The 54,538-nt window shown below is 71.3% G+C and carries 66 protein-coding genes (1 of these 66 cut by a window edge); 11 read left to right on the top strand and 55 right to left on the bottom strand.

What is annotated here, in order from left to right:
• The 3 genes from JJ683_RS01385 to JJ683_RS01395 all read left to right on the top strand — a co-directional run.
• The coding region (locus JJ683_RS01385) for an META domain-containing protein (RefSeq protein ID WP_200170900.1) at window positions 1–495 on the top strand (495 nt) is incomplete at its 5' end.
• A 22-nt stretch (window positions 496–517) separates the two neighbouring features.
• Window positions 518–1,447 (top strand): alpha/beta fold hydrolase, encoded by a 930-nt coding sequence (locus JJ683_RS01390; RefSeq protein WP_200170901.1) that lies wholly within the window; start codon window positions 518–520, stop codon window positions 1,445–1,447.
• Window positions 1,448–1,456: 9 nt separating this feature from the next.
• Complete coding sequence (locus JJ683_RS01395; protein WP_307810621.1) at window positions 1,457–2,737, top strand: serine/threonine-protein kinase; 1,281 nt, start codon at window positions 1,457–1,459, stop codon at window positions 2,735–2,737.
• Between the two features lie 40 nt (window positions 2,738–2,777).
• Here the strand turns inward: JJ683_RS01395 and JJ683_RS01400 are convergent, their stop codons facing one another.
• The 3 genes from JJ683_RS01400 to JJ683_RS01410 all read right to left on the bottom strand — a co-directional run bounded on the left by JJ683_RS01400 (window position 2,778) and on the right by JJ683_RS01410 (window position 6,281).
• A complete protein-coding gene (locus tag JJ683_RS01400) occupies window positions 2,778–4,088 on the bottom strand; it encodes a family 43 glycosylhydrolase (protein WP_200170902.1) in 1,311 nt (436 codons plus the stop codon).
• 194 nt (window positions 4,089–4,282) lie between these two features.
• Window positions 4,283–4,966: a LuxR C-terminal-related transcriptional regulator gene (locus JJ683_RS01405; protein WP_200171023.1), complete on the bottom strand. Its 684-nt coding sequence runs from the start codon at window positions 4,964–4,966 to the stop codon at window positions 4,283–4,285.
• A 4-nt stretch (window positions 4,967–4,970) separates the two neighbouring features.
• Complete coding sequence (locus JJ683_RS01410) at window positions 4,971–6,281, bottom strand: ATP-binding protein (RefSeq protein ID WP_372435215.1); 1,311 nt, start codon at window positions 6,279–6,281, stop codon at window positions 4,971–4,973.
• Between the two features lie 128 nt (window positions 6,282–6,409).
• Between JJ683_RS01410 and JJ683_RS01415 the strand changes: the two genes are divergently transcribed.
• Complete coding sequence (locus tag JJ683_RS01415; RefSeq protein WP_200170903.1) at window positions 6,410–7,780, top strand: PspC domain-containing protein; 1,371 nt, start codon at window positions 6,410–6,412, stop codon at window positions 7,778–7,780.
• Complete coding sequence (locus tag JJ683_RS01420; RefSeq protein WP_242474310.1) at window positions 7,773–8,078, top strand: hypothetical protein; 306 nt, start codon at window positions 7,773–7,775, stop codon at window positions 8,076–8,078. The genes JJ683_RS01415 and JJ683_RS01420 overlap by 8 nt, the downstream gene beginning before the upstream one ends.
• 21 nt (window positions 8,079–8,099) lie before the next feature.
• Here the strand turns inward: JJ683_RS01420 and guaA are convergent, their stop codons facing one another.
• From guaA to guaB, 5 genes are all read right to left on the bottom strand, one after another.
• A complete protein-coding gene (guaA, locus tag JJ683_RS01425) occupies window positions 8,100–9,680 on the bottom strand; it encodes a glutamine-hydrolyzing GMP synthase (RefSeq protein ID WP_372435216.1) in 1,581 nt (526 codons plus the stop codon).
• 178 nt (window positions 9,681–9,858) lie between these two features.
• A complete protein-coding gene (locus JJ683_RS01430) occupies window positions 9,859–10,449 on the bottom strand; it encodes a superoxide dismutase family protein (RefSeq protein ID WP_200170904.1) in 591 nt (196 codons plus the stop codon).
• 405 nt (window positions 10,450–10,854) lie between these two features.
• Window positions 10,855–12,579, bottom strand: a complete 1,725-nt coding sequence (locus JJ683_RS01435) for a GMC family oxidoreductase (RefSeq protein WP_200170905.1) — start codon at window positions 12,577–12,579, stop codon at window positions 10,855–10,857.
• A 98-nt stretch (window positions 12,580–12,677) separates the two neighbouring features.
• Window positions 12,678–13,817: a GuaB3 family IMP dehydrogenase-related protein gene (locus JJ683_RS01440; RefSeq protein ID WP_200170906.1), complete on the bottom strand. Its 1,140-nt coding sequence runs from the start codon at window positions 13,815–13,817 to the stop codon at window positions 12,678–12,680.
• A 108-nt stretch (window positions 13,818–13,925) separates the two neighbouring features.
• Window positions 13,926–15,476, bottom strand: coding sequence for an IMP dehydrogenase (gene guaB / locus JJ683_RS01445; protein WP_200170907.1), 1,551 nt, complete (start codon window positions 15,474–15,476; stop codon window positions 13,926–13,928).
• 246 nt (window positions 15,477–15,722) lie between these two features.
• On the opposite strand from guaB, the gene JJ683_RS01450 reads away from it, so the two are divergent.
• Window positions 15,723–16,130 carry a DUF5319 family protein gene (locus JJ683_RS01450; protein ID WP_182346141.1) on the top strand — a complete coding sequence of 136 codons (408 nt, stop codon included), beginning with the start codon at window positions 15,723–15,725 and terminating at the stop codon, window positions 16,128–16,130.
• Between the two features lie 165 nt (window positions 16,131–16,295).
• On the opposite strand, the gene JJ683_RS01455 is transcribed toward JJ683_RS01450, so the two are convergent.
• The 3 genes from JJ683_RS01455 to JJ683_RS01465 all read right to left on the bottom strand — a co-directional run bounded on the left by JJ683_RS01455 (window position 16,296) and on the right by JJ683_RS01465 (window position 19,048).
• Window positions 16,296–17,288: an anti-sigma-D factor RsdA gene (locus tag JJ683_RS01455; RefSeq protein WP_200170908.1), complete on the bottom strand. Its 993-nt coding sequence runs from the start codon at window positions 17,286–17,288 to the stop codon at window positions 16,296–16,298.
• A complete protein-coding gene (locus JJ683_RS01460; protein WP_200170909.1) occupies window positions 17,266–17,871 on the bottom strand; it encodes a sigma-70 family RNA polymerase sigma factor in 606 nt (201 codons plus the stop codon). The genes JJ683_RS01455 and JJ683_RS01460 overlap by 23 nt, the downstream gene beginning before the upstream one ends.
• A gap of 205 nt (window positions 17,872–18,076) precedes the next feature.
• Window positions 18,077–19,048 (bottom strand): hypothetical protein, encoded by a 972-nt coding sequence (locus tag JJ683_RS01465; protein ID WP_200170910.1) that lies wholly within the window; start codon window positions 19,046–19,048, stop codon window positions 18,077–18,079.
• Window positions 19,049–19,419: 371 nt separating this feature from the next.
• Here JJ683_RS01465 and JJ683_RS01470 point away from each other — a divergent pair, with 371 nt between their 5' ends.
• Entirely contained in the window at window positions 19,420–19,791 is a 372-nt protein-coding gene (locus tag JJ683_RS01470; protein WP_200170911.1) for a WhiB family transcriptional regulator, read from the top strand.
• A gap of 113 nt (window positions 19,792–19,904) precedes the next feature.
• Here the strand turns inward: JJ683_RS01470 and groL are convergent, their stop codons facing one another.
• Together groL and groES are read right to left on the bottom strand one after the other, a co-directional pair.
• Window positions 19,905–21,515, bottom strand: a complete 1,611-nt coding sequence (gene groL, locus JJ683_RS01475; protein WP_200170912.1) for a chaperonin GroEL — start codon at window positions 21,513–21,515, stop codon at window positions 19,905–19,907.
• 142 nt (window positions 21,516–21,657) lie between these two features.
• Window positions 21,658–21,957, bottom strand: a complete 300-nt coding sequence (gene groES / locus JJ683_RS01480) for a co-chaperone GroES (RefSeq protein ID WP_143906608.1) — start codon at window positions 21,955–21,957, stop codon at window positions 21,658–21,660.
• 279 nt (window positions 21,958–22,236) lie between these two features.
• On the opposite strand from groES, the gene JJ683_RS01485 reads away from it, so the two are divergent.
• A complete protein-coding gene (locus tag JJ683_RS01485; RefSeq protein WP_307810622.1) occupies window positions 22,237–23,991 on the top strand; it encodes a TIGR03767 family metallophosphoesterase in 1,755 nt (584 codons plus the stop codon).
• A gap of 15 nt (window positions 23,992–24,006) precedes the next feature.
• On the opposite strand, the gene tsaD is transcribed toward JJ683_RS01485, so the two are convergent.
• The 7 genes from tsaD to glmS form a co-directional block, all read right to left on the bottom strand.
• Window positions 24,007–25,053, bottom strand: coding sequence for a tRNA (adenosine(37)-N6)-threonylcarbamoyltransferase complex transferase subunit TsaD (gene tsaD / locus JJ683_RS01490; RefSeq protein WP_200170914.1), 1,047 nt, complete (start codon window positions 25,051–25,053; stop codon window positions 24,007–24,009).
• Window positions 25,050–25,598 (bottom strand): ribosomal protein S18-alanine N-acetyltransferase, encoded by a 549-nt coding sequence (rimI, locus tag JJ683_RS01495; protein WP_372435218.1) that lies wholly within the window; start codon window positions 25,596–25,598, stop codon window positions 25,050–25,052. The genes tsaD and rimI overlap by 4 nt, the downstream gene beginning before the upstream one ends.
• On the bottom strand, window positions 25,595–26,296 hold the full coding sequence (tsaB, locus tag JJ683_RS01500) for a tRNA (adenosine(37)-N6)-threonylcarbamoyltransferase complex dimerization subunit type 1 TsaB (protein ID WP_200170915.1): 702 nt from the start codon (window positions 26,294–26,296) through the stop codon (window positions 25,595–25,597). Before tsaB ends, rimI begins: the two co-directional genes overlap by 4 nt.
• Window positions 26,297–26,384: 88 nt before the next feature.
• The gene (tsaE, locus tag JJ683_RS01505) at window positions 26,385–26,852 is read right to left on the bottom strand and encodes a tRNA (adenosine(37)-N6)-threonylcarbamoyltransferase complex ATPase subunit type 1 TsaE (protein WP_200170916.1); all 468 of its coding nucleotides are present in this window, start codon (window positions 26,850–26,852) and stop codon (window positions 26,385–26,387) included.
• Window positions 26,852–28,021 (bottom strand): alanine racemase, encoded by a 1,170-nt coding sequence (alr, locus tag JJ683_RS01510; protein WP_200170917.1) that lies wholly within the window; start codon window positions 28,019–28,021, stop codon window positions 26,852–26,854. The genes tsaE and alr overlap by 1 nt, the downstream gene beginning before the upstream one ends.
• Window positions 28,022–28,070: 49 nt before the next feature.
• On the bottom strand, window positions 28,071–29,624 hold the full coding sequence (locus JJ683_RS01515) for a bifunctional ADP-dependent NAD(P)H-hydrate dehydratase/NAD(P)H-hydrate epimerase (RefSeq protein ID WP_200170918.1): 1,554 nt from the start codon (window positions 29,622–29,624) through the stop codon (window positions 28,071–28,073).
• Window positions 29,625–29,668: 44 nt separating this feature from the next.
• Window positions 29,669–31,537 carry a glutamine--fructose-6-phosphate transaminase (isomerizing) gene (gene glmS, locus JJ683_RS01520; protein ID WP_200170919.1) on the bottom strand — a complete coding sequence of 623 codons (1,869 nt, stop codon included), beginning with the start codon at window positions 31,535–31,537 and terminating at the stop codon, window positions 29,669–29,671.
• A 94-nt stretch (window positions 31,538–31,631) separates the two neighbouring features.
• Between glmS and JJ683_RS01525 the strand changes: the two genes are divergently transcribed.
• Window positions 31,632–32,579 carry a poly(ethylene terephthalate) hydrolase family protein gene (locus JJ683_RS01525; RefSeq protein WP_200170920.1) on the top strand — a complete coding sequence of 316 codons (948 nt, stop codon included), beginning with the start codon at window positions 31,632–31,634 and terminating at the stop codon, window positions 32,577–32,579.
• Between the two features lie 37 nt (window positions 32,580–32,616).
• On the opposite strand, the gene JJ683_RS01530 is transcribed toward JJ683_RS01525, so the two are convergent.
• The 15 genes from JJ683_RS01530 to infA all read right to left on the bottom strand — a co-directional run bounded on the left by JJ683_RS01530 (window position 32,617) and on the right by infA (window position 42,796).
• Entirely contained in the window at window positions 32,617–32,958 is a 342-nt protein-coding gene (locus tag JJ683_RS01530; RefSeq protein ID WP_200170921.1) for a hypothetical protein, read from the bottom strand.
• Window positions 32,951–33,529, bottom strand: a complete 579-nt coding sequence (locus JJ683_RS01535; RefSeq protein WP_200170922.1) for a hypothetical protein — start codon at window positions 33,527–33,529, stop codon at window positions 32,951–32,953. Before JJ683_RS01535 ends, JJ683_RS01530 begins: the two co-directional genes overlap by 8 nt.
• Window positions 33,526–33,909, bottom strand: a complete 384-nt coding sequence (locus JJ683_RS01540; RefSeq protein ID WP_200170923.1) for a hypothetical protein — start codon at window positions 33,907–33,909, stop codon at window positions 33,526–33,528. The genes JJ683_RS01535 and JJ683_RS01540 overlap by 4 nt, the downstream gene beginning before the upstream one ends.
• A gap of 28 nt (window positions 33,910–33,937) precedes the next feature.
• Window positions 33,938–35,290 carry a phosphoglucosamine mutase gene (gene glmM, locus JJ683_RS01545; protein WP_200170924.1) on the bottom strand — a complete coding sequence of 451 codons (1,353 nt, stop codon included), beginning with the start codon at window positions 35,288–35,290 and terminating at the stop codon, window positions 33,938–33,940.
• A gap of 188 nt (window positions 35,291–35,478) precedes the next feature.
• Entirely contained in the window at window positions 35,479–36,039 is a 561-nt protein-coding gene (rpsI, locus tag JJ683_RS01550) for a 30S ribosomal protein S9 (protein WP_372435219.1), read from the bottom strand.
• Window positions 36,036–36,479 (bottom strand): 50S ribosomal protein L13, encoded by a 444-nt coding sequence (rplM, locus tag JJ683_RS01555; protein WP_200170925.1) that lies wholly within the window; start codon window positions 36,477–36,479, stop codon window positions 36,036–36,038. The genes rpsI and rplM overlap by 4 nt, the downstream gene beginning before the upstream one ends.
• Before the next feature lie 521 nt (window positions 36,480–37,000).
• Complete coding sequence (locus JJ683_RS01560) at window positions 37,001–37,894, bottom strand: hypothetical protein (RefSeq protein WP_200170926.1); 894 nt, start codon at window positions 37,892–37,894, stop codon at window positions 37,001–37,003.
• Between the two features lie 73 nt (window positions 37,895–37,967).
• Window positions 37,968–38,876 (bottom strand): tRNA pseudouridine(38-40) synthase TruA, encoded by a 909-nt coding sequence (truA, locus tag JJ683_RS01565; RefSeq protein ID WP_307810623.1) that lies wholly within the window; start codon window positions 38,874–38,876, stop codon window positions 37,968–37,970.
• Between the two features lie 6 nt (window positions 38,877–38,882).
• Window positions 38,883–39,440, bottom strand: a complete 558-nt coding sequence (gene rplQ, locus JJ683_RS01570; protein ID WP_200170927.1) for a 50S ribosomal protein L17 — start codon at window positions 39,438–39,440, stop codon at window positions 38,883–38,885.
• Window positions 39,441–39,497: 57 nt separating this feature from the next.
• Complete coding sequence (locus JJ683_RS01575) at window positions 39,498–40,538, bottom strand: DNA-directed RNA polymerase subunit alpha (RefSeq protein ID WP_200170928.1); 1,041 nt, start codon at window positions 40,536–40,538, stop codon at window positions 39,498–39,500.
• Window positions 40,539–40,769: 231 nt separating this feature from the next.
• Complete coding sequence (gene rpsD, locus JJ683_RS01580; protein WP_182359203.1) at window positions 40,770–41,375, bottom strand: 30S ribosomal protein S4; 606 nt, start codon at window positions 41,373–41,375, stop codon at window positions 40,770–40,772.
• A 33-nt stretch (window positions 41,376–41,408) separates the two neighbouring features.
• Window positions 41,409–41,816 (bottom strand): 30S ribosomal protein S11, encoded by a 408-nt coding sequence (gene rpsK / locus JJ683_RS01585; protein WP_143906530.1) that lies wholly within the window; start codon window positions 41,814–41,816, stop codon window positions 41,409–41,411.
• A 3-nt stretch (window positions 41,817–41,819) separates the two neighbouring features.
• On the bottom strand, window positions 41,820–42,194 hold the full coding sequence (gene rpsM, locus JJ683_RS01590; protein ID WP_182347898.1) for a 30S ribosomal protein S13: 375 nt from the start codon (window positions 42,192–42,194) through the stop codon (window positions 41,820–41,822).
• Between the two features lie 174 nt (window positions 42,195–42,368).
• Window positions 42,369–42,482, bottom strand: coding sequence for a 50S ribosomal protein L36 (gene rpmJ / locus JJ683_RS01595; protein ID WP_143906526.1), 114 nt, complete (start codon window positions 42,480–42,482; stop codon window positions 42,369–42,371).
• Between the two features lie 92 nt (window positions 42,483–42,574).
• Entirely contained in the window at window positions 42,575–42,796 is a 222-nt protein-coding gene (gene infA / locus JJ683_RS01600) for a translation initiation factor IF-1 (RefSeq protein ID WP_143906524.1), read from the bottom strand.
• Window positions 42,797–43,059: 263 nt separating this feature from the next.
• On the opposite strand from infA, the gene JJ683_RS01605 reads away from it, so the two are divergent.
• Together JJ683_RS01605 and dtd are read left to right on the top strand one after the other, a co-directional pair.
• Window positions 43,060–43,575, top strand: coding sequence for a hypothetical protein (locus JJ683_RS01605; RefSeq protein ID WP_200170929.1), 516 nt, complete (start codon window positions 43,060–43,062; stop codon window positions 43,573–43,575).
• A 54-nt stretch (window positions 43,576–43,629) separates the two neighbouring features.
• A complete protein-coding gene (dtd, locus tag JJ683_RS01610; RefSeq protein WP_200170930.1) occupies window positions 43,630–44,097 on the top strand; it encodes a D-aminoacyl-tRNA deacylase in 468 nt (155 codons plus the stop codon).
• Window positions 44,098–44,157: 60 nt separating this feature from the next.
• Here dtd and map read toward each other — a convergent pair whose 3' ends face one another.
• The 20 genes from map to rplB all read right to left on the bottom strand — a co-directional run.
• Window positions 44,158–44,952 (bottom strand): type I methionyl aminopeptidase, encoded by a 795-nt coding sequence (gene map, locus JJ683_RS01615; protein ID WP_200170931.1) that lies wholly within the window; start codon window positions 44,950–44,952, stop codon window positions 44,158–44,160.
• Window positions 44,953–44,954: 2 nt separating this feature from the next.
• The gene (locus JJ683_RS01620) at window positions 44,955–45,500 is read right to left on the bottom strand and encodes an adenylate kinase (RefSeq protein ID WP_200170932.1); all 546 of its coding nucleotides are present in this window, start codon (window positions 45,498–45,500) and stop codon (window positions 44,955–44,957) included.
• Window positions 45,497–46,804, bottom strand: coding sequence for a preprotein translocase subunit SecY (secY, locus tag JJ683_RS01625; RefSeq protein ID WP_200170933.1), 1,308 nt, complete (start codon window positions 46,802–46,804; stop codon window positions 45,497–45,499). Before secY ends, JJ683_RS01620 begins: the two co-directional genes overlap by 4 nt.
• 267 nt (window positions 46,805–47,071) lie before the next feature.
• A complete protein-coding gene (gene rplO, locus JJ683_RS01630) occupies window positions 47,072–47,515 on the bottom strand; it encodes a 50S ribosomal protein L15 (RefSeq protein ID WP_200170934.1) in 444 nt (147 codons plus the stop codon).
• Window positions 47,512–47,697: a 50S ribosomal protein L30 gene (gene rpmD, locus JJ683_RS01635; protein WP_182347905.1), complete on the bottom strand. Its 186-nt coding sequence runs from the start codon at window positions 47,695–47,697 to the stop codon at window positions 47,512–47,514. Before rpmD ends, rplO begins: the two co-directional genes overlap by 4 nt.
• Window positions 47,698–47,699: 2 nt before the next feature.
• A complete protein-coding gene (rpsE, locus tag JJ683_RS01640) occupies window positions 47,700–48,350 on the bottom strand; it encodes a 30S ribosomal protein S5 (protein ID WP_200170935.1) in 651 nt (216 codons plus the stop codon).
• Window positions 48,351–48,381: 31 nt separating this feature from the next.
• Window positions 48,382–48,789, bottom strand: coding sequence for a 50S ribosomal protein L18 (gene rplR / locus JJ683_RS01645; protein ID WP_200170936.1), 408 nt, complete (start codon window positions 48,787–48,789; stop codon window positions 48,382–48,384).
• 2 nt (window positions 48,790–48,791) lie between these two features.
• Window positions 48,792–49,331: a 50S ribosomal protein L6 gene (rplF, locus tag JJ683_RS01650; protein ID WP_200170937.1), complete on the bottom strand. Its 540-nt coding sequence runs from the start codon at window positions 49,329–49,331 to the stop codon at window positions 48,792–48,794.
• 11 nt (window positions 49,332–49,342) lie between these two features.
• Window positions 49,343–49,741 carry a 30S ribosomal protein S8 gene (rpsH, locus tag JJ683_RS01655; RefSeq protein ID WP_200170938.1) on the bottom strand — a complete coding sequence of 133 codons (399 nt, stop codon included), beginning with the start codon at window positions 49,739–49,741 and terminating at the stop codon, window positions 49,343–49,345.
• A 93-nt stretch (window positions 49,742–49,834) separates the two neighbouring features.
• The gene (locus tag JJ683_RS01660) at window positions 49,835–50,020 is read right to left on the bottom strand and encodes a type Z 30S ribosomal protein S14 (protein ID WP_143906499.1); all 186 of its coding nucleotides are present in this window, start codon (window positions 50,018–50,020) and stop codon (window positions 49,835–49,837) included.
• Window position 50,021: 1 nt separating this feature from the next.
• Window positions 50,022–50,588 carry a 50S ribosomal protein L5 gene (gene rplE / locus JJ683_RS01665; protein WP_182347909.1) on the bottom strand — a complete coding sequence of 189 codons (567 nt, stop codon included), beginning with the start codon at window positions 50,586–50,588 and terminating at the stop codon, window positions 50,022–50,024.
• Between the two features lie 2 nt (window positions 50,589–50,590).
• On the bottom strand, window positions 50,591–50,905 hold the full coding sequence (gene rplX, locus JJ683_RS01670; protein WP_200170939.1) for a 50S ribosomal protein L24: 315 nt from the start codon (window positions 50,903–50,905) through the stop codon (window positions 50,591–50,593).
• Complete coding sequence (rplN, locus tag JJ683_RS18810) at window positions 50,905–51,273, bottom strand: 50S ribosomal protein L14 (protein ID WP_143906493.1); 369 nt, start codon at window positions 51,271–51,273, stop codon at window positions 50,905–50,907. The genes rplX and rplN overlap by 1 nt, the downstream gene beginning before the upstream one ends.
• 211 nt (window positions 51,274–51,484) lie before the next feature.
• A complete protein-coding gene (gene rpsQ / locus JJ683_RS01680) occupies window positions 51,485–51,796 on the bottom strand; it encodes a 30S ribosomal protein S17 (protein ID WP_200170940.1) in 312 nt (103 codons plus the stop codon).
• Complete coding sequence (rpmC, locus tag JJ683_RS01685; protein ID WP_200170941.1) at window positions 51,793–52,029, bottom strand: 50S ribosomal protein L29; 237 nt, start codon at window positions 52,027–52,029, stop codon at window positions 51,793–51,795. Before rpmC ends, rpsQ begins: the two co-directional genes overlap by 4 nt.
• On the bottom strand, window positions 52,029–52,445 hold the full coding sequence (gene rplP / locus JJ683_RS01690; protein WP_200170942.1) for a 50S ribosomal protein L16: 417 nt from the start codon (window positions 52,443–52,445) through the stop codon (window positions 52,029–52,031). The genes rpmC and rplP overlap by 1 nt, the downstream gene beginning before the upstream one ends.
• Window positions 52,446–52,447: 2 nt before the next feature.
• Entirely contained in the window at window positions 52,448–53,239 is a 792-nt protein-coding gene (gene rpsC / locus JJ683_RS01695; protein WP_182347914.1) for a 30S ribosomal protein S3, read from the bottom strand.
• Window positions 53,239–53,646 carry a 50S ribosomal protein L22 gene (rplV, locus tag JJ683_RS01700; protein ID WP_200170943.1) on the bottom strand — a complete coding sequence of 136 codons (408 nt, stop codon included), beginning with the start codon at window positions 53,644–53,646 and terminating at the stop codon, window positions 53,239–53,241. Before rplV ends, rpsC begins: the two co-directional genes overlap by 1 nt.
• On the bottom strand, window positions 53,643–53,924 hold the full coding sequence (gene rpsS, locus JJ683_RS01705) for a 30S ribosomal protein S19 (RefSeq protein ID WP_200170944.1): 282 nt from the start codon (window positions 53,922–53,924) through the stop codon (window positions 53,643–53,645). Before rpsS ends, rplV begins: the two co-directional genes overlap by 4 nt.
• Window positions 53,925–53,937: 13 nt before the next feature.
• Window positions 53,938–54,538, bottom strand: partial view of a 50S ribosomal protein L2 gene (gene rplB / locus JJ683_RS01710; RefSeq protein ID WP_200170945.1) — the 3' portion only. 239 nt of this gene lie beyond the right edge of the window; 601 of the gene's 840 nt are visible here — the last part of the coding sequence; the start codon falls outside the window, past its right edge; its stop codon occupies window positions 53,938–53,940.

Genomic DNA, 54,538 nt, shown 5'->3' on the forward strand with positions numbered 1-54,538 from the left:
GTGGCGGCCGCCGCGGCGCTGGCGGCGTCGGCGACGGCCCTCGGCGCCTGCAGCAACAGCCAGGAGCCGGCCGGCCCGGGCACCCCCGCGCCCGCGGCGACGACCACCGAGCAGGAAGGCGGACCCGCGATGGCCGACGCCCCCACCCCGGCCGAGCTGGACGGCGCCGTGTTCACCAGCACCGCCGTCACCGGCCACGAGCTGGTGCCCGGTTCCGCGATCGAGGCGACGTTCCAGGGCGACACGGCTTCGCTGCACGCCGGGTGCAACCGGCTCTTCGGCGGTTACACGATCGTCGACGGCACGCTGACCGTGCCGCAGGCCGCGAGCACGATGATGGCCTGCGAACCCGCGCTGATGGAGCAGGACCAGTGGCTCACACAGCTGCTCGCCGCCGGGGCGACGATCGGCCTCGACGGCGACACGCTGACGTTGGCCGGCGCTGCGGGGACCCCGTTCGACGGCACGGCGATCACCTTCGCCCGGCAGGGCTGACTCCATCCCGTAGGTTCGGTCCATGGACCCCGTGACGAGCGCCCCGCAATGGTTCACCGACGCGCTGGCGGCCCGGCCGTCCCACGGCGAGGTCACGGTGGGCGGCGCGCGTGTGCGGTACCGGGTGTGGGACCGGCACGCCGCACCCCAGGACACCGCACCCCAGAACGCCGGGCCGCAGGACGCCGCCACGCCGGGGATCCTGCTGGTCCACGGCGGCGCCGCGCACTCGCACTGGTGGGACCACGTCGCCCCGCAGCTCGCCGACCGGCACCGGGTCGCGGCCCTCGACCTGACCGGCCACGGCGACAGCGACACCCGCGGCCACTACTCCCTGGCGCAGTGGGCGGACGAGCTCGTCGCCGTCGCCGAGGCGGCCGGGCTCGGTGCGCGGCCCGTCGTCGTGGGGCACAGCATGGGCGGCATGGTCACCTACGTGGCAGCGCACCGCCATGGCGATCGGCTCGGCGGAATCCAGGTGATCGACTCCCCCATCCGCCTGCGCACGCCCGCCGAGGAGGAGACGCGCGGCTCCGCGCTGCGCCGCCCCAAGAAGGTCTACCCGGACGTCGACACGGCGCTCGCACACTTCCGGCTGATCCCCGCCCAGCCGGTGACCTTGCCGCACGTGATCGACCATGTGGCCCGGACGTCGATGGGCCCGGTGCCGGGCGGCTGGTCGTGGAAGTTCGATCCCTCCATGACCGGCCGCGACGGCAGCGACCTGCTGGGCGCTGGGCCGCCGCCGTGCCCGATGGCCTACTTCCGCGCGCAGGACGGGATCATCGCCGACGACGTGTTCACGGAGATGCGCGCGCGCTTCGGTCCCGGGGCGCTGGTGTTCGAGCTGCCGCACACCGGCCACCACCCGATGGCCGACCAGCCGCTGCTGCTCGTCGCCGCCGTCCGGTCCGTGCTCGCGGCGTGGGCCGCGGACGGGCGGCTCCGGTAACCTCATGAAGTGACCGGATCCTCCCCTTCCCCGCACGTCGCCGGACCGGACTATCTCGTCGCCGGGCGGTACCGCCTGCAATCCCGGCTGGGCGGTGGCGGCATGGGGACGGTGTGGCTGGCGCGCGACGTGCTGCTGGACCGCGAGGTGGCGCTCAAGCAGATCGCGGACACCGTCGGCCTGCAGGCGGACCGCGCCGAGTCACTCCGCACCCGTGCCCTGCACGAGGGCCGCGTCCTGTCCAAGCTCACCGGCCCGCACATCACACGGGTCTTCGATGTGACGCTCGACCAGGGCGCACCGTGGATCGTTCTCGAATACGTGCCATCGTGCAGTCTGGCGCAGGTCCTGCACATGACGGGCACGTTGCCGCCGCAACAGGCCGCGCAGATCGGCGCCCAGGTGGCGGACGCGATGACGGAGGCGCACGGCGCGGGAATCCTGCACCGCGACATCAAGCCGGGCAACATCCTCATCGCAGACCGCGGCACCACGGCGGGCGTCGTGAAGATCAGCGACTTCGGCATCGCCCGGGCCGCCCCCGCGGCGGAGCCGGCCGCGGTGGCAGGATTCCCGGACCCGGCCGGCGTGGGCGAGGACGTCATCGTGGGCACTCCCGCGTACTTCGCGCCGGAGATCGCCCGCGGCCACACGCCGACGACGTCCAGCGACGTGTTCTCGCTGGGCGCCGCGCTGTATACGGCGATCGAGGGGCTGCCGCCGTTCGGGGTGGACGAGGACCACGCGGTGGTGCTGCACAACGTGGCCCGCGGCGAGGTCACGGCGCCGCTGTCCGAGCATCCGGCGATGGGCGTGGTGCTCGCGATGCTCGAGCCGGACCCCGCCCGGCGCCCCACCATGGCGGAGGCGCGCGACCGGCTCGCGCACGTCGCGGCCGGCGACGAGCTGGATCCCGGGCTGATGCTCACCTCGCCGCTGCTCGCCCCCGACGGCCGCATCCCCGTGTGGGTGCGCCGGGCGGGCGGCATCCGGCAGCGCAGCAAGGCGGTGCCGGGCAGCACCGTCGGCGGGCTCATCGCCGTGCAGCACGCCACACCTCTGGACCAGGTGCGCAAGCCGGACAACCCGGCGCTGGCCACGCTCACATGGGGGGCGCAGGCCCACGCCGAGCCGGCGCGCATCCACGCGGACGCGTCGTCGCGGGTACCCCGGCACTCGACGCCGGCCACGGCGCCCGGCTACGCATGGTTCCTGCGCGCCGCCATCGTGGCGGGGATCGCCGTCGTGCTGGTGCTGATCCTCGTCCTACTGGTCACCAGCATCTTCTGACCAGCCGCTCCGCGCCCGCGGTGCCGTATATTCGCACCGTCTACACGCCGCCGATGTGCGGCACTGCGGGCGCGGTGGAGGACGGGGTGCCGTCGCCGATGCGCGGCCACCCGCCGACCCAGCTGATCTTGTCGATCATCCCCTGACGGTTCTGCGGGCCCGCACCCAGGCGCGGAGCCGCCCGCGGCGCCGCGTGGTACATCGCCCAGTCGGCGCCGGTGTCGTCGGTGACCACAGTGATGTGACCGGGGCCCAGCCAGCTGACGTTGCCGGACAGGATCAGGTCGCCGCCCCCGTCGAGCATCGGAGTGCCCGCGGAGTCGATGTAGGGCCCCAGCAGGTTCTGCGACCGGCCCGCGTACACCCGATAGTCGCTCGCGGCACCGTTGCAGCAGTTCCCGGCCGAGACGTACAGGTAGTAGAAGCCGTTCTTGTGCTGGATGAACGGCGCCTCGTACCCGTTGCCCGCCACACGGACGGGCGCGGCTTTCGGGTCGTCCCCCGCCACCGCCGTGCCGTCGGGGGTCAGCGGGATCGCGTAGATGCCGCCGAAGTTGCCGACGAACACGGTGGGCGTGGGTCCGTCATAGGACACGTAGGGGTCGATGGTGCCGGGCACGCCCACTTCGGACGAGCAGAACACCGGCCGGTCCAGGTCGGTGAACGGCCCGGTCGGCGACGCCGCGGTGGCCATGCCGATGCACGGATCCGCCGTCCCGCCCACCGAGTAGTAGACGACGTAGGTGCCGTCGACGAGGTGCACGTCCGGCGCCCACAGCCCGCCTGCGGGGTCCACCCACTCCTGCTTGCCGGGGAACACGTTGCCCGCCGTCGTCCAGTCGACGAGGTTGGTGGAGCGGAAGATCGGCAGGTGGTGCATGCCGCCGCCGTCCTGCCAGTCGTCGGAGGTGGCGTAGAGGTAGAAGGTGCCGTCGGGTGCGCGCACCACCGACGGGTCGGCCGCGATGGGCAGCACCACCGGGTTGACCCCGGCGCCGAAGTCGACGCGCCCCGAGCCCGGCGCCAGTGAACCCAGCGAGCCGGTGGGGCCGGTGGGGTCACCGGACTGCGGAACCGAGCCCGCCGAACCCGACAGGCCTCCCAGGTCCAGCGTCCCGGGGACGGCCCCGGCCACCGCCGTTCCGCCGATGGTCAGCGCGGCCGCGGTGAGCGCCACGAGCAGGCCGTGGATGCCCCTGCGCCGTCGGCGCGAACGGGGACGGGCGCCGGAGCCGCCGCGCCGCGTCGCGGCAGTACGCAGACTTGCAGGGCGCAGGCCGACGGGCGGCGGGCGGGAGTTCGACGGGTCATCCGACGGCGCTGCGGCGGATGGCGGCACGGCAGTGGCCATGGGTTCCTCGAATCAGTACGCGGGATCTCGCATCGGTGTACGACAGGCGGCCGCGCCGACGGTTCTACTCCCCGCAGCTCGGGTGCACCCTCCAGCGCCCCGCGGCCGTCGGCGTCCCCTTCCGGACGTCTAGACGGTAACCGTTCTGTGACCTTTGCGTGACCGATTCGAATGAACTCGGATGAATTCGGCGCTCAGTCGAGCCGCCGCCGGCTCGCCCAACGCGTGAGCGCGTTGCGATTGGACTGCTGGGTCTTGCGCAGCACGTTCGACGCGTGCGTCTCGACCGTTTTGACCGAGATGAACAGTTCCTCGCCGATCTCCCTGTACGTGTAGCCGCGGGCGAGCAGACGCAGCACCTCCAGCTCGCGGGGCGTGAGCGAATCCAGTTCGGGGTCCAGCGCCGGCTCGGGCAGGGGCGAGCGGCCGGTGAACGAGTCGAGCACGAACCCGGCCAGACGCGGGCTGAACACGGCATCCCCGCCCGCCACCCTGCGGACCGCGTCGGCGAGCTCGGCACCGGAGATCGTCTTGGTGACGTACCCGCGCGCGCCCGCCCGGATCACGGCGATCACGTCCTCGGCGGCATCGGAGACGCTCAAAGCCAGGAACACCGGGTCCGGGTGGGCCTCACGGCCCGCCGTCCCGTCCACCGCGCCGTTGCCCGGACGGTCCACCCCGCGCAGCACTGCGACGCCGCCGCCCCCAGGCATGTGCACGTCGAGCAGCACGACGTGCGGGTGCGCGGCGCCGATGCCCTCGACGGCCCCGGCCACGTCGCCCGCCTCGCCGACCAGCTCGATGTCCGGTTCGCGGCTCAGCTCGGCGCGCACCCCCGAGCGGAACACCGCGTGGTCGTCCACCAGGTACACGCGCAGAACCTCACCCACTGACTGCTCCTTCGTCTCCGATCCGGTTCTCCGCGGCCCGCGGGACCGCGAACGGCATCGTCAACCGCACCTCGGTGCCCCGCTCGCTCCCGGAGCGGATCTCCGCCGCGCCGCCGTGCCGGGCGATTCTCGCACGGATCGAGCCGGTGACCCCCTTGCGGTCGGCGGGGATCGCGTCCGGGTCGAAGCCGACGCCGCGGTCGCGCACGAACACGCTCACCCGCATCCGCTCGTCGTTCGCGGCGGCCTCCGGCGGGGCCTGCCCCTCCGCGTACAGATCGACCCGCTGCGCCCCGGAATGCTTGGCCGCGTTCACCAGCGCCTCTCGCGCGGCGGCCACCAATGCCTGACAGGAGGGCCGGGCGCCGTCGTCCGCGGACCGCGACGCCGCGTCGATCTCGCCGACGAACACCGGGTCGATCGTCACCCCGTAGTGGTCCTCCACCTCGGCGCACGCCGCGCGCAACGCCTCGATGAGGCTGTCCTGCGCGGTGCGCGTGCCGCCGAAGAGCCACTGCCGCAGCTCGCGCTCCTGCGACCGCGCCAGCCGCAGCACCTGCTGCGGGTCGCCGGGCTGCTTCTGGATCAGCGCGAGCGTCTGCAGCACCGAATCGTGCAGGTGCGAGGCGATCTCCTCGCGTTCCGCGTCGCGGATGCGGGCGGCACGCTCCTCGTTGAGGGTGCGCACCATCCGCAGCCAGATGGGCACGGACAGCAGGCCCACCCCCACGAGCGTGACGACCACCGCCAGCAGCGACGAGCGCAGCGAGGCGAGGTCCACCTGGGCGAGCACCACCACGCCGAGTCCGACGACGACCAGGCTCACCCCGGCCACCACCCGCGCCCAGGTGAGTGCGGTGGGATGGCGCGGCATTCCGATGATCGACCGGGGCCCGTCGGCGTCGAACTCCCGCCACACCAGGGCCGCGCCGATGCCCACGACCACTATCGGCACGATCACCGACGCCGCGGATCCGCTCAGCAGCCAGCTGGACGCGAACGCGCCCGCGACGCCGAGCACGATGAGGCCGGTGGCGCGGCGACGCTCCGCCGACGAGGTGGTGCCGCCCTGGGCGCTGGGACGCATGAAGATCCACAGCAGCGCATAGGCGACGATGCCCGCACCACCGAGCACCGCGAGGAGAGCGAAAACCACGCGCACCTTGGTCGCGTCGACGCCGAGATGGTCGGCCACCCCGCCCGCGACCCCGCCGAGCACGCTGCGCTGGCGACGCCGCAGCGGCCGGACGGCCGGGTACGGCGCCGGCTGCGGTATCCGCGTCGGCGGGCGCTCGGTGGTCACACCCCGATCCTGGCACGCGCGGCCGTGCGCGGCATCAGGGCTTGCCCTGACGTTCCGGCGGCGGCCCCGGCACGATTCAGGGCGATCCCCGATGGTGCCTGCACGGCCGCGCGGCCACGATTGAGCACATGACCACTACGAGACCCACGGGGCCGCCCAAGCTCGACGGGATCGCCGACGAACTGCGGGACCTGTGGCGCACCCGGCCGGAGCGGCTGCGCGAGCAGGGCAAAATCGCCGGCGTCGCGGAAGGGATCGGCAGGCGCTACGACGTGGACCCGCTGCTGGTGCGGATCGCCTTCGTCGTGTCCGCGCTCTTCGGCGGGGCCGGCGTGTGGCTGTACATCGCATGCTGGCTCACGTTCCCGTCGCCGCGGCAGCCATACCAGGACCCGGCCGTGTACGGGTATCCGTACGGCGTACAGGGATACCCTCCCTACCCGCGTCCCCCCTTCCCGCACCCCGCCGCCTGGGGCCGGCCGGACAAGCCCCGCAACCGGTTCCGCGCCAGGAACATCGCACTGCTGGGCATCCTCGGCCTCGTCGCGGTGTCCACGCTCCCGGCCACCACCGGCCGGGGCAGCGCGGGGCTGCTCGGCGCGGTGCTCATGCTCGGCGCGTTGTACCTGCTCTACCGCCGGCGCCCGCGCCCGGCCTACGCCGCTCCCGCGCCGCATACCGCGGGAGCCGCTGCGGGACCCGTTGACGGCCCCGCTCAACCGGCTCCACCAGGCTCCGGGCCGTCGGCGGACACCGGGAACTCCGGCGTCCGCGACGAGGCCGCAGCGGAGGGAGCAGTCGGCGACGCCGGCACCGGAGGCGCCGCGACCCCGCCCGAATGGGATCCGCTGGGCGCCGCGCCGTTCGCGTGGGACCTGCCGACCCCGCCGCCGCAGCCCGCGCCCGCCGCGCCGAAGAAGCGCCGCTCGCGGCTCACCATGTTCACCATCGGGTCGGCTCTCATCGCAGCCGCGGTCGCCTCGGGAGTGTCGGTCGCCGGGGCGGACTGGCTCACCGCCCCGCGGATCGCGGCCGTCGCGCTCGCCGTCGTCGGCGCGGGCCTGGTTGTCGGGGCCTTCCTGCGCACCGGCTACGGTCTGCTCATCGTCGCCGCGCCGCTGGCCGGGTTCGTCATCCTCGGTTCGCTGGCCGTCTCACTCGACACGAGCGGCGGAGTGGGGCAACGCGAGTTCCACCCGACGACGCTCGCCCAGTTGCAGCCCGAATACCGGGTGGGCGCGGGCGAGATCCTCCTGGATCTGCGGTCCCTCGACCTCACCGCGGACACGACGGTGGACGTGAGCTCCACCGTGGGCCGTGTGGAGGTCATCGTCCCCGACGCCATGCGCGTCGAGGCCAACTGCCACACGACCGTGGGCGACAGCTCATGCCTGCCGGATGCGGCTGCCGCACCCCGTCCGGGACAACCCGGCGACAGTCCCCTTCTCACGCTCAACGCCGACAGCACCCTCGGAGAGGTGGTGGTCCGCCATGGCTGACAACACATTCCACGCGGAGCCCGGCGGCCCCGCCGACGTTCACCCGGACGCGGCATCCGACGTCGCAGCGGGGCACGGGGACCGCCGCGGACCGTCCGGCCCGATGCTGTGCGCCGCGCTCGCCGCGTTCGCCGTGGCCGTCTGGGCGCTGTTCGGCCCGTTCTCGCTGGCTTTCCTGGGCGCGGTGGACCTGCGGTGGGCGTTCGTCATCGCCGCCGGCGTCGTGGGGCTGCTGCTCACCGCGGGCCCGCGCCTGCGGCCCCGCAGGCGGCGGCACGGGGGCACGACGGGGAGGTGACGCCCGCCCCGCCCCGGCTGGTCACTCCCACTCGATGGTGCCCGGCGGCTTGCTCGTCACGTCCAGGACGACACGGTTGACGTCGGGCACCTCGTTGGTGATGCGGGTGGAGATCGTCTCGAGCACCTCGTACGGCAGCCGCGACCAGTCCGCCGTCATCGCGTCCTCGCTCGACACCGGCCGCAGGACGATCGGGTGGCCGTAGGTGCGGCCGTCGCCCTGCACGCCGACGCTGCGGACATCCGCGAGCAGCACCACCGGGCATTGCCAGATCTGCTGGTCGAGCCCCGCGATGGTGAGCTCCTCGCGGGCGATGGAGTCGGCGCGGCGCAGCAGCGCCAGGCGCTCCGCGGTGACCTCGCCGACGATGCGGATGGCCAGTCCCGGGCCGGGGAACGGCTGGCGGCCGACGATCTCCTCCGGAAGCCCCAGCTCGCGCCCCACAGCGCGGACCTCGTCCTTGAACAGCAGGCGCAGCGGCTCGACCAGGGTGAACTGCAGGTCTTCCGGCAGCCCGCCCACGTTGTGGTGGCTCTTGATGTTCGCGGTGCCGGAGCCGCCGCCGGACTCGACCACGTCGGGATACAGCGTGCCCTGCACCAGGTGGTCGACCGTCGCGCCGGTGGAGGCCGCGTCGCCGAGCACCTCGGAGACCGCGCCTTCGAAGCTGCGGATGAACTCGCGCCCGATGATCTTGCGCTTGCCCTCCGGGTCGGAGACGCCTGCCAGCTCACCCAGGAACGTCGACGCCGCGTCGATCGTCACCAGCCGGGCGCCGGTGGCCGCGACGAAGTCGTTCTCGACCTGACCGCGCTCCCCCTCGCGCAGCAGACCGTGATCGACGAACACGCAGGTGAGCCTGTCGCCGATGGCACGCTGCACCAGCGCGGCGGCCACGGCGGAATCGACCCCGCCGGACAGCCCGCACAGAGCGCGGCCGTCGCCCACCTGGGCGCGCACCTGCTCGATGAGCTGCTCGACGATGTTCGCGGTGGTCCAGGAACGCTCGAGGCCGGCGACGTCGCGCAGGAATCGGGTGAGCACCTCCTGGCCGTGCGGGGAATGCCGGACCTCGGGGTGGTACTGCACCCCGGCCAGGCGCCGGTCGAGGCACTCGAACGCCGCGACGGGCGCCCCCTCGCTGGACGCCGTGACCGTGAACCCGGCGGGCGCCTTCGTCACCGCGTCGCCGTGGCTCATCCACACCGGCTGCTGCTCCGGCAGGCCATGGTGAAGCGCGCCGCCGGAGACGTCCATCGCCGTGCGCCCATACTCGCGTCCGCCGGTGTGCTCCACGGTGCCGCCGAGCGCCCGTGCCATCGCCTGGAAGCCATAGCAGATGCCGAGCACCGGAACGCCCAGGTCGAACAGCGACGGATCGAGCGCCGGCGCGCCCTCGGTGTACACGCTGGCGGGACCGCCGGACAGGATGATGCCGGACGGATCTTTGGCGGCGATCTCCTGCACGCTCGCGGTATGCGCGATGACCTCGGAATAGACGCCGGCCTCACGGACTCGACGGGCGATCAGCTGCGCGTACTGCGCTCCGAAATCGACGACGAGCACGGGCCGGGCGGACTGCTGCAGGCGGAGTTCAGGCACCCGCACAGTCTACGATGCGGGGCCGGGCGTCCCCATCACGCCCGGCCCCGACCCCGCGCCCATCAAGCACTCTCCGTCGCTTCCACGCCCAGACCGAGCGGATTCCGCTTGGTCGAGGCGCGAGGCTCAGCGGCGACCGTGACGGCGCCGCAGGGAGCGAGCGCGGCCCCGGACAAAATCAGGTGAGGTCGATGACGCCGCAGCCGACGCGCTCACCCGATTCCGAAGTGAGGACGATAGCGCTGCCGCCCCGCCCGGTCAGTGATGCCACATCGATACCGGGAATCAACGTCTCCACAGCGCCGACACCGGAGCTGGACACCGGCAGCGTCAGGTCAAGCGGACTCGTTCCCCCGAGCAGGCTGCGCACGGCACCGGCGGAGTGAAAGCCGATTGCCGGATCGCACCGGCCATACTCGGTGAACCCGACCGTGTACAGGCCAGGATCGAGGTGGCCCCCCGAGATGTGCACATCGATAGCGACGTCACCCGAGATATCCTTGAGTTGAGCAACGCCTAAGGGCGTATCGCTCCGGTCGATCAACGGGACAGTCGCCCCGTTCACGGGCACCGCGGAATCGATCTCGTCGGGTATTTCGGCGTTGACGGACGGTGGGACCGGGTTGCCGGTGAACACCGCCGGCATCGAATACGTAGCGCTCTCCGGGGCAGGCTGCGCCTCGGTACTGCAGGCTGCCAGCGTCCAGACGGAGGCGAAGACCGCCGGGACCACCACGACCCATCTGCCGGTGCGGAACATTCGACTCACAACCGCCCCTCTCGTCTCGGCGCCGGTCACGTCGCACCGGCGGACTACACGTTCGTGCTGTATCCAATACGTTCGTGCTGTATCCAATACGTTCGTGCTGTACCCACTCGAGCCGCCGGAAAACACCGCCTTCGATCCCGCCGCCATCGTGAGGCGGTCCAGGCCGAATCGAACATGCGAGAACGCCCACGGACTCGTCTGCATGGCTCCGCCACCGCCTGCGGATCCCGCCCTGGTCTAGCGATGCCTCCTGGTACAGATCACCCTTTGACCAGGGTGTCCCTATCAGCACCAGGATGGTAGGCAAGTTGCTCGGCGGTGGCCGGTCGCTTGATAAGGCCCCCGGTCAAGCACCTGATCCGGGTCAATGAACGCATGGTCCGGCGCAATGCCACGAGGCACCGGCTATGCTCCGCCCGCCTGGATCGGCGTGATCGGCAGCCGCAGAGCGCCGGGCGCGTCCGCCGGGACGAACGGGCTGCGAGGCGCCACCGGCCGGATGCGCCGGTAGCCCTCACCCTGGGGCGGCCGCACGTCTGCGTCGCCCTTGTTGGGCCACATGGCGGCGGCACGCTCGGCCTGCGCGGTGATCGTCAGCGACGGGTTGACGCCCAGGTTGGCCGACACGGCCGCACCGTCCACCACGTACATCGTCGGATAGCCGTACACCCGGTGGTACGGGTCGATCACCCCGGAGCCGGGGCCGTCGCCGATCACCGCGCCGCCCAGGAAGTGCGCTGTGAGCGGAATGTTGAAGATCTCGCCCCACGTGCCGCCCGCGATGCCGTCGATCTTGTCGGCGATGCGCCGCGTCGCGTCGTTGCCCGCGGGGATCCACGACGGGTTGGGTTCGCCGTGGCCTTGGCGGCTGCTGATGCGCCGCCGCCGCAGCAGGCCCCGCTTGGTGAAGGTCGTGATCGAGTTGTCGAGGTTCTGCATGACCAGCGCGATGATCGTGCGCTCCGACCACCGCCGCACGTTGAGCATGCGCAGCGTCATCAGCGGGTGGCGCAGGATGAGCAGGAGAAGCTTGAGCCAGCGCGGAATCCGCCCGCCGCCGTCGGTCATGAGCGTCTGCAACAGCCCCATCGCATTGGAGCCCTTGCCGTAACGCACCGGTTCGATGTGGGTGTCGTCCGTCGGGTGGAACGAGGAGGTGATGGCGACGCCCTTGGTCAGGTCCATCTCCGGGTCCACCGCGAACTTGCCCGCGCCCACGATGGACTCCGAGTTGGTGCGGGTGAGCCCGCCGAGTTTGCCCGACAGCCCGGGCAGCGTGCCCGCGTCGCGCATCGCGTGCAGGAGGTTCTGCGTGCCCCAGGTGCCGGCGGCGAGGACCACGTTGGCGGCGGTGAAGGTGCGGCGCTGCTTGCGCATCCAGGCGCCGGTGCGTTCGGTGGAGATCTCCCACACCCCGTCCTCCCGCCGGCGCACGGCGGTGACGGTGGTCATCGGGTGCACCTGCGCCCCGGCTCGCTCGGCCAGGCCCAGATAGTTCTTGACCAGCGTGTTTTTGGCGCCATGCCGGCATCCCGTCATGCATTCGCCGCATTCGATGCACCCGGTGCGGGCCGGCCCGACGCCGCCGAAGTACGGGTCGTCCACCGTCTCGCCGGCCTCGCCGAAGTACACGCCCACCGGCGTCTGGATGAAGGTCTCGCCCACGCCCATGTCGTCGGCCACCGACCTGATGACCTCGTCGGCGGGGGTCATCGTGGGGTTCTGCACCACCCCGAGCATCCGCCGGCCCTGCTCGTAGTAAGGGGTGAGCTCGTCCTCCCAGTCTGTGATGTGCGCCCACTGAGGGTCGGAGAAGAACGGCCCGGTGGGCTTGTAGAGGGTGTTCGCGTAGTTCAACGAGCCGCCGCCCACACCCGCACCGGCGAGGATGAGGCAATCCCGCAGCATGTGCACGCGCTGTACCCCGTAGCAGCCGAGCCGGGGCGCCCAGAGGAACTTCTTGAGGTCCCAGCTGGTGGCGGCGAACTCGTCGTCGGCGTAACGGCGCCCCGCCTCGAGGACACCGACGGAGTAGCCCTTCTCGGTGAGGCGCAGCGCGCTGACGCTGCCCCCGAATCCCGATCCGACCACCACCACGTCGTAGTCCGGCCCGTCCACGCTGGGTGCCATGCCGTCTCCTCCACATCGACCGCTGCCTGAAGCCCGCGTGAGGGATCTTACTATAACGTCGGGTACCGGGTATACCGCCGGACCGGATCGCCGGCCGATTACCCCCGCACGCTCAGCTCGACGCGCTGGAACTCCTTGAGGTCGGAGTATCCGGACTTCGCCATCGAGCGCCGCAGGCCACCGACGAGGTTGAGCGAACCGAACGGGTCGTCCGCCGGCCCGCTCAGCACGGTGTCGAGGCTCGGGCGGTCGTCGAAGGTGACGGGCACGATGGCGCCGCGCGGCATGGACGGGTGCGCCGCCACCGTCGGCCAGTACCAGCCCTTGCCCGGGGCCTCCTCCGCGAGCGCCAAAGGCGTGCCCAGAACGGCGGCGTCGGCACCGCATGCGATGGCCTTGGCCACATCGCCGGAGGTGTGGATGTCGCCGTCGGCGATGACGTGCACGTACCGGCCGCCGGTCTCGTCCAGGTAGTCGCGGCGGGCCGCGGCGGCATCGGCGATGGCGGTGGCCATCGGCACGCCCATGCCCAGCACCTCGCCGCTGGTGGTGACGCCGTCGGCGGCCCCGTAGCCCACGATGACGCCGGCCGCACCCGTGCGCATCAAGTGCAGCGCCGTGAGGTGGTCGCTGACGCCGCCCGCCACCACGGGGACGTCGAGCTCATTGATGAACGTCTTGAGGTTGAGCGGCTCGGCGTCCCCCGCGCCCACGTGCTCGGCGGAGATGATCGTGCCGTGGATGAACAGCAGGTCCACACCCGCGGCGACGATATGCGGGGTGAGTGCGGCGGCGTTCTGCGGGCTCACCCGCACGGCCGTGGTGACCCCGGCGTCACGGATGGCGGCCACCGCTTGCCCCAGCAGGTCCGGGTCCACCGGCGCTGCGTGCAGCCGCTGCAGCATCCGGGTGGCCGCGGCCGGGCCGTCCTCGCCCTCGGCCACCTCGATGAGCTGCGCGAGCTTGTCCTCCACGTCGCGGTGCCGGGCCCACAGCCCCTCGCCGTTGAACACGCCCAGCCCGCCTCGGCGGCCCATCTCCACCGCGAACTCGGGCGAGACGAGCGCATCGGTGGGATGCGCGAGCAGCGGGATGTCGAACCTGTAGGCGTCCATCTGCCAGGCGGTGGACACGTCCTTGGCCGAGCGGGTGCGCCGCGAGGGGACGATGTCGATGTCCTCGAGCTGGTAGGTGCGCCGGGCTATGCGCCCGATGCCGATTTCCACGAGGTCACGCACGCGTGTCCCCTTTCCTGGTTCTCAGGGGCACGGCCCCGTCCATGACGGCCGACGACCGCCCGTCCTGCCGCTGCGGCACCCGGCGCGGTGCGCGCCGGGCACAGTGGCTCAGCGTGAATAGTAGTTGGGCGCTTCGACGGTCATCTGGATGTCATGCGGATGGCTCTCCTTGAGGCCGGCCGCGGTGATCCGGACGAACTGTGCGTCGTTGAGCTCCGCGATGGTGCGCGCGCCTGCGTAACCCATAGCGGCGCGCAGCCCGCCGGTGAGCTGGTGGATCACCGAGCCCAGCGGCCCGCGGAACGGCACCCGGCCCTCGATGCCCTCCGGGACAAGCTTGTCCTCGGAGAGCACGTCGTCCTGGAAGTAGCGGTCCTTCGAATAGGACTTGCCCTGCCCGCGTCCCTGCATCGCCCCCAGCGAACCCATTCCGCGGTACGCCTTGAACTGCTTGCCGCCCACCAGCACCAGCTCGCCGGGCGATTCCGCCGTGCCCGCGAGCAGCGAGCCGAGCATCGCGGTGGACGCCCCGGCCGCGAGGGCCTTCGCGACGTCGCCGGAGAACTGCAGGCCGCCGTCGGCGACGATGGGCACGCCCGCGGGGCGGCACACCGCCGCCGCCTCGAGGATCGCGGTGATCTGCGGCGCGCCGACGCCGGCCACGACGCGCGTGGTGCAGATGGACCCGGGCCCTACGCCGATCTTCACCGCGTCCACGCCGGCGTCGATGAGCGCCTGCGCTCCGCCGCGGGTGGCGACGTTGCCGCCGATGATGTCTACGCGTCCGGCTCCGGCCCGGCCGTCGACTTCCCGGCGCAGCCGGGAGATCATCTCCAGCACCCCGGCCGAGTGCCCGTGCGCGCTGTCGACGACGAGGACGTCGACGCCCGCGTCGACCAGGCTCATCGCGCGCGTCCACGACTCCTCGCCCACGCCGATGGCCGCGCCCACGAGCAACCGGCCGTCGCGGTCCTTGGTGGCGTCCGGGTACTGCTCGGTCTTGACGAAATCCTTGACGGTGATGAGCCCCGTGAGCGTGCCCGCTCCGTCGACGATGGGCAGCTTCTCGATCTTGTGCCGCCGCAGCAGCCCCAGCGCCGCCTCGGCCGAGACGCCCTCCTGCGCGGTCACGAGCGGGGCCTCGGTCATCACCTCGGACACCGGACGGCTCATGTCCATCTCGAAGCGCATGTCGCGGTTGGTGATGATGCCCACCAGCGCCCCCGCCTCGTCCGTCACCGGCAGCCCGGAGATGCGGAAGCGTGCGCACATCGCATCCACCTCGGCAAGAGTGTGCGACGGGCTGCAGGTGACCGGATCCGTCACCATCCCGGCCTCGGAGCGCTTGACCGTCTCCACCTGGCCGGCCTGCGCGTCGGCGGCCAGGTTGCGGTGCAGCACGCCCATCCCGCCCGCGCGGGCCATCGCGATGGCCATCCGCGCCTCGGTGACCGTGTCCATCGCCGAGCTGACCAGCGGTACACGCAGCCGGATATTGCGCGTGACCTGTGTGGAGGTGTCGACCCCGCCGGGGATGACCTCGGAGGCCGCGGGAAGGAGCAGGACGTCATCGAACGTCAGCCCGGTCATCGCGATCTTGTCATCGCGGTCGCCGCCGAACCTGATGTTGCCGTTTACCTGCCCGGCCGGATTGCTCATACGATGTTTGGCCTTCCTGGGTGTGGCCGCTGCGAATGGGGATGCGGTCCATGTTATCGGGATCCGCGCGTGCGGACCGCCCGGGCCGCGCGCCGCGAGACGCTCGTCACCGTGCATTACGGTGCATTACGCCTCCACCCCCGCCCGGCCCCGGGCCCGCCGTCCCCGCATTCCCCCGGACCGACGACGCGCGCATTGCGGGACTGCGGTGGCGGGTTCGGGTGCTCCCCAAGTACCGTGGGCGTCGTGCACGAGCATCTGCCGCCTGGCCTGCCGCCGGATCCGTTCGCGGGCGACCCCGCCGATCCGGCCGCTGCCTTCGACTCCCCGGAACCGGCCCAGCCGCTCGACGCCCATGAACGCCTGGCCGTCGAGGAGGACCTGGCCGACCTCGCCGTCTACGAGGCCCTGTTGGGCCATCGCGGCGTGCGGGGCCTGGTCATCGCATGCGAGGACTGCCACGACGACCACTTCCACGACTGGGAGATGCTACGCGCCAACCTCATGCAGCTGCTCGTCGACGGCAGCGTGCGCCCGCACGAGCCCGCGTTCGACCCGCAGCCGGAGGACTACGTCACCTGGGATTACTGCCGTGGATACGCGGACGCCGCGATGAACGACGCGTCGTTGTTCAGCGACGGCCACGACATCTGAGCCGGAGCGGGCACTCCGGGCCCGGCCACGACGGGCGCGGCTCCGGATCCCCACCGATGGCGATCGCCGCCGCGCCCTGAACGGGCTCGGCGGCGATCGTCGTTCTCTGCGTGTGCGCCGACCGGCGGGGCACGCTCCGGCCTGCGGCGTCGGCCCGACGACGAGTCAGTTTCCGTCGAGATCCGACAGCTGCTGCTTCTGCGGACCGGGGGTGGGTGTCGGTGTGGCTGTGCCCGGCGGCGGCACGTCCGCGCTGGATGACGGCGCCGGGGTCTCCGTCGGCGTGGTCGTCGGCGTGGTCGTCGGAGCCGGCGTGGTGGTCGTCGGCGGATTCGGCGCCGGCGCCTGCTGCAGCGGTAGCTGCGGCAGCTGCACATCCGGCAACGGCGGCAGCTGGATCTGCGGCAACGGCACGGAGATGTCCGGCAGGCCCGGCACCCCTTCGATACCGATCGACGGCGGCGGAGGCGAAGACGGAGGAGGAGTGGCCGTGCTTGTCGGCGCGGGCGGCGGCACGACGACGTCGGCCCCCACGGCGGGCGCCTCGGACTTCGGCCGGCCGGTCGCCTGCGCCCACAGGTCCGTGCGGGTGTCGTCGAGCTCGGTGAAGGCCGAGTCCCCGCGGATCTTCTCCATCTTCTCCGTGGCCGAGTCGAGCACCGCGAGGCAGCCGCGCAGGTCCCCCTTGGCCAGCAGGTCCTTCGCGTGGGCCAACTCGTCCCGGATGCTGGCCGCGGTGACGAAGTCCTCCGAACTCTGGCCGACGGGCTCGTCGGCGCCCAGGAAGTGCCCCGCCACGGCGATGCCGCCGAGCAGCACCGCCACCGAGGCGGCACCCGCGGTCACCGTCGTCATCCAGCGGTATCGGCGGCTCCGGCGCAGCGGCACCACCGTGCCCGCGCCGGCCTCCTCGATCCCCGACGCCAACGCCGCGGCAAGCTCGTCCTCCGACGGCATGCCGGGCATCGGGGTGCTCACGATCTGATGGCGGGCACCCGAGAACAGCACTGCGAGCTCGGCCTCGGCGTCGGACTCGGCCGGCACCTCGCCTCCGCGGAGTATCGATTCGATGAACTCGTCATCGTGCAGGATGGCGGCGAGGTCCGACCCGGGGGACTCGTCGCCCGTCGCGTTGTCACGCTCGGACACCCTGCTCACCCGCCTCTCCGAAAGTGTTCCTCAGCTTTGCGAGCGCCCTGTGCTGGGCCACGCGTACCGCTCCCGCGGTACTGCCCACCGCAGCGGCCGTCTCCTCCGCGGACATCCCGACGATCAATCGAAGAACGATGATCTCGCGTTGCTTGTCCGGCAGACCCTCAAGGAGCCGCTCCACACGCACGCGGGATTCCGAATCCAGATACGACTGCTCCGGGTCCAGGTATGTGCCGTCCTGGACACTGTTGCGCCCGATCTCATCCGGTATATCTGCGGTGGGCTCGGATTTGTTACGCGCGGACGAACGGTGCGCATCCGCGACCTTATGCGAAGCGATCCCGTAGACGAACGCCATGAACGGCTTGCCCTGGTCCTTGTACCGCGGCAGGGCCGTCACCACCGCCATGCACACTTCCTGCGCCACGTCGTCCGCCGAGCCGAAGCCCCGCTCGGCGAAGCCCACCCGTGCACGGCAGTAGCGCACGACGAGGGGGCGGATCTCGGTCAGCAGCCGATGCAGGGCGGCGCGACCGCCCGCCACGGCATCCGCGACATCTCGGGATACCTCGTCGTCCGGTCGCGTCATCGTGCCTTCAAGCCCCAGTCCTCGCCCCGCCTGCGAACAGCGGCGATGCATGTTTCAAGTCGATTGTCCCGCCCCACCCTATCGGCCGCAGGTGCGCCGGCGTGCACCGTGGCACCTCGGCGCCGTGCTGCGCGCCCCGATGCGCCGACACCGCGGCCGCTGATCACCGCGCGGCCGAGCGCCGCGCCGCGCGTGCGCCGGACGCTCAGAGATAGCCCCTCATCAGGCGCGGATCCCCGCCCCCACGCGCCACCAGGATGCCGTGGCACGCGTGTACGTCGGCCGCGGCCGCGCGGGCCGTAGAGTCCTCGGACACGCCGGCGAGCAGCATCGCCGCCGCCCACCGGAGCGGCACCAGCCCCGCCGTCCGGGCCGCGGCGTGGGCACGTTCCGCCAGCGCGGCCGCCGCCCCCGGCCTGCCGGCCACCGCCTCCGCCGCCGCGGCGACGAGGAGGGTCTTCACCCGGTGCCGCTCCGACGGGAACGCACCCGCCTCGAGCATCTCCAGCCCGGCGCGCGCCGCGGCGACCGCCGCATCCGGGTCGCCCGCCGTCATCGCGGTCTCGGCCGTCACCCATTGCAGGCGCAGTGCCACACGCGGGGGCGCAGCCGTGCCCGGCGCCGCCTCCTCGCCGGACTCCTTGAACGGTCCCCGGCACCTGGCAAGAAGCCTCTGCGCCGAGCGCCAGTCCCCGCGGCCCAGGCGGTCCGCCGCGAGCCCCGTCCACGCGTCGGCGGCGGCGTGCCCGGACACCGTCCCCCGCACACGGCTCCCGGCGCCGGTGATCCGCGCCAGCGCGCGGCCGTCGTACACCGCCGCCCTGTCATGGCCGCCCATCTGCCGGAGTAGCGATGCCGCGGTCGACGCCGCGAGCGCGTCCCACGCCGGTCCGGCTCCAGCGGCCGCCAGAGCGGCCAGATCGCCGCCCGCCCGGGTGTAGAACCCGGCGCCGGAATGCGCCACCGCCCGCCACCAGAGTTCACGGGGTGTACGCGCGGCGGGGAGCATGATCGCAGTCTCCCCGCCCGGCCGCGCCGCACCGGGGCCGACGAGTCCCGCGACGCCCGCAGGCCCGGCGCCGAAGGCCGCCGCGTGCAGGACGCGGGCGCGCGCGTCGGCCCCACTCGGCACCGCGTCCGGATCGGCGCCGTCGGCCTCCGTCTGCGCAGGCGTCATCCGCACCGTCCTCGTCCCCGTGTCCACGACGTGATCCGCACCATCCGACTGTTCCGTCCCCCGTCTGCTCCCGCAGTGTGCACCAGCGTCCCGCCGCCCCCGCGAGCGGTACCCGTTCCCCCTGCGGCCGCAACCGCCCCAACAGGCGATGGCACGTTTCAGAAGTCGGGATCGCCTGCCCCCGATGCCCTCGCCTTTTGCAGCAGATCCGCAACGTGAGTGACACACACTCGTTTGACACGATTTTCCGTACGTGCTTAGAGTGGCAACACGCCCGACGAAGCAGTGCCACGCGTCACGCCCGGCGCCCCCGGACTCCGGCCGGACCGCGCGCAGCAGAACCACCCGGACCGATCCCCGACGGAGGTGCCATGAGCCGCCCACACGCCATCCCCTGTCCTCTCGTCGACGACTGGGACTGGCAACAGCAGGGCCTGTGCCGGGGCGTCGACTCGTCGGTGTTCTTCCATCCCGACGGCGAACGCGGCCACGCCCGCACCGCCCGGGAGCAGCGCGCCAAGCAGTTGTGTGCGCAGTGCCCGGTTCTGGTCAGCTGCCGCGAGCACGCACTGGCGCTGGCCGAGCCGTACGGCGTCTGGGGCGGGCTGTCGGAGTCCGAACGCCTGTCGATCATCAAGGAGCGCGGACGCACCCGCTCCGGCCGTCCCGCCGCAGCGGCGGGGCGCCGCGCCGCCCACGCCGACGAGCACGCGGCCGCAGCGCTCCGCAGCACTGCTTCCTGAACGGCTGGAACCCTCGACGCAGCCGAAACCCCGTCCGAAAAGGCCGTGGCCCGCGGGCACCGATGCGGTGCCCGCGGGCCACGGCCGTCCCGCCTCGTCGGCGGCTGCCGGCGTCAGTGCTGGTGACCTGCCTCAGCGCCGTCGTCCTCCTCAGGCTTGTCCACAACCGCGCCCTCGGTGGTGAGCACCATCCGGCCCACCGAGGCCGCGTTCTCCACCGCCGAGCGGGTGACCTTCACGGGGTCGATGACGCCGTCGGCGACCAGGTCGCCGTATTCGAGCGTCGCGGCGTTGAAGCCGTGGCCGACCGGCAGCCCCGCGACCCTCTCCACGACCACGGACCCGTCGACCCCCGCGTTCGCGGCGATCCAGTAGAGCGGGGCCCGCAGTGCGGTGCGCACCAGCTCGATCCCCACGGCCTCGTCGCCCGTCGCGGACGCGGCCAGGTCGGCCAGCCCCGCCGCGGCCGTGACCAGTGCGGTGCCGCCTCCGGGGACGACGCCCTCTTCGACGGCCGCCTTGGCCGCGGCCACCGCGTCCTCCACGCGGTGCTTGCGCTCCTTGAGCTCGGTCTCGGTGGCCGCGCCCACGCGGATCACGGCGACGCCGCCCGCGAGCTTCGCCACGCGCTCGGCGAGCTTCTCGCGGTCCCACTCGGAGTCGGAGGAGTCGATCTCCCCGCGCAGCTGCGCCACCCGCTTGTCCACCTCGTCCTTGCCGCCGGCGCCGTCGACGATGGTCGTGTCGTTCTTCGTCACCACCACGCGACGGGCCGTGCCCAGCATCGACAGCTCCGCCGACTGCAGCGTCAGGCCCACATCGGCGGTGATCACCTGGCCGTCGGTGACGATCGCGAGATCGTCGAGGAATGACTTACGGCGCTCGCCGAAGAACGGTGCCTTCACCGCGACGGCCTTGAGCGACTTGCGCAGCGCGTTGACGACGAGCGTCGAAAGCGCCTCGCCCTCGACGTCCTCCGCGATGATCAGCAGCGGCCGGCCGCTCTCGACGACCTTCTCGAGCAGCGGAAGCAGGTCCGGCAGCGAGCTGATCTTCTCACGGAACAGCAGGATGTGCGCGTTCTCGAGCACCGCCTCCTGCTCCTCGACGTCCGTGACGAAGTACGGGGACAGGAATCCCTTGTCGAACTGAACGCCCTCGGTCACCTGCAGTTCGGTGTCGATGGTGCCGGACTCTTCGACGGTGACGACACCGTCGGCGCCGACCACAGTCATCGCCTCGCCCACCATCGTGCCGATCTCCTCGTCACGCGAGGAGACGGTGGCGACCTTCGCGATCGCGTCCTTGCCCTCCACGGGGCGAGCGGCGCTCAGCAGCGCCTGCGTGACGTGCTCCGCGGCGCGCGCGACCCCGGCGCCCAGGGCCACCGGGTTCGCGCCGGCCGCCAGGTTCCGGATGCCGCCGGACACGATCGCCCGGCCCAGCACCGTCGCCGTGGTGGTGCCGTCGCCGGCCACGTCGTTGGTCTTGGTGGCGACCGACTTGACCAGCTGGGCGCCCAGATTCTCGAACGGGTCCTCCAGCTCGATCTCGCGCGCTACCGACACGCCGTCGTTGGTGATGGTGGGGCCGCCGAACGCCTTGGCGAGCACCGCGTTCCTGCCACGCGGGCCCAGCGTCACCTTCACTGCGTCGGCGAGCTGGTCCACCCCGCGCTCGATGGCGTTCCGTGCTTGCTCGTTGTACTCAATCTGCTTTGCCATGGCTCTCCTCCGGATCTTCTCGGCAGTTCGCTGATACGCGCCCGCCCCGGGGCCGTCGCATGGGCGGCGCCTCCGGGGCGGGTCGTGTCACAGGGTCCGGTCCGGACCGCGTTGCGGTACGGGCCGACGCCCGGGGGAACTGCTAGCCGATGACCGCGAGGACGTCGCGCGCCGACAGGATGAGGTAGTCCTCGCCCTTGTAGTTGATCTCGGTGCCGCCGTACTTGCTGTAGACGACGGTGTCGCCCTCCGAGACGTCGACGGGGATGCGGTTCTCGCCCTCGTCGTCCCAGCGTCCGGGGCCCACGGCGATGACGGTGCCCTCCTGGGGCTTCTCCTTCGCCGTGTCCGGGATGACCAGGCCGGAGGCGGTCGTCGTCTCCGCCTCGTTGGTCTTGACGAGGATCCGGTCCTCGAGCGGCTTGATGTTCACGCTCGCCACGATGAGCCCTCCACTTTCAGTGGTCATACACACCCGTGGGGTCGTCCCCCGCCGGGCGCGGATCGAATGTAGTCGGATCGGTGCGTCACGCAGTCCCGTCGTCGCGGGTGCCGGAACCGCTTCGGTACCAACTAGCACTCTATACATGCGAGTGCCAGCGCTCAACCCTTCCCAGTGCTCGCCGGGGAGCGGCCGCGCGCAGCGGGCCCGCGGCGGCCGGCGCACGGCGGCCCGCCTCCCCGTTCCGGATAGTCGTCCAGGTCACATAGGATGATGACCGTGACCACGGTGAATCGCAGAAAGTTCCTGGCCGGCGCGGGCGCAGGCCTGGGCGGGGCCCTCACACTGAACCTGCTCGGTGCCGCCGCCCCCGGACGCGCCGGCGGCGGATTCTGGACCCCGGCCACCGCCCGCGCCGACGCCCTGGCCGGGTCGACGGCCGGCACCACGCTCGAGGCCGTCGCGGCGCCCGCCGGGCCGCACGGGTATCAGCGCCTCACCGCCGGGCCCGGGTACCCGGTGATCGTGCGCACCGAGCTCGCACCCGCACGCGCGGCGCGGGCCGACCGCCGCCGCGCGCTCGCCTCCCTTGTCCAGATGACCGACATGCACATCCTCGACGCCCAATCGCCGGTGCGCGTCGAGTTCGTGCACCCGCTCATCGGCTCAGCGTCCCGCCCCCAGGACCTGCTCACCACGCAGGGGCTCACCTCGCTCGTCGGCCGCATCAACGCGCTGACCGGCGGGCCGCACTCGGGCCGCCGGTTCGACGCGGTCGTCACCACCGGCGACAACACCGACAACCACGAACACGTGGAACTGGACTGGTACCTCACGGCGCTCAGCGGCGGCCGGTTCACGCCGAACACCGGCGACCCGCACCGGTACGAGGGCACCCAGGACTCCGGCTTCGACCTGTACTGGAACCCCGAGTCCCGGCATACCGACAGCTTCAAGCGCGCCGGGTTCCCCGTCCTCGACGGCTACTTCGACGCGGCGCTGGCGCCGATGTCCAGTCCCGGGCTGTCAGTGCCGTGGTTCGCGGTGTTCGGCAACCACGACGACTCCGTCATCGGCACCGCCCCCAGCGGTATACCGCCGATCACCGACCTCTACACGAGCAACCTCAAACTCGGCGCGCCCGGCTCGGCGGCGGAGGCAGAGCGGCTCCAACAGGCGCTGCGCACCGACCCTGCCGCCGTGCCCGGGCTCGTCGCGCAGATGACCAACCCCGCGCGCATCGTCACCCCCGACGAACGCCGCGCGCCCTTCACTCCGCGCCAGTTCATGGCCGCGCACTTCGACCCCCGCCACCTGGGCCCGGGCCCCCACGGCCACGGCTTCGCCGCCGACGCACCCGAGACCGGCATCGGCTACTACAGCTTCGAGATCGCCCCCGGGGTCGTCGGCATCAGCATGGATTCCACCAACCGGGCCGGATTCGTCGACGGCTCGTTCGGCGACGCGCAGCTCCGCTGGATCGAACAGACCCTCGCTGCCGGCAGCAGCCGGTACTTCGACGGCGCCGGACGCGAGGTGCGCACCGGCGCCGACGACACCCTGTTCATCCTGTTCAGCCACCACACCAGCGATACGACGGGACTGCTCATCCCCGACCCGGAGAATCCTGCGGAGCCGCGCCACTCCGGCGCTGAGCTGGTGGCCCTGCTGCACCGCTTCCCGAACGTGTGCGCCTGGGTGAACGGCCACACGCACGCCAACAGGATCACCCCGCATCCGGGGGCCACCGCACGGCAAAGCTTCTGGGAGGTCAATACGGCCTCGCACATCGATTTCCCGCAGTACGCGCGCGTCATCGAGGTGGTGGACAACACCGACGGCACGCTGTCGCTGCTGGCGACCCTCATCGAATCGGACGCCCCCTACCAGCTGCCCTACGACGACCTCTCCCCGCTGGGACTGGCGTCGCTGTATCGCGAACTGTCCTACAACGACGTCAACAAGGACCCGGACAACATGGGCGGCCCGGCCGACCACAATGTCGAGATGCTGCTCGCGTCGCCGTTCGCGTGACGGCGCACGCCCGCCTCACCTGACCTGGCTGGTCTGCACCGGCAAGCCCGGGTCGGTGGAGATGCCCAGCGGGGACGGCGCGGCGCCCGCGGCGATGAGGTGGGCGCCCAGCGAGGCGATCATCGCGCCGTTGTCGGTGCACAGCCGCGGCCGCGGCACCCTCAGCGCGATGCCCGCCGCGGCGCACCGCTCCTCCGCCAGCGCCCGCACCCGCGAGTTGGCGGCCACCCCGCCGCCGATGAGCAGCGTGCCGACACCCTCGTCCACGCACGCGCGCACGGCCTTCAACGTCAGCACGTCGGCCACCGCCTCCTGGAAGCCGGCCGCCACATCGGCGGCCGGCACCGGGCGGCCGTCCCGCTCGCACTGCTCCACGTACCGCGCCACGGCGGTCTTGAGGCCGGAGAAGGAGAAGGCGTGCCGGGCGTCGCGCGGCCCCGTCATGCCGCGTGGGAACGAGATGGCACACGGATCACCCGCACGGGCCAGCCTGTCTATCGCGGGGCCGCCCGGGTAGCCGAGCCCCAGCAGGCGCGCCACCTTGTCGTACGCCTCGCCCGCCGCGTCGTCCACGGTGGAGCCGAGCTCGACGATCGGCGCGCCGAGGCCGTCCACCAACAGCAGCTGCGTGTGTCCGCCGGACACCAGCAGCGCCACGGCCCGGGGCAGCGGACCGTGCTCGAGGGCGTCGACGGCCACGTGCCCGCCCAGGTGGTTGATCCCGTAGAACGGCACGCCCCACGCCGCCGCGTAGGCCTTGGCCGCCGCCGCCCCCACCAGCAGCGCGCCCGCGAGCCCGGGGCCCACCGTGGCGGCCACCGCGTCGGGCCGGTCCACGCCGGCGGCGGCGAGCGCCCTGCGCATCGTCGGCACCATCGCCTGCAGGTGCGCCCGCGAGGCGATCTCCGGCACCACCCCGCCGAAGCGGACGTGCTCGCCGACGCTGCTGGCCACCTCGTCCGCCAGCAGCTCCACACGCGCGGCGCCGTCGGCACCCGCCCCCAGGCGCACGATGCCGACGCCCGTCTCGTCGCACGAGCTCTCGATACCCATGACGATCACCGCGCAGCCTCCTTGCCGTCCGTGTCCTCCGCCGCGCGCCTGCGCATCACGTACGCGTCCGCCCCGCTGGGCTGGTAGTAGCGCGGGCGCATCCCGATGTTCTCGAAGCCCTCGCTCCGGTACAGCGCGATCGCCGGCTCGTTGTCGGTGCGCACGTCGAGGAACACCGGCCCGCCGTGCGCGTCGGCCTCGGCCAGCAGGAGCGCCATCAGTCTGCGCCCGATTCCGCGGCCCTGGACCTTCGGGTCGACGCCGATAGTGTGCACCTCCGCCTCGGGCTCCGCGCCGCCGAGCAGCGCGATGCCCGCATAGCCCACCAGCCACGGGCGCCGACGCTGCGGGCAGCTCCGGCGCGCCGCAAAGAACCTGGTGTGCGGCGCACGCAGCTCCTCGGCGAACGCGGCCGCGGGCCACGGGCTCTCCCCTGCGAACAACAGCCGCTCCAGTGCGGCACACGAGTGGGCGTCGGCGAACTCGAGCGGGCCGACGGTGATCCCGGCTGCCCCGTCGCCGCCGGTCTCGTCGCCTCCGCCGTGCGCGTTCACGCGCGAACCTGCGCCGCCGGCACCCGAGGCCTGGGCTCCGCGGCGTCGGGCCGACGCAGGTAAAGCGGTTCCAGCGACGCGGGCTCCACACCCCCCGCGAGCAGGTCCGCCGCGACCGCCACGAGCCCCCACGGCGTCGGCGAGGCGGGGGCGAGCACCGGCAGCCCCACCGCCGCTACATGGTCCGGCGATCCGGCCGCGGCACCCGCCGCGCCGACGGCGACGTCGGCCGGCGCGGCCACCCCCGGCCCCTCGACCCGATCGACGCCCCGGTACCGCGCCCAATACACCTCGCGCCGCCGCGCGTCGGTGACCACCAGAAAATCCTCCGCAACGGCTGCGGCCGCCGCCGCGTCGGCCCCCTCCGCATCGGCACGTGCCTGCGCGGCGATGGCGTCGAGGCTGCACACCCCGTGCACCGGGATGGCGAGCGCGTCGCCGAAGGCGGCCGCCGTCGCCATCCCTACCCGCAGCCCCGTGAACGGCCCGGGCCCGGCGCCGACGACGACGGCGCCCAGGTCCGTCGGCGTGGCGCCCGCCTCCCGCAGACACTGCAGGATCTGGGGGGTGAGCACCTCGGCATGTGCGCGCGCGTCGCTGGTCACCCGCACGGCGACGGTCGCGGCGGCCGCATCGTCCAGGCGCACGAGCCCGGCGGTGACGGCGGGCGTGGAGGTGTCGACGGTGAGAACAAGCACGGTCCCCCATCGTACCGACCTGCGCAAACGCGGAACACGCGGCCCGCCACCACACTGCCGTCACTGTGCGGGAGTCACCGCGTGGAAGTCACACGCTTCCGGCGCGGCGCTCCCACTCCGCGGAGCGCACGTCCGTGTCCGGGTCGCGCCACAGCCGCACCACCACGTGATGATCGGCGAGCCTTTCCGCGAGGCCCGCGCCCCATTCGACGACCACCACGGAATCGTCCAAGTCGGTGTCGAGGTCGAGAGCGTCCAGCTCGTCGAGCGCCGCGGGGCCGTCCCCCAGCCGGTAGGCGTCCACGTGCACCATCGCCGTCGCGGCCCCGCCGCCCGGACGCCCCCCGCCCGCCGGGTGCACGCGGGCGATCACGTACGTCGGGGACGTCACCGGTCCCTGCGCGCCGAGTCCCCGGGCGATTCCGCGGGCGAGCACCGTCTTGCCCGCTCCCAGCGGCCCGTCGAGGATCACCAGGTCGCCGGCGGTGAGCTTCGTGGCGAGCTCCGCCCCGAAGTCCTCCGTGTCGGAGGCCGCGACCAGCGTGCGCCGCGGCATCAGCCCCGGCCCCCGACGTAGCGGCGCTGCACGCGCCCCTTCACCCCGGTGACCACCTCGTAGTGGATGGTGCCGAGCGCGTCGGCCCATTCCTGGGCGTGCGGCTCGCCGCGGCGCGGGTCGCCGAAGATCACCGCCTCGTCGCCGACCTCCACGCCCGAGCCAAGACCCAGATCCACCACGAACTGGTCCATGCACACCCGGCCCACGGCGGGCCGCCGCTCGCCGCCCACCGCCACGTCGAACCGTCCGCTGAGCGTCCGGGGGATGCCGTCGGCGTAGCCCAGCGGCAGCACGCCGACGGTCGTGTCGTGCGGGGCGGTCCAGGTGTGCCCGTAGGACACCCCCTCCCCCTCGCGCACCGTCTTGACGTTGACGAACCGGCCGGAGAGCCGCATCACCGGGCGCAGCCCGAAGTCGGACACCTCGGGCATCGGCGACAGCCCGTAGAGCGCGATCCCCGGCCGGACCATGTCGAACCGCAGATCCGGGCGGGTGAGGGTGGCGGCGGAGTTGGCCGCGTGCACGACCTCCGGTTCGAGGCCGGCGGCGCACGCCTGGTCGACCATCTCCTTCAGACGCGCGGCCTGGATGTCGATGACGGGATGATCGGGCTCGTCGGCGCGCGCGAAGTGCGTGAAGATGCCGCGCAGCCGGACGTCGCCGGCCCGCTGCGCCGCGGTGGCCGCCTCGAGCAGGCCCGGCCAGTCGTCCACGTTCACGCCGTTGCGGTTGAGCCCGGTGTCCACCTTGATCGTCAGCACCGCCGGCGCCCCGGCGCGGCGCGCGCCGTCCACCACGGCGGCCAGGTGCCGGCGGGTCGACACCGCCAGCTCCACCCCCGCTGCGATCGCAGGCGCGAAGTCGGCGTCGTGCGCGTGCAGCCACGACAGGATCGGCGCGGTGATTCCCGCGGCACGCAGGCCCAGCGCCTCGGAGAGTGTGCACACGCCCAGCTCGCGCACCCCCTCCGCCAGCATCGTGCGGGCCACCTCCGCGGCGCCGTGCCCGTAACCGTCGGCCTTGACGACGGCCATGACCGGGGTGTCTCCGGCACATTCGCGGATCACGCCGACGTTGTGGGCGAGCGCGTCATGGTCGATGGTCGCGAGCGCCTGCGGCCGCGGGGGCCGGGGCTGGGCTGGGCTGGGCTGGGACTGGCCGGTCATAGTCTCGGATTCTGCCACTGGCGCGGTACGCGCCCACCGCCACGCGGCCTCACGCGTGCGTCGATCCGGTTCCGTGATCCTCCGGAACTTCCGACCTGACCACTCGCACCGCCGCGCTCACGCACGCCAGCACCGCCGAGGCCGATACAGGCGCGCCGGCCCCGCCGCCGCTCGCGGCGTCGTTCCTCCACGCGACGCAGTGTCCCCGTGCCGCCAGTCCCGCCGCCGTCGAGTGCACTCGTGCCGCCGCGGCGCATGCGAACGCCGGGTCGAGCCCGGCCGCGAGCAGCGCGCCGATGATGCCGGTGAGGACGTCGCCCGAGCCGGCCGTCGCGGCCCATGCGTGCCCCGAGTGCTCGGCGTACGCCTCACCGCCGGGAGCACTGATGAGCGTGACGTTCCCCTTGAGCAGCACCGTGGCGCCCAGATCGGCCGCCAGCGCCCGCACCGCGGCGAGCCTGTCGGCCGGCACGGGCCCGCCGGTCAGGCGTGCGAACTCCCCCTCATGCGGCGTGAGCACGGTCGGCGCAGTACGTTCGCGCACCCACCCCGGATGCCGGGCGAGAAGGGTCAGCGCGTCGGCGTCCACCACCGCGGGCACGTCGGCGCCCAGCACCGTCCGCAGCCGCTCTTCGGCCTCCTCGTCGAGCCCCATTCCGGGCCCCACGGCCCACGCCTGCACGCGGCCCGCTTCTGCGACGGTGCCGGTGGCAACGACCTCGGGCCACGCCGCCAGCACCGCCTCGCGTCCGCTGCCGGCGTACCGCACCATCGCCGACGTCGCCGCCACCACGGCCCCCGTGCACAGCACCGCGGCCCCCGGATACGCCTCCGAGCCTGCCACCACGCCCGTCACGCCCCCGGTGTACTTGTCATCGTCCGCGCCGGGGACCGGCCACAAGCGCCCCGCGTCGGAGTCGCCGCACTGGCGCAGCTCCGGCGCGCCGAGCGCGAGTCCGATGGGCACCTCCACCACCCGGCCGCACCACCGCGCCCCGAGCACGTGCACGGGTTTGCACGCCCCGAACGCCGCCGTGACATCCGCCTGCACTGCGGGCCCGTCGGTCCCCCCCGTCTGCGGGTCGACGCCGCTGGGCAGGTCCGCGGCCACGAACACCGGCCGCCGCGGCGCCGCCGCGAGGCGCGCGACGAGCTCCGCCGCGTCGGGCCGCAACCCGGCGCGTCCGGAGATCCCCACGATGCCGTCCAGGACCAGGTCGGGGCCGGCGACGGACGCCGCCGCGGACCCGCGCACCCGACCTTCGAGCACGCCCGCCGCCGCCACCGCGACGCCACCGGCCGCGCGCAAATCCGCCAGCCCTGCCGCGTGCGCCCGCTCCGGCTTCATCAGCACCGCGGTCACGGCCGCACCACGCCGGCACAGCTGCGCCCCGGCGAACAGCGCGTCGCCGCCATTGTCGCCCGACCCGGCGAGCACGAGCACCGCCCTGCCGGCGACGCCGCCGCGGTTCCGCGTCAGCTCGGCCGCAGCGATGCGCGCCAGCCCGTAGGCCGCGCGCCGCATCAGGGCACCCTCCGGTAAAGAGGCCAGCAGCGGCGCCTCCGCCGCGCGCACCGCGTCGACACTGTGGAACTCGCGCATACTTGCCGTGCCTCCTCCGGGCGGATCCCTCGGGCCTCGACGGCCTACTCCACCGTCACCGACTTCGCCAGGTTGCGCGGCTTGTCCACGTCATACCCGCGCGCCTTCGCCACCTCGGCTGCGAAAGCCTGCAGGGGCACCGTCGACAGAAGCGGTTGCAGCAACGTCGAGGACGGGGGTATCTCGATGAGGTGGTCCGCGTAGGGCCGCACCGTGTCGTCGCCCTCCTCGGCGATCACCAGGGTGCGTGCGCCGCGGGCCTGGATCTCGCGGATGTTGCTGAGCATCTTCGAGTGCAGCACCGCCCGGCCTTTCGGCGAGGGCATGACGACGAAGACCGGCAGCCCGTCCTCCAGCAGCGCGATGGGCCCGTGCTTGAGCTCCCCCGCGGCGAACCCCTCGGCGTGCATGTAGGCGAGCTCCTTGAGCTTGAGCGCACCCTCGAGCGCCACCGGGTAGCCCACGTGGCGGCCCACGAAGAGCACCGCTGGGGCCTGCGCGATGTCGCGGCCCAGGCGCCGCACCGGCTCGACCGTCTGCAGAACGCGCTCGATCAGCGCGGGCATCGCCTCGAGCGCCTCGTACTCGCGCGCCACCTCGTCCTGGTATTTGGTGCCGCGCGCCTGTGCCAGCGCCAGACCCACCAGATAGTTCGCGGCCAGCTGCGCCAGGAAGCACTTGGTGGAGGCGACGCCGATCTCCGGCCCGGCCCGGGTGTAGAGCACCGCGTCCGCCTCGCGGGGGATCTGCGCCCCATTGGTGTTGCACACCGCCAGCACGCGCGCCTTCTGGTCCTTCGCATGCCGCACGGCTTCGAGGGTGTCGGCCGTCTCGCCCGACTGCGAGATGGCGACCACGAGCGTGGACCGGTCGAGCACCGGGTCACGGTAGCGGAACTCGCTGGCCAGCTCCACCTCGACCGGCAGCCGGGTCCAGTGCTCGATGGCGTACTTTGCGACCAGCCCGGAGTGGTAGGCGGTGCCGCAGGCCACGACGAAGATCTTGTCGACGTCGCGGAGCTCTTGGTCGGACAGGCGCTGCTCGTCCAGCACGATCCGGCCGTCGATGAAGTGCCCGCGCAGAGTGTCCGCGACGGCCGCCGGCTGCTCCTGGATCTCCTTGAGCATGAAGTATTCGTGGCCGCCCTTCTCGGCGGCGTCCAGGTCCCAGTCGATGGTGAACGGCCGGGTGCGGTCCGACGCGTCCGCGCCGTGGAAATCGGTGACCTCGTAGCCGTCGGCGGTGATGACCACGGCCTGATCCTGGCCCAGCTCCACCGCCTCGCGGGTGTGCTCGATGAATGCGGCCACGTCGGAGCCGATGAACATTTCGCCCTCGCCCACGCCCACCACCAGCGGCGTGGACCTGCGGGCTGCGACGATGGTGTCCGGTTCACCTGCGTGGGTGAACACCAGCGTGAACGCCCCCTCCAGCCGGCGCAGCACCGCGAGTGCGCTGCCTACGAAGTCCCCCGCGTGCGGGCCGTCCGCGTATTCGATGGCGATCATGTGCGCCGCCACCTCGGTGTCGGTGTCGCTGCACAGGTCCACGCCCAGGTCCTCGAGCTCGGCGCGCAGCGCCGCGAAGTTCTCGATGATCCCGTTGTGCACCACCGCGAAGCGCCCGGTGGCGTCGGTGTGCGGGTGTGCGTTCCGGTCCGTGGGCCGCCCGTGGGTGGCCCACCGCGTATGCCCGATGCCCGCATGCCCGGCGAAGTCGCCGTCTCCGGCCGCGGCCAGGGCGTCCTCCAGGTTGGCCAGCCTCCCCGCCCGCCGCTCCACTGCCAGGCTCCCGTCCCCGTCGAGGATGGCCACCCCGGCCGAGTCGTAACCCCGATACTCCATCCGACGGAGCGCTTCCACGACCACTCCGAGGGCGGGCTTGGCGCCCACGTACCCCACGATTCCGCACATAGTGCATAAGGATACGTGCCACCCCCGTGTGCCCGCGGGGGTGGATTACGGCTGCCGTCCCGACATGGCGCACCCGATCGGTTACCGTCGTCACGTGGCACCCAAACCGAAGTCCATGGCACGCTCCCTGTCCCGGCGCGGTCCGCACCGCGTGTTGCGCGGCGACCTGGCGTTCGCCGGGCTGCCGGGGGTCGTGTGCACGCCGGAGTCCGGCTTCGGGCTGCCCGCCGTGGTGTTCGGGCACGGTTGGCTCACACCCCCGCGCCGATACCTCGACACGCTCGCCCACGTGGCTTCCTGGGGATTCGTGGTGGTCGCCCCGGCGACGGAGTGCGGGGCTGTCCCGTCCGCCCGGTCGTTCGCGCAGGATCTCGGCACCGCCGCGGACATCGCCACCAGCGTGCGGCTGGGCCCCGGACAGATCAGCGTGCACCCGGCGAAGGTCGCCATGGCGGGGCACGGATTCGGCGCGGGAGCAGCCGTACTCGCTGCGGGCCGTCACGGTGCGGCCGACGACGACGCCCTGTCCGAAGGCGCCCGGGCCGGCCGCAAGTCCCAGCGTCCCGCGCGGCCGTTCGACCCCACGGCGCGCCGGCCCGTCGCCGCGGTCACCGCGCTGTTCCCGGCGCCGACAAGCCCCTCCGCGCTGCCGTCGGCCGGCCAGGTGCACGCACCCGCGCTGCTGTTGTCCGAGCCGGGGACGGGCGGCGTGGCGTCCGCGGAGTCCGCGGCGCTGGCCGCCGCCCTGGCCGGCACGGTGACCACGCGCATCGTCCCCGCCGCGGAGGACGGCGCGCTCGCCGAGGACCGCAGGCTCGCCTCGTTCTTCGGCCTTCCCGGCTCCGACAAGCATCTGCAGGCGACCACACGCGCGTGCTTGACCGGCTTTCTGCTGGCCGCCCTCACCGACAGCAAGGAGCACGCCGTCTTCACGGATGAGGCGACCGTGCTGCCCGGCACGGCTGCGGTCGCCGACGAGCCTGCCGACCCCGCCCCGCCGAGCGCACGCGCGCGGATGCTCGGAGCGCTCGCCGGGCGCTGAGCGGGCACCGGCTCGCCCTCAGCCCTGCAGCCCAGGGTCATTCCCAGGGCAGATCCGAGTTCCAGCGCGGGTCGAGGAACATGGCGCACCGTGCCTGTTCCTCGTCGCGCTCCGGCCACGGCGCCGTATCCGCCGCCTGCGTCGCACCGGCCGCCGGCACGACGCGTTCCTGCCCTGTGGGCGCGGGCTCCGCAACGGGCCCCCGATCTTCGGCGGGCGCGGGCTCCACCGCGGCGCCAGTGGCCGGTGCCGGCCGTGGCGCGGAGGACGGAGGCAACTCGCCGTCCCGCTTGGCCACGACCTCCCGGATCCTCTGTTCAATGGCCTCCATCGCCCGGGCATGGTCCGCGCAAATGTGGTCGAAGCGCTGCTCAAACACGGGAGTCCCCCGCGTTCCGGCCGTCGCCCAGCGCCTGGGCCACGACCTCGCCGATCCGGTGCATCGACGCCGCGGTCTGCGCGCACGAACGGGCGAACGCCGCACGCAGTTCGCCAGGGCCGACGGCGGCCCCGCCACGGGCCGCGTCCAGCGCACGGTCTTCCACGGCGGTCAGGGCGTGGACGTGCCGCGCGCGCACCGTTTCCACCGCCCCCGCGCCCGCACGCAAGACCTCGGCGGCGTTCCGCAGCGCGTCCGCGTGGCGGCCCAGCGACCGCAAGCCGGCCTCCAGGTCATCCGCCGGGGTGTCCGCTGCGCTGCCCAACGCCCTGAGCACCCCTTCCGGGAGTGGGCGGCCAGCGTGCACGATGCCGTCGAGGTCGTCCGCCCGGGCGTCGCACCAATCGGCGCGCATCCGGAGCCCCACCGGATCCGCGCCCGCCGCACGCTCCCAAAGCGCATGCAGGTCCGCCGCCGCACCGGGTTCCGCCGTGGTCGGCGGGTCCGGTCGCCGGGCCGCATCGCCCCCGACAAGGCGCTCCCACGCTGCCGGAAGTCCCCGCGGCGTCACAGCGGCCCCGCCGCCCCGTCGGATCTCCGCCCGGACGCGCCGACGCCCACCGACCGCAATCCCGTGGCAACCTCCGCGTCTGCGTCCGTCGCGGCGCCGACCGTGCGCCGGATGTACTGCGCGCAGGCGTCGACCGTGGCCGCCCAGTCCTGTTCGCCGCGCAGGGCCCCGACGAGGCACTGCCGTAGCGCCTCGTCGATCCGCCCCAGCGCAGGATCGCCGACGGTCTCCGCGACGCCCGGCGCCGCGGGCCGCGTGAACTCCTCCGCCGCCGCGCGCGCATCCGACGTGCTCGCGCCGAGCGCGCGCAGGACCGCGTCGACCTCCGCGCGGTCCACACTGAGTCGCCCGCGGCGTTCGTCCGTACCGGATCCGTCCATTCGTCCCCCGTCCCCCCGTGCCCGCCTCCTACACGCCGGACACCGCATCCGAGAGCGCGTCCGCGAGCGTGCGGGCGACGGCGATGTCCTCCGCCTCGACCATGACCCGCACCAGCGGCTCCGTCCCCGACGGCCGCAGCAGCACCCTACCGCGCCCCGCCAGCTCCGCCTCGGCCCGGCGCACCGCCTCGCCGACGGCGGCGGAATCGGCCACCGCCTTCTTGTCGTCCACCCGCACGTTCACGAGGACCTGCGGCAGCACCGTCATCACCTTGGTCAGCTCGGCCAGCGTGCGGCCGGTCTGCGCCATGCGGGCCATCAACCGGAGCCCGGTCAGCACTCCGTCGCCCGTGCTGCCGTGGTCCGGCAGCACCACGTGCCCCGACTGCTCCCCGCCCAGGCTGTAGGACCCGCGGCGCAGCTCCTCCAGGACGTACCTGTCGCCCACCGCGGTGGTGCGCACGGTGATCCCGGCAGCCTGCATGCCCAAGTGCAGGCCCAGGTTGCTCATCACCGTCGCCACCAGCGTGTCCTCCGACAACTCGCCCGCCTCGCGCATGGCCACGGCCAGGATCGCCATGATCACGTCGCCGTCGACCACGTTCCCCTCCGCGTCGACGGCCAGGCAACGGTCGGCGTCGCCGTCGTGGGCCAGGCCCAGGTCGGCGCCCTGCTCCACCACCGCGCGTCGGACGTCGTCCAGGTGTGTGGAGCCGCATCGGTCGTTGATGTTGATGCCGTCGGGCTCGTCGTTGATGGCGACGACCTTCGCGCCCGCCGCCCGGTACGCTAGCGGCGCGGCCCGGTGGGCGGCGCCATTGGCGCAGTCGACCACCACCGTCACGCCCTTCAGCGGCGTGTCCACCGCGGCGGCCAGGTGCTGCAGATAGCGGTCCAGCGCCTCATGCGCGCTTCGCACCCGGCCGATCGCCGCACCCGTGGGCCGGTACGCGCGGCGCTGCGGCTCGCTGCCGGGACGCAGAAGCTGCTCGATCCGGTCCTCCAACGCGTCGCCCAGCTTGTGGCCGCCGCGGCCGAAGATCTTGATGCCGTTGTCCGGCATCGGATTGTGCGAAGCAGAGATCATCACACCCATGTCAGCCTCGTACGCCGCGGTGAGGTACGCGACAGCAGGCGTGGGGACGACACCGACGCGGAGCACGTCCACGCCCGACGCCGCGAGGCCCGCGCTCACCGCCGCCTCGAGCATCTCGCCGCTGGCGCGCGGATCACGTCCGAGGACCGCCACCGGACGGGCCGCGCCCGACGACGGCGCGGCCAGCACGGCAGAGGCCGCCTCCGCCAGTGCCAGCGCGAGGTCGGCGGTCAAGGTGGAGTTCGCTTCCCCGCGGACCCCGTCCGTGCCGAAGAGTCGTGACATGTTGGTCGAGGTCCTTCCCGCGGCGTCGCCGTCCGGCGGTGATGGTTCAACGGATGGGTCATCCGCCACGCGGTCATGTGTGTACAGGGCAGAACGAGAAAACCGAGGGCGGGCGCCGGATCGTTCCCGACGCCCGCCCTCGGTGTGCGCGGGGACGCCGCCGGCCCGGGGCCGGCGGCGTCGGCCCATCAGCGCTTCGAGTACTGCGAAGCCTTGCGGGCCTTCTTCAGGCCGTACTTCTTGCGCTCGACCGCACGCGCGTCACGGGTGAGGAAGCCCGCGGACTTGAGTGCGGAACGGTCCTCCGGCTGCACGTCCACAAGGGCGCGCGCGATGGCCAGCCGCAGTGCGCCGGCCTGGCCCGAGGGGCCGCCGCCGTGCAGACGCGCGTGGATGTCGAAGGACTCCTCGCGCTCGACGAGCACCAGCGGGGACTTCACCAGCTGCTGGTGCAGCTTGTTGGGGAAGTAGTCCTCGATGGTCCGCCCGTTGAGTGTGAACCCGCCGGTGCCGGGCTGCAGACGCACCCGCGCCACGGCCTCCTTGCGACGGCCGACGGTCTGCACGGGGCGGTCGCCGCCCAACTGCGGGACCGGCGCCGCGACGATCTCCTCGGCCACCTCGTAGCCCTCGTCGGCGATGCCTTCGTCGGCGATGCCCTCGTCGACGACCTCGACGCTGTCGGCGATGGAGGCCTGCAGGCCTTCGTTTTCGGGGTTGGTCACGTTCTGCTCCTCCGGCGCCGTCACTGGGCCACCTGCTTGATCTCGAACGGCACCGGCTTCTGCGCGGCGTGGGGGTGCTCGGGGCCCGCGTAGACCTTGAGCTTCGAGGCCATGGCGCGGCCCAGCTTGGTGTGCGGGAGCATGCCCTTGATCGCGTCCTCGACGAAGCGGTCCGGGTGCTTGGCGATCATCTCGCCGGCCGACAGCGAGCTGAGCCCGCCCGGGTGGCCGGAGTGCCGATAGCTACGCTTGTCCGTCAGCTTCTTGCCGGTGAGCGCGACCTTCTCGGCATTGACGACGACGACGAAGTCCCCGCCGTCCGCGTGGGGGGTGTACGTGGGCTTGTGCTTGCCGCGGAGCAGCGTCGCCGCCTTGCTGGCGAGCCGTCCGAGCACCACATCGGTGGCGTCGATGACGTACCACTGGTGGGTGACGTCACCGGCCTTCGGGGTGTACGTGGACACTAGGTTGTTCCTCGTCTGTCGAATGAACTGCCGGCCTGGGTGGATGCCGGACGGCCCCGGCGGCCGGTGGAGACCCGGGGGCGGCCTTCGTGGCAACACACCAACGGAGAACAATACCGACCGCCGGTCCGTACCGTCAAAGCGGCCCCCCGAGCGGCCGTCCTCGCATCCGTGGGCGACCCGATGCGGAGCCGGACCTCCCCTCCGACTTCCGCACCGGGCCGCCGGGACCGTGGCCCCGCGTCCCCCTCTACGAGGCCACGGCCGGCCTTTCCCCTATCTCCCCCTCGATCACAGCGAGCACCGTGTGGCCGGTGCCTCGGTCCGCTCCCTCCTCACCCCGTGTGCTCCGCCGGAACCGCGGGACGATCGGACCGAGTCGGTGCCCGGACCGGCACCGGCCCGGGCACCGCGCTGCCCCCCTCACCGATAAGGACGCAGGCGTGTCCGCACCGGTTCCGCCCCGTGGGAACTTTCTTCCGCGACCGTCGCGACACCGGTCCGGCACCGCGGGGGCCCGCCTACAGTCCCCGTGCCAGAAGCACCGCACCGCGCAGAGGCGCGTCCCCGTCCGTGCAGAGGATCCGGGCACCGGAGGCCGCACCGACCGCCCGGTCGAACTCCCACCCCGCGCGCGGGACCGCGATCACCGCGTCCGGGGCCACGCCGCCGTTGAGTCCCGCCAGCCCGCGGAGCAGGCCGGCAACGTCGTGGAGTTCGGTCGCGCCCGCGCGCCCCAGTACGACGCCCGCACCGTGCACGGCGCGCCGGTGCTCCGGCGGCCGATCCTGATCCCCGCCGGGAATCCGGCGCCCGCCCGCGACGGGGCCGCGCTGCGGCGGCCGGTCCACTACGGACGAGACCGTACAGTCCGGCCACTGCTCGACGACCCCCACCGTGCCGCCCGGCCGGATCTGCCCCTCGGCCTCCGCGGCGGCGACCGCCGCCCACGTCGACCCCACCGTGAGGACATCGTCCGCCAACGCGGCCGCCGCGCGCTCGACGACGCCACGGCGGATTGTTCCCCACTGGGCCGGAAGCACCAGCACGATCCGCGCGGGCACGCACCGCCTGCCGTCCCGCGCGGCGCCCCCGGCCCGGCCGGGAACGTCGGCATCGACGGAGACTGCCGACAGCACGTGCAGCAGCAGGCCACGGAACAGTTCCACGGTCCGGAACAGGGCGTCGCCGAGGGCCGTGTACTCCTCGTCCAACGCCGACGGAAGGGCCGACTCGTAGGCACCCAGATCCGTCCCGGAACGCCGGGCGGCCTCGTCCCCGTACGCAAGCCCCTCCCGCGTGCGCAGCACCGCCGCCCGCTGCCGGGTGACACCCCCATCGGCCCATGCGCGCACAGTGATGGGCCCGATGTCCACCACCGCCGTCCCCCGCTCGCGTCCTCCCGAATCCGCCATCGTCTCCCCCTCATCAGCCGCCCCACCGAAGGCCACCGGCGGCGGCCTTCCCGCCGCCGGCCCGCGCGCCGGATCAGCCGCCGCAGCAGCCGCCCGGCGCGGCGACCCCGTCCCCGGCTTCCACGGGGCCGCGCTTGTCCATCGTTCTGCGATTGCGTGCCGCGAGCGCGTCGTCCGGCGGATAGTCCACGCCGGCCAGACTCAGCCCCTTCGCGGGCGCCACCGGCACCGCGCTGGAACGCTCCCGCTCCGCCAGCAGGTCCGTCATCCACTGCGGCGCGCGCCGTCCCTGACCCACTGTGAGTGCTGCGCCGACGAGGCTGCGCACCATCGACCAGCAGAACGCGTCCGCACTCACCTGCGCCACAAGGACGCCTTCGCCATCCTCAGCCCATTCGAAACGTTGCAGCTCACGGACGGTCGTCGCGCCGTCCCGGCGCCGGCAGTACGCGGCGAAGTCGTGCAGCCCCACCAGCGCGGCCGAAGCCTGCCGCATCGCCTCCAGGTCGACGGGGCCACGCCACACGGCCGTGTCGCGGGCCCGCACCGGATCCGCGCCCGATTCCGCCGCCGTCACCCGGTATGCGTAGTGCCGGCGCAGGGCCGAGAACCGCGCATCGAAGTCCGCGGGCACCCGGGTGAACGCGCGTATGCGGACGTCCTGCGGCAGCAGCCGGGCGAACCGGCGCACCAGCCGCGACGGCTCGTCGGGTACCGCGTCCGTCGCCAGATCCAGGTGCGCCACCTGCGCCGCCGCGTGCACCCCGGCGTCCGTCCGGCCCGCCACGGTCAGGTGGGCGGGCGTGCGCAGCACAGTCGCGAGCGCATCCTCCAGAACGCCGCACACCGTCCGCAACCCGGGCTGCTTGGCCCACCCGGAGAAGTCCGTGCCGTCGTAGGCGATGTCGAGACGCAGACGGGTGAGCCCGCCGCCGCTGTCCGCGGCGACGGGCTCACCCGCGCGATGAAAGGAATCCTCCACGGGGGACTAGTCCTTGTCTGCGGCCTTGTCGTCCTCGGCATCGGTCGCGTCGGCTGCGGTGGCGGTGGTCTCCTCGATCCCCTCCACCACCTCTTCGGCGTTCTCGACCTCTGCTTCGGACGCCTCGTCGGCGACCTGGGCGACCGGGTTCTCCTGGGCCTGCGAGGCCGCGACGCGACGCGCACGGTCCGCCTCGGTGGACACCGTCTGCTCACGCACCAGCTCGATGATCGCCATCGGAGCGTTGTCGCCCTTGCGCGGCAGTGTCTTGATGATGCGGGTATACCCGCCGTCCCGCTCCGAGAAGTGCGGTCCGATGTCGGCGAACAGGTGGTGGACGACGTCCTTGTCGGTGATGTTCTTCATCACGTCGCGTCGGTCTGCCAGTGTGCCGGCCTTGGCCTTCGTGATCAGCTTCTCCGCGTACGGACGCAGCCTCTTGGCCTTCGACTCGGTGGTGGTGATCCGACCGTGTTCGAAGAGCGCAGTGGCCAGGTTGGCCAGGATGGCCTTCTGGTGCGAAGCCGACCCGCCGAGGCGGGCACCCTTGGTGGGCTTGGGCATTGTAGTGCTCCTTGTAGGCACCCGGGACGGCCTCTCCGGCGTTCCGAGTGAAGACGGTTACAGCTGTTCGGTCTCGGCGAAGTCCTGATCATCGTCGTCCGTGTCCGTCCACGTGCCCGTCTCCGGGTCGTATCCGGCGATCGTGGACGGGTCGAACCCGGGAGGGCTGTCCTTGAGCGCCAGGCCGAGGGCGGCGAGCTTGACCTTGACCTCGTTGATCGACTTCTGTCCGAAGTTCCGGATGTCCAGCAGATCCGACTCGCTGCGCGCCACCAGGTCGCCCACGGTGTGGACGCCCTCGCGCTTGAAGCAGTTGTTCGAGCGGACCGCCAGCTCCAGCTCCTCGATCGGCATGGAGTACGCCGCGATGTGGTCGGCCTCGACGGGCGACGGCCCGATCTCGATGCCTTCCGCCTCGACGTTGAGCTCCTGCGCCAATCCGAACAGCTCGACCAGCGTCTTGCCGGCCGACGCGATGGCATCACGCGGAGAGATCGAGCGCTTCGTCTCGACGTCCAGGATCAGCTTGTCGAAGTCGGTGCGCTGTTCCACGCGGGTGGCCTCGACCTTGTAGGTCACCTTGAGGACCGGCGAGTAGATGGAGTCGACCGGGATACGGCCGATCTCCGCGCCTGCGGCCTTGTTCTGGATCGCCTGGACGTAGCCGCGGCCTCGCTCGACCACGAGCTCGATTTCGAGCTTGCCCTTCTCGTTCAGCGTTGCGATGTGCAGATCGGGATTGTGCACCACCACGCCGCTGGGCGGGACGATGTCGCCTGCGGTGACCACGCCGGGCCCCTGCATGCGGACGTACATCGTGACCGGCTCGTCCTCCTCGGAGCTCACTACGAGCCCCTTGAGATTGAGGATGATCTCGGTGACGTCCTCTTTCACACCCGGGATCGTGGTGAACTCGTGGAGCACACCCTCGATCCGAATGCTGGTGACCGCCGCGCCCGGGATGGACGACAGCAGCGTGCGCCGAAGCGAGTTGCCGAGCGTGTAGCCGAATCCCGGCTCCAGCGGCTCGATCACGAACTTCGAGCGGTTATCCGCGATGACCTCTTCGGTCAGCACGGGTCGCTGCGAGATGAGCATTGACATTCCTCCTGTACGGACGTCCGCTATTTGACGTCCACCTGACACCTCCACCGGCCGTGGGCCGGCACCGCCGCCGCAGCGGCGACACCGAACGCCCGTCGCCCGTGGACGACTCCGTCCCGGACACTGCCGCCCAGGACGGACGGACCCCGAGACCTTCGGGGAAGTCCCGAACGCTGTCCGGGACAGCGCCCCCGCGCGGCGTCGGCCGCACGGGGGACGCATGATCTACTTCGAGTAGTACTCGACGATGAGCTGCTCCTGCAGCGGCACGTCGATCTGCGCGCGCTCCGGCAGCTGGTGCACGAGCACCCGCATGCGCGGGCCGACGACCTGCAGCCAGCCGGGGACGTTACGCTCGCCCTGGGTCTCCCGCGCCACCTGGAACGGCAGCGTGCTCATCGACTTCTCCTTGATGTCGATGATGTCGTACTGCGACACGCGGTAGCTGGGAATGTCGACCTTCTTGCCGTTGACCAGGAAGTGGCCGTGGCTGACGAGCTGACGTGCCTGACGGCGCGTGCGCGCGAGGCCGGCGCGGTAGACGACGTTGTCGAGACGCGACTCGAGCAGGATCAGCAGGATCTCACCGGTCTTGCCGGGACGCGACGCGGCCTCCTCGTAGTAGCGGCGGAACTGCTTCTCCATCACGCCGTAGCTGAAGCGCGCCTTCTGCTTCTCCTGCAGCTGCAGGAGGTACTCGCTCTCCTTGATCCGCGCGCGGCCATGCTGGCCGGGCGGGTAGGGGCGACGCTCGAACGCCTGGTCTCCTCCGACGAGATCGACACGCAGACGTCGCGACTTGCGGGTGACCGGTCCGGTATAACGAGCCATGAACCTTTAGCCTCCTATCCTTTCCAGTTCCCGCTAGACCCGGCGCCGCTTGGGCGGACGGCAGCCGTTGTGCGGCTGAGGGGTGACATCAGAGATTGTGCCGACCTCGAGACCGGCGGCCTGCAGCGAGCGGATCGCCGTCTCGCGGCCCGAGCCCGGCCCCTTGACGAAGACGTCGACCTTCTTCATGCCGTGCTCCTGCGCCTTGCGCGCGGCGTTCTCGGCCGCCAGCTGCGCGGCGAACGGGGTCGACTTGCGCGAACCCTTGAAGCCGACATGGCCGGACGAAGCCCAGGAGACGACGTTGCCGGCGGGATCGGTGATCGAGACGATCGTGTTGCTGAACGTGCTCTTGATGTGTGCGGCGCCGAGCGGGATATTCTTCTTGTCCCTGCGTCGGGTGCCCTTCTTGGGGCCGGTGCCGCGTGACTTCGGTGGCATTGCTTACCTGGCCTTCTTCTTGCCGGCGATGGTCTTCTTGGGGCCCTTGCGCGTGCGCGCGTTGGTCTTGGTGCGCTGACCACGGACCGGAAGCCCACGGCGGTGGCGCAGGCCCTGGTAGCAGCCGATCTCCATCTTGCGACGGATGTCGGCCTGCACCTCGCGGCGAAGGTCGCCCTCCACCCTCAGGCTGTTCTCGATGTACTCACGCAGCTTCGTGAGGTCCTCGTCGGTCAGATCCTTGCTGCGCAGGTCGGGGCTGACGCCCGTGGCCGCGAGGATCTCCTGGGAGCGGGTACGGCCGATCCCGTAGATGTAGGTCAGTGCGATCTCCATCCGCTTTTCGCGGGGCAGATCCACACCAGAGAGTCGTGCCATGTGGCAGATCCTGTTCTCGGTGTTCGGAGGTCTTCTCCCAGCCCGTCCCCGTTATCGATGGGGCCCCGGCCTCCGTGCCGGGGGTGGACCGCGCCCTCGAGGGGCACGGCTGGTTCTGGGAGGCTGTCATGTCGCTCGGCAAGCCGATCGCAATTGTGCGTTGGCCGGCGCTGCCTAACCCTGGCGCTGCTTGTGCCGCGGGTTGTCGCAGATCACCATGACCCGCCCGTGACGGCGGATCACCTTGCACTTCTCGCAGATCTTCTTGACGCTCGGTTGCACCTTCACGTCTGTCGAATCTCCTGAAGATCACTCCACGCCGCCGCCATCGGCGCCGCGGAATCGTAGTCCTCCCGACCGGGACCGGCCGGAAAGGGTTCTCACCTGTACCGGAAAACGATCCGACCGCGGGAGAGGTCGTACGGCGACAACTCCACCACCACCCGATCCTCGGGGAGGATCCTGATGTAGTGCTGCCGCATCTTGCCACTGATGTGGGCAAGGACCTTGTGTCCGTTCTCCAGCTCAACGCGGAACATTGCGTTGGGCAGGGGTTCGATCACACGCCCCTCGACCTCGATGGCACCGTCCTTCTTGGCCATGTCCTCCGCGATCCTGGCGTCGACCGACCGCCCGGGCACGCCCGGGCGACCAGGAATCGATCGCCTACTCGTCCTCCTAAGGGATGATGCTCACTACAGGCCTGCTCGCTACAGGCCCGCGCGTCCAGCCGCCCGACACGGGCAGCCCCGTCCGCCTTCAGACGGCACGGAACGCGCGCGCAGCACGCACCAATCGACCAGGGTACACGCCCGCGCCCACGCAGCGAAAACCCGCCCGCACCGCACGACAAGGATCACCGACCATGGCCGCAGCACCGCATCAGTGGTTCGACAGTTTCGGCGACCTCGCCACCTGGTTCGGATCGATCGGAACCGTCGCGGCGTTCGGCGTCGGATTCTGGCAGATCCACCGCGAACGCAAGCATCGTCTCCTGCGCGAGATGGGCGAACGCATGCGCGCGCGCCGCGCCCACGCCGATCAGGTGAGCGCGTGGATCGCGGACGCCCAGCTCGTCGTCGCGAACCGTTCCGGCCACCCCGTCCACGACGTCGAGGTGGTGCCGGCCGACGCCCGCACCACGGGGGAAGAACCCGACCGGCTCGATGCGCCGCCCATCAGGATCAGATTCGTGCTGCCCGGCGAGCACCGGCAATCCGTCCGGCAACCCGAGCACATCTCCGCTCTGCCCGCGATCACGTTCACCGATGCGCGCGGCGACCGCTGGCACCGCGCGCCGGGGAGCCCGCCGGCCCTTGTCGGCGCGCACGGGCACACCGGCCCGGACCGTACTGTCCCCTCCGACGACGGCATGGACTAAAGGGAGCCCGGAGGCCGTGAGAGCGGCCGGAGGCTGATCTGATCGAATGGCCGTATGCGGGCGGTCGTTCAGAGGGTCACGTGGGCACGGGTGCAGGTCGACGGTGGCACCGTCGGCGAGATCCTCGGCGACGGTGCCTTCGGCCCGGGCGCGGCCCCGCCCGGCGTCCGGCAGGGCTTGCTCGTGCTCGTCGGAGCGACGCACTCCGACGACGACGCGACCGCGCATGCGCTGGCGGCGAAGATCTGGCGACTCCGCATCCTCGACGGAGAGGCTTCGGCCTCCGACATCGGCGCCCCGGTCCTCGTCGTCAGCCAGTTCACCCTGTACGGCGACGCGCGCAAAGGCCGGCGTCCGTCGTGGAACCAGGCGGCCCCGGGAGCCGTGGCCGAACCTCTCGTAGAGACGCTGGCCGGCGCACTGCGCGAACTCGGCGCCCACGTCGAGTCCGGCCGTTTCGGCGCTCACATGCACGTCTCGTCCACCAACGACGGCCCGGTGACGATCCTGCTGGAGAACTGAACCCGCCCCCACAGAACTGTGGGGCCGGGCGTCAAGGTCGGGACGGTCAGGGTCGGGGCGTCAGGGTCGGAGTGTGAGGATGCGCGGCCCGTCGGGAGTCACCGCAACGGTGTGCTCCCAGTGCGAAGCCTTGGTCCCGTCGTCGGTGATCACCGTCCACCCGTCCTCGAGCACGGTGGTCTGGTCCGTGCCCAGAGTGAGCATCGGTTCGATGGCGAGCACGGACCCGGCCACCAGACGCGGACCCTTCCCTGGGGCGCCTTCGTTGGCCAGGAACGGGTCCATGTGCATCTCTCGGCCGATGCCGTGGCCCCCGTAGCCGTCGACGATGCCGTAGCTCCGCCCGTGTGCCCGCCCCGCCGCGTGCGTCCCGTTCTCGATCGCATGGGACACGTCCGTCAGCCTGTTCCCGGGAAGCATCGCCGCGATCCCCGCCGAGAGCGACTTCTCGGTCGCACCGTTGAGCTCCTGCTCCGCCGGGGTGATCGCGCCCACCGCGAAGGTCCACGCCGAGTCGCCGTGCCATCCGTCCAGGATTGCGCCGCAGTCGATGGAGAGCAGGTCTCCCTCGGCGAGCACGTCGTCAGCACGCGGGATGCCGTGCACCACCACGTTGTTGCGCGACGCACAGATGGAGCCGGTGAACCCGTGGTAGCCGAGGAAAGAGGGCACCGCTCCCGCGGACCGGATGGATTCCTCGGCCACGCGGTCGAGGTCCAGGGTGCTGGCCCCCGGCTTCGCGGCGTCCCGGACGGCCACGAGGGTCCTCCCGACGACCGCGCCCGCCGCGGCCATGGCGTCGAGCTCCCCGTTCGTGCGGAAAGGCACCGTTCTGCGACGTCGCATGAACCCCACCGCTACTTGCCCAGCGCTGCCATGGCCCGCGCGTTGATCTCCTCGATCTCGCCCACCGCGTCGACGCTGACCTCGATGGTCCGGTAATGGTCCAGCAGCGGGGCCGTCTCCGCCCGGTACACCCGCAGTCGGTTCCGGATCACGTCCTCTTTGTCGTCGTCGCGGCCGCGCGCCAGCATCCGCTCCACCACGACGTCCTCGTCGACGACGAACTCCACGACCGCGTCAAGCGTGGTGCCCAGCCGGCCCAGGATCCCTTCAAGCGCCTCCGCCTGGTCCACCGTGCGGGGGAAGCCGTCGAGCAGGAACCCCTGCTGCGCGTCCGCCTCGGACAAGCGCGCCTCCACCATGCGGTTCGTCAGCTCGCTGGGCACGAGCTCACCGGCGTCGAGGTACCGCTTGGCTTCGACGCCGAGCTCCGTGCCCTCGCCGATGTTCGCACGGAACAGGTCCCCCGTGGAGATGTGCGGAACACCGAGCTTGTCGGAAAGGATGGCCGCCTGGGTGCCCTTACCCGCGCCGGGGGGACCGAGTAGAACAATTCTCATCGAAGGAACCCTTCATAGTTTCGCTGCAACAGCTGGCTTTCGATCTGCTTCGCGGTGTCGAGTGCGACCACGACAATGATGAGGATCGACGTACCGCCGAACGCCATGCTCGCCGTCGCCGCCGCACCCAGGAAGAAGTTCGGCAGCACCGTGATGATGCCCAGGTAGAGCGAGCCCACCAAGGTGATGCGCGTGAGCACGTACTGCAGGTACTCCACCGTCGGCCGCCCCGGTCGGATGCCCGGAATGAACCCACCGTACTTCTTCATCTCGTCCGCCCGCTCCTCCGGATTGAACGTGATGGCGACGTAGAAGTAGGTGAAGAAGATGATGAGCAGGAAGTAGATGATGATGTAGCCGGTGTCGGCCGGGTTGGACAGGTACTGGTTGATGATCTTGTTCCACCAGTGTTCCTCGGTGCCGTTGTTGCTCGTCAGCTGCGCCACGAGAGTGGGCAAGTAGAGCAGCGACGACGCGAAGATCACCGGGATGACGCCGGCCTGGTTGACCTTGAGCGGCAGGTACGTGGAGGTGCCGCCGTACATCCGTCGGCCCACCATCCTCTTGGCGTACTGTACGGGGATTCGACGCTGGCCCTGCTCGATGAACACGACGCCGGCGAGGATCGCCAGCACCGCGATCATGATCAGCGTGAACTTCAGCCCGCCCTGGTCCAGGATGGACTTGCCCATGGTGGGCAGACCCGCACCGATGCTGATGAAGATGAGCAGCGACATGCCGTTGCCCACGCCGCGCTCGGTGATGAGCTCGCCGAACCACATCAGAAGCACGCCGCCCGCGGCCATGACGAGCGTCGTCACCACGAGCCCGAAGATGCTCGAATCCGCCAGGATCGGCCGGTCGCAGCCGCGTAGCAGATTGCCGCTGTTGGCCAGCGCGACGAAGCCGGTGGACTGCAGCAGAGCCAGTGCGATCGTGATGTACCGCGTGTACTGCGTCATCTTCGCCTGGCCGGACTGCCCTTCCTTGCGCAGTTCCTCGAACTTCGGGATGACGACAGTCAACAGTTGGACGATGATGCTCGCCGTGATGTACGGCATGATGCCGATTGCGAACACGGACAATTGCAGCAGTGCGCCGCCGGAGAACAGGTTGATGAGCGTGTACACGCCCGCCGAGTCGCCGCCGAGGGCGTCCGCGGAACACTCCTGGACCACCTTGAAGTCCACGCCGGGCGACGGCATCATCGCGCCGAGCCGATACAACACGATCAGGCCGAGCGTGAACAGGATCTTCCGCCTCAGGTCCGGAGTCCTGAAGGCAGATCCGAAGGCCGAGAGCAAGTGTCCTCCTGGATGTGTGCTGACGGGGCGCCCGGGAAAGAACCCACCGACCCGCCCGCCCTCATCGGGCGGCGGCCCGGGCAATCCCCACCGGCGTGGTCCGGCCGACGCGCGGACGACGGTTGAACTCTAACAGTGGGTGCAGACAGCGATGCCGCGGACGGGGCCCGCAAGGCCCCGTCCGCGGCATGCGCGCTGCTGCGACCGCGGCCGCGCCGGCCCTCCGAGGGGAGCCGGAACGCGACCGGGTCGCACGTTCCTCGTCCGTCAGGCGGTGGCGGTCACGGAGCCGCCGGCCGCCGCGATCTTCTCCGCTGCGGACGCCGAGATCTTGTCCGCGACGACGTCGACCTTGACGCCGATCTCGCCGTCGCCGAGGACCTTCACCGGCTGGTTCTTCCGGACGGCGCCGACGGCGACCAGCTCGGCCACCCCGACGGTCCCGCCCTCGGGGAACAACCGCGCGATATCGCCGACATTGACGACCTGGAACTCGGTGCGGAACTGATTCTTGAACCCCTTGAGCTTGGGCAGCCGCATGTGCAACGGCATCTGCCCGCCCTCGAAGGCGGCCGGCACGTTCTTACGGGCCTTGGTGCCCTTCGTGCCTCGTCCCGCGGTCTTTCCCTTGGAGCCCTCGCCGCGGCCGACGCGTGTGCGGTCGGTCTTGGCACCCGGCGCCGGGCGCAGGTGGTGCAACTTGATGGTCACTGTGAGACCTCCTCCACCGTGACGAGGTGCGAGACCACGTTGATCAGCCCGCGCGTCTCCGGCGAGTCCTCACGGACGACCGTGTGCCGGATCCGCTTGAGCCCGAGGGTACGCAGGCTGTCACGCTGGTTCTGCTTGGTTCCGATGGTGCTGCGGACCTGGGTGACTTTGAGCTGTGCCATCGTCATGCCCCCTGCCCGGCACGCGCCCGCAGCATCGCTGCCGGGGCCACGTCCTCGATCGGCAGGCCGCGGGACGCCGCGACCTCCTCGGGGCGACGCAGGCCCTTGAGCGCTGCCACCGTCGCGTGCACGACGTTGATCGCGTTGTCGCTGCCGAGCGACTTGGACAGGATGTCCTGGATGCCCGCGCACTCGAGGACGGCGCGCACCGCGCCGCCCGCGATCACACCGGTGCCCGGGCTGGCCGGGCGCAGCATGACCACGCCGGCGGCCTCTTCACCCTGGATCGGATGGGTGATGGTGCTGCCGATCATGGGCACGCGGAAGAAGTTCTTCCGGGCCTCTTCCACACCCTTCTGGATGGCGGCGGGCACTTCTTTGGCCTTGCCGTAGCCCACGCCGACGACGCCGTTGCCGTCGCCGACGATGACCAGCGCGGTGAAGCTGAACCGGCGGCCGCCCTTGACGACCTTCGACACGCGGTTGATCGTGACAACGCGCTCGATGAAGTTCGACTTCTCCGCGTCGCGCGACCGGTTGTCCCGGCCGCCCCGGCCGCGGCCGCCTTGGCCGCCCTGGCCCTTGTTGTCGCTGTTGGGGCCGTTCTGTCCGGCGGGACCCCGTCCGCCGTCACGCCGCTGACGTCCCGGCATCAGACAGTCCTTCCGTTGTTGATCGTCTTCATCAGAACTCCAGCCCACCCTCGCGCGCCGCGTCCGCGAGCGCCGCGATACGGCCGTGGTAGGCGTTGCCACCGCGGTCGAACACGACAGCCGTGACGCCGGCCGCCTTGGCGCGGGCCGCGATGAGCTCCCCGACCTTGACGCCCTTGGCCGTCTTGTCGCCTTCGACGGCCCGGACGTCGGCCTCGATGCTCGACGCCGCCGCCAGGGTGTGGCCCACGGTGTCGTCGATGACCTGAACGTGGATGTGCCGGGAAGAGCGCTTCACGACGAGCCGCGGGCGTGCCGGCGTGCCGGACAGCTGCTTGCGCAGGCGGAAGTGCCGACGGCTCCGCGCGATGCGGCGTGCGGTGGAAACATCCGTACCGCGCTGGACCCGCTTGCCGTTGGTCTGTGCAGTCTCAGTCATGATCACTTACCCGTCTTTCCGACCTTGCGACGGACCTGCTCACCCTCGTAGCGGATGCCCTTGCCCTTGTACGGGTCGTGCTTCCGCAGACGCTTGATGTTGGAGGCCACCTGACCGACCTTCTGCTTGTCGATGCCGCTGATGGAGAACCGGGTCGGGTTCTCCACCTGGAAACTCACGCCTTCCGGAGCTTCGACAGTGACAGGGTGGCTGTAGCCCAGCGAGAACTCGAGCGTGGAGCCCTTCAGCGCCACGCGGTAGCCGACGCCGTGGATCTCCATCTTGATGACGTAGCCGTCGGTGACGCCGGTGACCATGTTCTGCACGAGCGTGCGTGACAGGCCGTGCAACGCGCGGCTTTCGCGGTCCTCGTCGGCGCGCGTGACCTGCAGGCGTCCGTCCTCGGCCTTCTCGATGCCGATGACGTCGTGCAGGGTCAGCGCCAGCTCGCCCTTGGGCCCCTTGACTGTGACGTCCTGGCCGTCGACAGCCACGTCGACGCCGCCGGGGACGGCGATCGGGTCTCTACCGATACGAGACATTCTTCGACCCCCTACCAGACGTAGGCGAGGACTTCCCCGCCTACTCGCTGCTTGGCTGCCTGGCGATCGGTCAGCAGGCCGGTCGATGACGAGATGATCGCCACGCCGAGGCCGCCGAGGACCTTGGGCAGGTTGGTGGAGTTGGCGTACACGCGCAGGCCGGGCTTCGATACCCGACGGATGCCGGCGAGGCTGCGCTCACGCGCAGGGCCGTACTTGAGGATCAGCGTGAGGGTCTTGCCCACCCGCGCCTCCTCGACCTTGTAGTCGCCGATGTAGCCCTCGCGCTTGAGGATCTCGGCGATGTTCACCTTCAGCTTCGACGAGGGCATGGAGACCTCGTCGTGGTACGCCGAGTTGGCGTTGCGCAGACGCGTGAGCATGTCTGCGATCGGATCGCTCATGGTCATGAAAGTGACCTGTATACCTTTCTCGCAATGGTTCCCTCTTGGACGCCGCCGGGGCGGCGCAGCAGGCCTACCGCGAAGTGGTGTGGTGGTGGATCACCAGGAACTCTTGTGAACTCCCGGCAGTTCGCCCGCGTGCGCCATCTCGCGGAAGCAGACGCGGCACAGTCCGAACTTGCGGTACACCGAGTGCGGGCGTCCGCACCGCTGGCACCGTGTGTAGGCGCGAACTGAGAACTTGGGCTTGCGGTTCGCCTTGTTGACGAGCGCCTTCTTCGCCATCTCACTTCTCCTTGAACGGGAAGCCGAGCTGCTTGAGCAGCGCGCGCCCCTCGTCGTTGTTGGTGGCGGTGGTCACGACGGTGATGTCCATGCCGCGCGGGCGGTCGATCGAGTCGATGTCGATCTCGTGGAACATCGACTGCTCGGACAGGCCGAAGGTGTAGTTTCCGTTGCCGTCGAACTGCTCGCCCGACAGTCCGCGGAAGTCGCGGATGCGCGGCAGTGCGATCGAAAGCAGCCGATCGAGGAACTCCCACATGCGGTCGCCGCGCAGCGTGACGCGGGCGCCGATGGGCATGCCCTCACGCAGCTTGAACTGCGCGATGGACTTGCGTGCACGGCGGATCTCGGGCTTCTGACCGGTGATCAGAGAGAGGTCGCGGACGGCGCCGTTGATGAGCTTGGCGTCGCGGGCGGCGTCGCCGACGCCCATGTTGACGACGACCTTCACGAGCCCCGGCACCTGCATGACGTTCTCGTAGGAGAACTCCTTCTGCATGGCGTCGCGGATCTCGCTGCGGTACTGCAGCTTCAGGCGCGGCTGGATCTTGTTCTCGGTGCTCGTCATCTCTAGATGTCCTTCCCGTTGCGACGGGAGATCCGCACCCGCTTGCCGTTCTCGTCGGTGCGGTACCCGACGCGGGTGGGGTTGCCGTCGGAGTCGACGACCATCACGTTCGAGACGTGGACGGCGGCCTCCTGGGTGACGATCCCGCCGACACTCGCGCCGGCCTGGTTCGCAGAGACGGCGGTGTGCTTCTTGATGCGGTTCACGCCCTCGACGATGACGCGGTTGCGGTCCGGGATGGCCTTGATGACCTTGCCCTTGGCGCCCTTGTCCTTACCTGAGATGACGAGGACCGTGTCGCCCTTGTGCACCTTCATCACAGCACCTCCGGTGCGAGCGAGATGATCCTCATGTACTTCTTGTCGCGCAGCTCGCGGCCGACGGGCCCGAAGATGCGGGTGCCGCGCGGATCGTTGTCCGGCTTGATGATGACGGCGGCGTTCTCGTCGAAGCGGATGTAGGAACCGTCGGGACGACGGCGCTCCTTCTTAGTCCGGACGATCACGGCCTTCACCAGATCGCCGCGCTTGACGTTGCCGCCGGGGATGGCGTCCTTGACCGTGCCGACGATGACATCGCCGATCCCGGCGTAGCGGCGACCGGAGCCGCCGAGAACACGGATGCACAAGATCTCCTTGGCACCGGTGTTGTCGGCAACTCGGACCCGCGACTCCTGCTGGATCACTAGAGTTCTCCTTGACCTGGACTCGATGTGCGCCGGATTACCGACCCGACGCACGCGGTCGTTCGCCCGCCCCGCGGGGCGGACTCCCGCACGATGGCGGGGCACGCCGCACGGACGCGAGCCCGTGCGGCAAACCAGACCATCATAAGGGTTGGGACGTGCACCGGTGCGGCCGGCCCCCGCTTGCGCGATCGGCCGGCCGCACCGAGTACTACTTGGCCTTCTCGAGGACCTCGACCAGCCGCCAGCGCTTGGTGGCGGACATGGGCCGGGTCTCCATCAACTGGACGCGGTCGCCCACGCCGGCCTGGCCGTTCTCGTCGTGCGCTTTCACCTTGCTGGTACGGCGGATGATCTTGCCGTACAGCGGGTGCTTGACGCGGTCTTCGAGCTCGACGACGATCGTCTTCTCCATCTTGTCGGAGACGACGTAGCCGATACGGATCTTGCGGCGGCCGCGCTCGTCGGCCGCTTCCGTGCTCGCTGCGTTCTCGGTGGTGCTCACTGTCTTGTCCTCACTCATGCGGCGCCGTCCTCGTCCGGTCCGACCGCGAGCCCCAGCTCACGCTCGCGGAGCACCGTGTAGATCCGGGCGATGTTGCGCCGGACGGTCCGGAGGCGACGATTGTTGTCGAGCTGCCCGGTCGCCATCTGGAAGCGGAGGTTGAACAGTTCCTCCTTGGCCTCGCGGAGGGCCGTGGTCAGCTCCTCCTCGCCGAGCTCCCGGAGCTCGGACGCCTGGGTTCCCGTTGCCATCAGAAGCTCCCCTCCCTGGTCACGATCCGGCACTTGCAGGGGAGCTTGTGCGCCGCGCGCAGCAGGGCTTCGCGGGCGATCTCCTCATTGGGGTAGCTCATCTCGAACATCACGCGTCCCGGCTTGACGTTCGCGATCCACCACTCCGGCGAACCCTTACCGGAACCCATTCGGGTCTCGGCCGGCTTCTTGGTCAGCGGGCGATCCGGGAAGATGTTGATCCAGATCTTGCCGCCGCGCTTGATGTGGCGCGTCATCGCGATACGCGCCGCCTCGATCTGGCGGTTCGTGATGTACGCCGGCTCCAGGGCCTGCAGGCCGTAGTCACCGAACGTGACCTCCGTGCCGCCCTTGGCCATGCCATTGCGCTTGGGGTGATGCTGCTTACGGTGCTTGACCCGTCGTGGCATCAACATCGTCAGCCCTCCTGATTCTCTGCGGCGGGCGCCTCGGCCTGCGCAGTGGCGGTGGCCGCACGGCCACCGCCCTGGCCGGCCGTGGACGGGCGGCGCGAACGGGCCGGGCGCTCGCGGCGCGGACGGTCACGCTCGGCCGCCGCGTTGGCCGCCACCTCGCGGCGGCCTCCGACGACGTCGCCCTTGTAGATCCACACCTTCACACCGATGCGGCCGAAGGTCGTCTTGGCCTCGAAGAAGCCGTAGTCGATGTCGGCACGCAGGGTGTGCAGCGGCACGCGCCCCTCGCGGTAGAACTCCGAGCGGGACATCTCCGCACCGCCGAGGCGGCCGGAGCACTGCACGCGGATGCCCTTGACCTGCGGCTGCCGCATGGCCGACTGGATGGCCTTGCGCATTGCCCGGCGGAAGGCGACGCGGTTGGACAGCTGCTCAGCCACGCCCTGGGCGACGAGCTGCGCATCAGCCTCGGGGTTCTTGACCTCGAGGATGTTCAGCTGCACCTGCTTGGCCGTCAGCTTCTCGAGCTTGCCGCGGATGCGGTCGGCCTCCGAGCCGCGGCGGCCGATGACGATGCCCGGGCGCGCCGTGTGGATGTCGACGCGGACGCGGTCACGCGTGCGCTCGATCTCCACCTTCGAGATGCCGGCGCGCTCCATGCCGGTCGAGAGCAACCGGCGGATCGCCACGTCTTCCTTGACGTAGTCGGCGTACTGCTTGTCCGCGTACCACCGCGACTTCCAGTCGGTGGTGATTCCCAGTCGGAACCCGTGCGGGTTGATCTTCTGGCCCACTACTGAGCTCCCTTCCGACGGCCGCGGCCGTTGCCCTGGCCGGGCACCGACTGGACCTCGATGGTGATGTGGCTGGTGCGCTTGCGGATGCGGAACGCCCGGCCCTGTGCGCGCGGCTGGTACCGCTTGAAGGTGGGGCCCTCGTCGACGTACGCCGCGGACACGACGAGCGTGCGCGGGTCGAGGTCGAGGTTGTTCTCCGCATTCGCCGCGGCGCTCGCCACGACCTTGGCGACCGGCTCGCTCGCCGACTGCGGGGCGAACCGCAGGATGTCGAGCGCGTCGCCGACGCTCCGGCCGCGGACCAGGTCCACGACGCGGCGGGCCTTCATCGGGGTCACCCGCACATAGCGCGCGGTGGCCTTCGCCGTCTGCGCGACGGCCTGTGTCTCTGACTGTGTGCTCATCGGCGCTTGCTCTTCCGGTCGTCCTTGATGTGGCCCTTGAACGTCCTGGTCGGCGCGAATTCACCGAGCTTGTGTCCGACCATGTTCTCCGAGATGAACACCGGCACGTGCTTGCGGCCGTCGTGCACCGCGAACGTGTGTCCGATGAAGTCCGGGATCACCGTCGAGCGACGGGACCAGGTCTTGATGACCTGCTTGGTCCCCTTCTCGTTCTGCGCGTCCACCTTCGCCAGGAGGTGGTCGTCGACGAACGGGCCTTTCTTGAGGCTGCGTGGCATCCTTCACTCCCTCCTAGCGCTTGTTCTTGCCGGTACGGCGACGACGGACGATCATCGCGTCGCTGGCCTTCTTGGGTCGTCGGGTCCTGCCCTCGGGCCGGCCCCACGGGCTGACCGGGTGGCGGCCACCCGAGGTCTTGCCCTCGCCACCGCCGTGCGGGTGGTCGACGGGGTTCATCACGACGCCGCGGACGGAGGGGCGCTTGCCCTTCCACCGCATGCGGCCCGCCTTGCCCCAGTTGATGTTGGACTGTTCGGCGTTGCCGACCTCGCCGACGGTCGCGCGGCAGCGCACGTCGACGCGGCGGATCTCGCCGGAGGGCATGCGCAGGCTCGCGTACTTGCCTTCTTTGCCCAGCAGTTGGATGCTGGCGCCGGCCGAGCGGGCCATCTTGGCGCCACCGCCGGGGCGCAGCTCCACCGCGTGGATGACCGTGCCCGCGGGGATGTTGCGCAGCGGCAGGTTGTTGCCGGTCTTGATGTCGGCGTTGGGGCCTGCATCCACGACGTCGCCCTGACCGATGCCCTTGGGCGCGAGAATGTAGCGCTTCTCACCGTCGTAGTAGTGCAGCAGCGCGATCCGCGAAGTGCGGTTCGGGTCGTACTCGATGTGC

Origin of the sequence: Tomitella cavernea (assembly GCF_016599145.1) — a bacterium.
Lineage (GTDB): Bacteria > Actinomycetota > Actinomycetes > Mycobacteriales > Mycobacteriaceae > Tomitella > Tomitella cavernae.

Coding starts and splice junctions, on each gene's coding strand:
- rpsQ (WP_200170940.1), bottom strand. CDS start 51,796: ATGAGTGAGGACAAGACAGTGAGCACCACCGAGAACGCAGCGAGCACG.
- rplV (WP_200170943.1), bottom strand. CDS start 53,646: ATGAGCACACAGTCAGAGACACAGGCCGTCGCGCAGACGGCGAAGGCC.
- rpmD (WP_182347905.1), bottom strand. CDS start 47,697: ATGGCACAGCTCAAAGTCACCCAGGTCCGCAGCACCATCGGAACCAAG.
- JJ683_RS01540 (WP_200170923.1), bottom strand. CDS start 33,909: ATGGACGGATCCGGTACGGACGAACGCCGCGGGCGACTCAGTGTGGAC.
- glmM (WP_200170924.1), bottom strand. CDS start 35,290: ATGTCACGACTCTTCGGCACGGACGGGGTCCGCGGGGAAGCGAACTCC.
- JJ683_RS01390 (WP_200170901.1), top strand. CDS start 518: ATGGACCCCGTGACGAGCGCCCCGCAATGGTTCACCGACGCGCTGGCG.
- JJ683_RS01620 (WP_200170932.1), bottom strand. CDS start 45,500: ATGAGAATTGTTCTACTCGGTCCCCCCGGCGCGGGTAAGGGCACCCAG.
- tsaE (WP_200170916.1), bottom strand. CDS start 26,852: ATGCCGCGGCGCACGCTGGTCGCGGCCTCCGACACGGAGGACTTCGGG.
- rplX (WP_200170939.1), bottom strand. CDS start 50,905: ATGAAGGTGCACAAGGGCGACACGGTCCTCGTCATCTCAGGTAAGGAC.
- JJ683_RS01470 (WP_200170911.1), top strand. CDS start 19,420: ATGAGCCGCCCACACGCCATCCCCTGTCCTCTCGTCGACGACTGGGAC.
- JJ683_RS01660 (WP_143906499.1), bottom strand. CDS start 50,020: ATGGCGAAGAAGGCGCTCGTCAACAAGGCGAACCGCAAGCCCAAGTTC.
- JJ683_RS01435 (WP_200170905.1), bottom strand. CDS start 12,579: ATGGCACCCAGCGTGGACGGGCCGGACTACGACGTGGTGGTGGTCGGA.
- guaB (WP_200170907.1), bottom strand. CDS start 15,476: ATGAGCAATCCGGCCGGGCAGGTAAACGGCAACATCAGGTTCGGCGGC.
- rplR (WP_200170936.1), bottom strand. CDS start 48,789: ATGACTGAGACTGCACAGACCAACGGCAAGCGGGTCCAGCGCGGTACG.
- JJ683_RS01400 (WP_200170902.1), bottom strand. CDS start 4,088: ATGGCCACTGCCGTGCCGCCATCCGCCGCAGCGCCGTCGGATGACCCG.
- rplP (WP_200170942.1), bottom strand. CDS start 52,445: ATGTTGATGCCACGACGGGTCAAGCACCGTAAGCAGCATCACCCCAAG.
- JJ683_RS01415 (WP_200170903.1), top strand. CDS start 6,410: ATGACCACTACGAGACCCACGGGGCCGCCCAAGCTCGACGGGATCGCC.
- groL (WP_200170912.1), bottom strand. CDS start 21,515: ATGGCAAAGCAGATTGAGTACAACGAGCAAGCACGGAACGCCATCGAG.
- JJ683_RS01560 (WP_200170926.1), bottom strand. CDS start 37,894: ATGGCGGATTCGGGAGGACGCGAGCGGGGGACGGCGGTGGTGGACATC.
- rpsK (WP_143906530.1), bottom strand. CDS start 41,816: ATGCCACCGAAGTCACGCGGCACCGGCCCCAAGAAGGGCACCCGACGC.
- rplE (WP_182347909.1), bottom strand. CDS start 50,588: ATGACGAGCACCGAGAACAAGATCCAGCCGCGCCTGAAGCTGCAGTAC.
- rpsM (WP_182347898.1), bottom strand. CDS start 42,194: ATGGCACGACTCTCTGGTGTGGATCTGCCCCGCGAAAAGCGGATGGAG.
- rplQ (WP_200170927.1), bottom strand. CDS start 39,440: ATGCCCAAGCCCACCAAGGGTGCCCGCCTCGGCGGGTCGGCTTCGCAC.
- JJ683_RS01575 (WP_200170928.1), bottom strand. CDS start 40,538: ATGCTCATCTCGCAGCGACCCGTGCTGACCGAAGAGGTCATCGCGGAT.
- JJ683_RS01460 (WP_200170909.1), bottom strand. CDS start 17,871: ATGACGCGACCGGACGACGAGGTATCCCGAGATGTCGCGGATGCCGTG.
- JJ683_RS01605 (WP_200170929.1), top strand. CDS start 43,060: ATGGCCGCAGCACCGCATCAGTGGTTCGACAGTTTCGGCGACCTCGCC.
- alr (WP_200170917.1), bottom strand. CDS start 28,021: ATGACCGGCCAGTCCCAGCCCAGCCCAGCCCAGCCCCGGCCCCCGCGG.
- rpsD (WP_182359203.1), bottom strand. CDS start 41,375: ATGGCTCGTTATACCGGACCGGTCACCCGCAAGTCGCGACGTCTGCGT.
- rpsH (WP_200170938.1), bottom strand. CDS start 49,741: ATGACCATGAGCGATCCGATCGCAGACATGCTCACGCGTCTGCGCAAC.
- JJ683_RS01515 (WP_200170918.1), bottom strand. CDS start 29,624: ATGCGCGAGTTCCACAGTGTCGACGCGGTGCGCGCGGCGGAGGCGCCG.
- JJ683_RS01465 (WP_200170910.1), bottom strand. CDS start 19,048: ATGACGCCTGCGCAGACGGAGGCCGACGGCGCCGATCCGGACGCGGTG.
- rpmC (WP_200170941.1), bottom strand. CDS start 52,029: ATGGCAACGGGAACCCAGGCGTCCGAGCTCCGGGAGCTCGGCGAGGAG.
- dtd (WP_200170930.1), top strand. CDS start 43,630: ATGCGGGCGGTCGTTCAGAGGGTCACGTGGGCACGGGTGCAGGTCGAC.
- JJ683_RS01420 (WP_242474310.1), top strand. CDS start 7,773: ATGGCTGACAACACATTCCACGCGGAGCCCGGCGGCCCCGCCGACGTT.
- infA (WP_143906524.1), bottom strand. CDS start 42,796: ATGGCCAAGAAGGACGGTGCCATCGAGGTCGAGGGGCGTGTGATCGAA.
- rplF (WP_200170937.1), bottom strand. CDS start 49,331: ATGTCTCGTATCGGTAGAGACCCGATCGCCGTCCCCGGCGGCGTCGAC.
- rpsE (WP_200170935.1), bottom strand. CDS start 48,350: ATGCCGGGACGTCAGCGGCGTGACGGCGGACGGGGTCCCGCCGGACAG.
- rpsS (WP_200170944.1), bottom strand. CDS start 53,924: ATGCCACGCAGCCTCAAGAAAGGCCCGTTCGTCGACGACCACCTCCTG.
- glmS (WP_200170919.1), bottom strand. CDS start 31,537: ATGTGCGGAATCGTGGGGTACGTGGGCGCCAAGCCCGCCCTCGGAGTG.